Annotated in this window: 55 protein-coding genes, 1 tRNA gene, 1 pseudogene and 1 other annotated feature (1 of these 58 cut by a window edge); of the genes and pseudogenes, 13 read left to right on the top strand and 44 right to left on the bottom strand. The window is 55.9% G+C overall.

The genetic code is table 11. The features are described from left to right. Positions 1-807 carry the 3' portion of a PTS system mannose/fructose/sorbose family transporter subunit IID gene (locus tag CRO87_RS10130; protein WP_097162816.1) on the top strand. 9 nt of this gene lie to the left of the window's left edge, so 807 of the gene's 816 nt are visible here — the last part of the coding sequence; its start codon lies beyond the left edge, outside the window; the stop codon is at positions 805-807. 38 nt (positions 808-845) lie between these two features. Here CRO87_RS10130 and CRO87_RS10125 read toward each other — a convergent pair whose 3' ends face one another. From CRO87_RS10125 to CRO87_RS22880, 9 genes and pseudogenes are all read right to left on the bottom strand, one after another. Then, positions 846-1,628: a glucose-6-phosphate isomerase family protein gene (locus CRO87_RS10125; protein WP_097162815.1), complete on the bottom strand. Its 783-nt coding sequence runs from the start codon at positions 1,626-1,628 to the stop codon at positions 846-848. Next, a complete protein-coding gene (locus tag CRO87_RS10120) occupies positions 1,621-2,184 on the bottom strand; it encodes a glucose-6-phosphate isomerase family protein (RefSeq protein WP_097162814.1) in 564 nt (187 codons plus the stop codon). Before CRO87_RS10120 ends, CRO87_RS10125 begins: the two co-directional genes overlap by 8 nt. A gap of 103 nt (positions 2,185-2,287) precedes the next feature. Beyond that, positions 2,288-3,202, bottom strand: coding sequence for a ribonucleoside hydrolase RihC (rihC, locus tag CRO87_RS10115; protein ID WP_097162813.1), 915 nt, complete (start codon positions 3,200-3,202; stop codon positions 2,288-2,290). Positions 3,203-3,267: 65 nt separating this feature from the next. After that, positions 3,268-4,218, bottom strand: coding sequence for a 4-hydroxy-3-methylbut-2-enyl diphosphate reductase (gene ispH / locus CRO87_RS10110; RefSeq protein WP_097162812.1), 951 nt, complete (start codon positions 4,216-4,218; stop codon positions 3,268-3,270). A 1-nt stretch (position 4,219) separates the two neighbouring features. Then, positions 4,220-4,669 carry an FKBP-type peptidyl-prolyl cis-trans isomerase gene (gene fkpB / locus CRO87_RS10105; protein ID WP_097162811.1) on the bottom strand — a complete coding sequence of 150 codons (450 nt, stop codon included), beginning with the start codon at positions 4,667-4,669 and terminating at the stop codon, positions 4,220-4,222. 111 nt (positions 4,670-4,780) lie between these two features. Then, a complete protein-coding gene (gene lspA, locus CRO87_RS10100) occupies positions 4,781-5,281 on the bottom strand; it encodes a signal peptidase II (protein WP_097162810.1) in 501 nt (166 codons plus the stop codon). Continuing rightward, positions 5,281-8,097 (bottom strand): isoleucine--tRNA ligase, encoded by a 2,817-nt coding sequence (ileS, locus tag CRO87_RS10095; protein WP_097162809.1) that lies wholly within the window; start codon positions 8,095-8,097, stop codon positions 5,281-5,283. The genes lspA and ileS overlap by 1 nt, the downstream gene beginning before the upstream one ends. 32 nt (positions 8,098-8,129) lie before the next feature. Continuing rightward, complete coding sequence (gene ribF, locus CRO87_RS10090) at positions 8,130-9,068, bottom strand: bifunctional riboflavin kinase/FAD synthetase (protein ID WP_097162808.1); 939 nt, start codon at positions 9,066-9,068, stop codon at positions 8,130-8,132. After that, positions 9,065-9,267: pseudogene (locus CRO87_RS22880) on the bottom strand (DUF2575 domain-containing protein); the annotation flags it as partial. The pseudogene CRO87_RS22880 and the gene ribF, both read right to left, overlap by 4 nt. Positions 9,268-9,385: 118 nt before the next feature. Here CRO87_RS22880 and rpsT point away from each other — a divergent pair. After that, positions 9,386-9,649, top strand: coding sequence for a 30S ribosomal protein S20 (gene rpsT / locus CRO87_RS10080; RefSeq protein ID WP_097162807.1), 264 nt, complete (start codon positions 9,386-9,388; stop codon positions 9,647-9,649). Positions 9,650-9,711: 62 nt separating this feature from the next. Here the strand turns inward: rpsT and nhaR are convergent, their stop codons facing one another. From nhaR to dnaK, 4 genes are all read right to left on the bottom strand, one after another. Next, entirely contained in the window at positions 9,712-10,608 is an 897-nt protein-coding gene (gene nhaR, locus CRO87_RS10075) for a transcriptional activator NhaR (protein WP_097162806.1), read from the bottom strand. A gap of 58 nt (positions 10,609-10,666) precedes the next feature. After that, positions 10,667-11,833, bottom strand: a complete 1,167-nt coding sequence (gene nhaA, locus CRO87_RS10070) for a Na+/H+ antiporter NhaA (RefSeq protein WP_097162805.1) — start codon at positions 11,831-11,833, stop codon at positions 10,667-10,669. Between the two features lie 177 nt (positions 11,834-12,010). Further along, positions 12,011-13,147, bottom strand: coding sequence for a molecular chaperone DnaJ (gene dnaJ / locus CRO87_RS10065; protein ID WP_097162804.1), 1,137 nt, complete (start codon positions 13,145-13,147; stop codon positions 12,011-12,013). A gap of 86 nt (positions 13,148-13,233) precedes the next feature. Beyond that, the gene (dnaK, locus tag CRO87_RS10060; RefSeq protein WP_097162803.1) at positions 13,234-15,150 is read right to left on the bottom strand and encodes a molecular chaperone DnaK; all 1,917 of its coding nucleotides are present in this window, start codon (positions 15,148-15,150) and stop codon (positions 13,234-13,236) included. Positions 15,151-15,444: 294 nt separating this feature from the next. On the opposite strand from dnaK, the gene satP reads away from it, so the two are divergent. Then, positions 15,445-16,011: an acetate uptake transporter gene (satP, locus tag CRO87_RS10055; protein ID WP_097162802.1), complete on the top strand. Its 567-nt coding sequence runs from the start codon at positions 15,445-15,447 to the stop codon at positions 16,009-16,011. Between the two features lie 47 nt (positions 16,012-16,058). On the opposite strand, the gene CRO87_RS10050 is transcribed toward satP, so the two are convergent. From CRO87_RS10050 to tal, 3 genes are all read right to left on the bottom strand, one after another. Continuing rightward, positions 16,059-17,357, bottom strand: a complete 1,299-nt coding sequence (locus CRO87_RS10050) for an MFS transporter (protein WP_097162801.1) — start codon at positions 17,355-17,357, stop codon at positions 16,059-16,061. 112 nt (positions 17,358-17,469) lie between these two features. Further along, positions 17,470-18,057: a molybdopterin adenylyltransferase gene (gene mog, locus CRO87_RS10045; protein WP_097162800.1), complete on the bottom strand. Its 588-nt coding sequence runs from the start codon at positions 18,055-18,057 to the stop codon at positions 17,470-17,472. Between the two features lie 110 nt (positions 18,058-18,167). Further along, a complete protein-coding gene (gene tal / locus CRO87_RS10040) occupies positions 18,168-19,121 on the bottom strand; it encodes a transaldolase (protein ID WP_097162799.1) in 954 nt (317 codons plus the stop codon). A gap of 203 nt (positions 19,122-19,324) precedes the next feature. Between tal and CRO87_RS10035 the strand changes: the two genes are divergently transcribed. After that, positions 19,325-20,755, top strand: a complete 1,431-nt coding sequence (locus tag CRO87_RS10035) for a sodium:alanine symporter family protein (RefSeq protein WP_097162798.1) — start codon at positions 19,325-19,327, stop codon at positions 20,753-20,755. Between the two features lie 65 nt (positions 20,756-20,820). Next, positions 20,821-21,597 (top strand): peroxide stress protein YaaA, encoded by a 777-nt coding sequence (gene yaaA, locus CRO87_RS10030; RefSeq protein WP_097162797.1) that lies wholly within the window; start codon positions 20,821-20,823, stop codon positions 21,595-21,597. Between the two features lie 38 nt (positions 21,598-21,635). Here yaaA and CRO87_RS10025 read toward each other — a convergent pair whose 3' ends face one another. The 7 genes from CRO87_RS10025 to yjjY all read right to left on the bottom strand — a co-directional run bounded on the left by CRO87_RS10025 (position 21,636) and on the right by yjjY (position 28,419). After that, positions 21,636-21,929: a DUF2502 domain-containing protein gene (locus CRO87_RS10025; RefSeq protein WP_097162796.1), complete on the bottom strand. Its 294-nt coding sequence runs from the start codon at positions 21,927-21,929 to the stop codon at positions 21,636-21,638. A gap of 226 nt (positions 21,930-22,155) precedes the next feature. After that, on the bottom strand, positions 22,156-23,442 hold the full coding sequence (gene thrC / locus CRO87_RS10020) for a threonine synthase (protein ID WP_097162795.1): 1,287 nt from the start codon (positions 23,440-23,442) through the stop codon (positions 22,156-22,158). 3 nt (positions 23,443-23,445) lie between these two features. Further along, complete coding sequence (thrB, locus tag CRO87_RS10015) at positions 23,446-24,375, bottom strand: homoserine kinase (protein WP_097162794.1); 930 nt, start codon at positions 24,373-24,375, stop codon at positions 23,446-23,448. 1 nt (position 24,376) lies between these two features. Next, positions 24,377-26,839, bottom strand: coding sequence for a bifunctional aspartate kinase/homoserine dehydrogenase I (thrA, locus tag CRO87_RS10010; RefSeq protein WP_097162793.1), 2,463 nt, complete (start codon positions 26,837-26,839; stop codon positions 24,377-24,379). 23 nt (positions 26,840-26,862) lie between these two features. Beyond that, positions 26,863-26,980 (bottom strand) — a sequence feature (Thr leader region). Beyond that, the gene (locus tag CRO87_RS22950) at positions 26,919-26,987 is read right to left on the bottom strand and encodes a thr operon leader peptide (protein ID WP_110510873.1); all 69 of its coding nucleotides are present in this window, start codon (positions 26,985-26,987) and stop codon (positions 26,919-26,921) included. (Overlaps the previous feature by 62 nt.) A gap of 205 nt (positions 26,988-27,192) precedes the next feature. Beyond that, positions 27,193-27,879, bottom strand: a complete 687-nt coding sequence (locus CRO87_RS10000) for a tRNA/rRNA methyltransferase (protein WP_097162792.1) — start codon at positions 27,877-27,879, stop codon at positions 27,193-27,195. A 399-nt stretch (positions 27,880-28,278) separates the two neighbouring features. Next, on the bottom strand, positions 28,279-28,419 hold the full coding sequence (yjjY, locus tag CRO87_RS09995; protein WP_097162791.1) for a protein YjjY: 141 nt from the start codon (positions 28,417-28,419) through the stop codon (positions 28,279-28,281). A 96-nt stretch (positions 28,420-28,515) separates the two neighbouring features. Between yjjY and arcA the strand changes: the two genes are divergently transcribed. Beyond that, a complete protein-coding gene (gene arcA / locus CRO87_RS09990) occupies positions 28,516-29,232 on the top strand; it encodes a two-component system response regulator ArcA (RefSeq protein WP_097162790.1) in 717 nt (238 codons plus the stop codon). 54 nt (positions 29,233-29,286) lie between these two features. Here arcA and creA read toward each other — a convergent pair whose 3' ends face one another. Next, positions 29,287-29,760 (bottom strand): protein CreA, encoded by a 474-nt coding sequence (gene creA, locus CRO87_RS09985; protein WP_097162789.1) that lies wholly within the window; start codon positions 29,758-29,760, stop codon positions 29,287-29,289. A 207-nt stretch (positions 29,761-29,967) separates the two neighbouring features. Here creA and robA point away from each other — a divergent pair, with 207 nt between their 5' ends. Beyond that, positions 29,968-30,837 carry an MDR efflux pump AcrAB transcriptional activator RobA gene (gene robA / locus CRO87_RS09980; protein WP_097162788.1) on the top strand — a complete coding sequence of 290 codons (870 nt, stop codon included), beginning with the start codon at positions 29,968-29,970 and terminating at the stop codon, positions 30,835-30,837. Here the strand turns inward: robA and gpmB are convergent. Further along, positions 30,834-31,481 (bottom strand): 2,3-diphosphoglycerate-dependent phosphoglycerate mutase GpmB, encoded by a 648-nt coding sequence (gpmB, locus tag CRO87_RS09975; RefSeq protein WP_097162787.1) that lies wholly within the window; start codon positions 31,479-31,481, stop codon positions 30,834-30,836. The two genes, robA and gpmB, sit on opposite strands and share 4 nt — an antisense overlap. Positions 31,482-31,534: 53 nt before the next feature. Here gpmB and yjjX point away from each other — a divergent pair, with 53 nt between their 5' ends. Further along, a complete protein-coding gene (gene yjjX, locus CRO87_RS09970) occupies positions 31,535-32,050 on the top strand; it encodes an inosine/xanthosine triphosphatase (RefSeq protein WP_097162786.1) in 516 nt (171 codons plus the stop codon). Here the strand turns inward: yjjX and trpR are convergent. Beyond that, complete coding sequence (trpR, locus tag CRO87_RS09965; RefSeq protein WP_097162785.1) at positions 32,041-32,370, bottom strand: trp operon repressor; 330 nt, start codon at positions 32,368-32,370, stop codon at positions 32,041-32,043. The genes yjjX and trpR overlap by 10 nt on opposite strands. A gap of 88 nt (positions 32,371-32,458) precedes the next feature. Beyond that, positions 32,459-34,396 (bottom strand): murein transglycosylase, encoded by a 1,938-nt coding sequence (sltY, locus tag CRO87_RS09960; protein WP_097162784.1) that lies wholly within the window; start codon positions 34,394-34,396, stop codon positions 32,459-32,461. A 255-nt stretch (positions 34,397-34,651) separates the two neighbouring features. Between sltY and ettA the strand changes: the two genes are divergently transcribed. Continuing rightward, the gene (gene ettA, locus CRO87_RS09950) at positions 34,652-36,319 is read left to right on the top strand and encodes an energy-dependent translational throttle protein EttA (protein ID WP_097162783.1); all 1,668 of its coding nucleotides are present in this window, start codon (positions 34,652-34,654) and stop codon (positions 36,317-36,319) included. A 113-nt stretch (positions 36,320-36,432) separates the two neighbouring features. On the opposite strand, the gene nadR is transcribed toward ettA, so the two are convergent. The 3 genes from nadR to serB form a co-directional block, all read right to left on the bottom strand. Next, positions 36,433-37,665 (bottom strand): multifunctional transcriptional regulator/nicotinamide-nucleotide adenylyltransferase/ribosylnicotinamide kinase NadR, encoded by a 1,233-nt coding sequence (nadR, locus tag CRO87_RS09945; protein ID WP_097162782.1) that lies wholly within the window; start codon positions 37,663-37,665, stop codon positions 36,433-36,435. 65 nt (positions 37,666-37,730) lie between these two features. Next, positions 37,731-39,113, bottom strand: a complete 1,383-nt coding sequence (radA, locus tag CRO87_RS09940; protein ID WP_097162781.1) for a DNA repair protein RadA — start codon at positions 39,111-39,113, stop codon at positions 37,731-37,733. A 14-nt stretch (positions 39,114-39,127) separates the two neighbouring features. After that, positions 39,128-40,099, bottom strand: coding sequence for a phosphoserine phosphatase (gene serB, locus CRO87_RS09935; RefSeq protein ID WP_097162780.1), 972 nt, complete (start codon positions 40,097-40,099; stop codon positions 39,128-39,130). Positions 40,100-40,203: 104 nt separating this feature from the next. On the opposite strand from serB, the gene CRO87_RS22535 reads away from it, so the two are divergent. Beyond that, on the top strand, positions 40,204-40,851 hold the full coding sequence (locus CRO87_RS22535; protein ID WP_141398686.1) for a YtjB family periplasmic protein: 648 nt from the start codon (positions 40,204-40,206) through the stop codon (positions 40,849-40,851). Positions 40,852-40,887: 36 nt separating this feature from the next. Continuing rightward, the gene (lplA, locus tag CRO87_RS22530; protein WP_141398685.1) at positions 40,888-41,904 is read left to right on the top strand and encodes a lipoate--protein ligase LplA; all 1,017 of its coding nucleotides are present in this window, start codon (positions 40,888-40,890) and stop codon (positions 41,902-41,904) included. 35 nt (positions 41,905-41,939) lie between these two features. Here lplA and CRO87_RS09925 read toward each other — a convergent pair whose 3' ends face one another. The 14 genes from CRO87_RS09925 to CRO87_RS09860 form a co-directional block, all read right to left on the bottom strand. Further along, positions 41,940-42,263, bottom strand: coding sequence for a hypothetical protein (locus CRO87_RS09925; protein WP_097162779.1), 324 nt, complete (start codon positions 42,261-42,263; stop codon positions 41,940-41,942). Between the two features lie 394 nt (positions 42,264-42,657). Beyond that, the gene (gene deoD, locus CRO87_RS09920) at positions 42,658-43,377 is read right to left on the bottom strand and encodes a purine-nucleoside phosphorylase (protein WP_097162778.1); all 720 of its coding nucleotides are present in this window, start codon (positions 43,375-43,377) and stop codon (positions 42,658-42,660) included. Between the two features lie 101 nt (positions 43,378-43,478). Further along, positions 43,479-44,702: a phosphopentomutase gene (deoB, locus tag CRO87_RS09915; RefSeq protein WP_097162777.1), complete on the bottom strand. Its 1,224-nt coding sequence runs from the start codon at positions 44,700-44,702 to the stop codon at positions 43,479-43,481. Positions 44,703-44,753: 51 nt separating this feature from the next. Then, on the bottom strand, positions 44,754-46,076 hold the full coding sequence (deoA, locus tag CRO87_RS09910; protein ID WP_097162776.1) for a thymidine phosphorylase: 1,323 nt from the start codon (positions 46,074-46,076) through the stop codon (positions 44,754-44,756). A gap of 56 nt (positions 46,077-46,132) precedes the next feature. Continuing rightward, complete coding sequence (gene deoC, locus CRO87_RS09905) at positions 46,133-46,912, bottom strand: deoxyribose-phosphate aldolase (protein ID WP_097162775.1); 780 nt, start codon at positions 46,910-46,912, stop codon at positions 46,133-46,135. 515 nt (positions 46,913-47,427) lie between these two features. Then, entirely contained in the window at positions 47,428-48,705 is a 1,278-nt protein-coding gene (locus CRO87_RS09900) for a NupC/NupG family nucleoside CNT transporter (RefSeq protein ID WP_097162774.1), read from the bottom strand. Positions 48,706-48,844: 139 nt separating this feature from the next. Next, positions 48,845-49,639, bottom strand: a complete 795-nt coding sequence (locus tag CRO87_RS09895; protein WP_097162773.1) for a TatD family hydrolase — start codon at positions 49,637-49,639, stop codon at positions 48,845-48,847. Further along, positions 49,636-50,709, bottom strand: a complete 1,074-nt coding sequence (locus CRO87_RS09890; RefSeq protein ID WP_097162772.1) for a patatin family protein — start codon at positions 50,707-50,709, stop codon at positions 49,636-49,638. Before CRO87_RS09890 ends, CRO87_RS09895 begins: the two co-directional genes overlap by 4 nt. A gap of 115 nt (positions 50,710-50,824) precedes the next feature. After that, the gene (locus CRO87_RS09885; protein ID WP_007373037.1) at positions 50,825-50,986 is read right to left on the bottom strand and encodes a DUF1328 domain-containing protein; all 162 of its coding nucleotides are present in this window, start codon (positions 50,984-50,986) and stop codon (positions 50,825-50,827) included. Positions 50,987-51,098: 112 nt separating this feature from the next. After that, positions 51,099-51,710, bottom strand: a complete 612-nt coding sequence (gene osmY / locus CRO87_RS09880; RefSeq protein WP_097162770.1) for a molecular chaperone OsmY — start codon at positions 51,708-51,710, stop codon at positions 51,099-51,101. A 333-nt stretch (positions 51,711-52,043) separates the two neighbouring features. Further along, entirely contained in the window at positions 52,044-53,633 is a 1,590-nt protein-coding gene (prfC, locus tag CRO87_RS09875) for a peptide chain release factor 3 (protein ID WP_097162769.1), read from the bottom strand. A 91-nt stretch (positions 53,634-53,724) separates the two neighbouring features. Next, the gene (yjjG, locus tag CRO87_RS09870; protein ID WP_097162768.1) at positions 53,725-54,405 is read right to left on the bottom strand and encodes a pyrimidine 5'-nucleotidase; all 681 of its coding nucleotides are present in this window, start codon (positions 54,403-54,405) and stop codon (positions 53,725-53,727) included. Positions 54,406-54,419: 14 nt separating this feature from the next. Beyond that, positions 54,420-54,866, bottom strand: coding sequence for a ribosomal protein S18-alanine N-acetyltransferase (gene rimI, locus CRO87_RS09865; protein WP_097162767.1), 447 nt, complete (start codon positions 54,864-54,866; stop codon positions 54,420-54,422). Further along, positions 54,835-55,248 carry a DNA polymerase III subunit psi gene (locus CRO87_RS09860; protein ID WP_097162766.1) on the bottom strand — a complete coding sequence of 138 codons (414 nt, stop codon included), beginning with the start codon at positions 55,246-55,248 and terminating at the stop codon, positions 54,835-54,837. The genes rimI and CRO87_RS09860 overlap by 32 nt, the downstream gene beginning before the upstream one ends. Positions 55,249-55,502: 254 nt before the next feature. Between CRO87_RS09860 and rsmC the strand changes: the two genes are divergently transcribed. Next, the gene (rsmC, locus tag CRO87_RS09855; RefSeq protein ID WP_097162765.1) at positions 55,503-56,531 is read left to right on the top strand and encodes a 16S rRNA (guanine(1207)-N(2))-methyltransferase RsmC; all 1,029 of its coding nucleotides are present in this window, start codon (positions 55,503-55,505) and stop codon (positions 56,529-56,531) included. Between the two features lie 180 nt (positions 56,532-56,711). Beyond that, positions 56,712-56,797: transfer RNA gene (locus tag CRO87_RS09850), tRNA-Leu, on the top strand. Positions 56,798-56,806 lie beyond the last annotated feature (9 nt).

The following is a 56,806-nucleotide window of genomic DNA, read 5'->3' as shown; positions in this document are numbered from 1 at the left end:
CGTAAACTAACCCGGACCGATCTTCGTCGCTGCTGGCGGGCGTGGATGATGCACAACCTGTCGTCGATGAGCTTCGAACGTCTGGAATCTTTCGGCTTCTGCCTGAGTATGCTGCCGGTGGCGCGCAAGCTCTATCCCGACGCCGCACAGCGTACTGAAATGCTGCGCCGTCATGCCTCGTTCTACAATACCGAACCGCAGATCGGCGCCATTGTGAACGGTATGGCGCTGGGGCTTGAGGAGAAGAAAGCCAACGGCGAACCCATTGACGGGGAGATGATCAACACCCTGAAAGTAGGTCTGATGGGGCCGATCGCCGGGATCGGTGATTCGATGATCCCCGGGATGCTGATCCCGATTCTGCTGAGTATCGGCATGGCGCTGGCCGCCGGGGGCAATATCCTCGGCCCGCTGTTTTACACCGTCGCGTGGCTCGCCATCATTCTTCCTGGCTCATGGTTCCTGTTTTTAAAAGGCTACCAGATGGGCTCCGGCTCGGTTGAGATGCTGGTCAGCAGCAAATCCACCCGCCTGCGTGAGGCGCTGTCGCTGCTCGGTGTCTTCGTGATGGGTGGCGTGGCCGCAAGCTACGTTAAGCTTGGCACCGGGCTTGAGTTCATCACCAAAGATGGCGTTAACATTCACGTTCAGCAGATGCTCGACGGTATTTTCCCGCAGCTGCTGCCGTTGGTGGTTGTGCTGGGAACCTGGTATCTGATGGCGAAGCGTGGCGTATCGCCGGTGAAGGCGATGATCCTGTTGTTAGTGCTCGCGGCAGTGGGCGTGGCAACCGGGGTATTTGCATAGCATTTGTTGCCCGGCGGCGCTGCGCCACCGGGCAGTACTTATGGATGGAAATTTTGCCACAGCGCGGCGGTTTTATCCGGGCGAGAGATAAACTGGAATCGCGCCGGGTCATCAATAAACTGCTGATAAATTGGCGCTTCGGTAAGTCCAAACTCATGATACTGACGCGGTGTTATTGCCTGCAAACGCCCCGGCGTGTAGTGAGTATTATGCTGCCAAATGATTTGGTTATCCTGTAACAGCGGATACCACGCCAGCCCCTTGTGCGCCCGCACGGCCTCATATTCAAAGCCATACTCTCGATCGCACCAAGCCCCAAACGTCAGCGGCTGTAACGGATCGGCAGAAATGGTGGCATGGCCCCAGCCCGGCGGCACAAGCACTTTCTCTCCCGGCCCGGCTATCACCGCAAAGCAGCGGCCAGGATCGTCTGCCACAAACTCCTGCATGTAGATAATCGCTTTGCCCTGCCAGATTTCATACAGCTCAGGCGGCGACCAGCCGCTGTGCTCGCTGATGCGATGAATATGCCCCTGGCTGCGGATGGGCTCATCACCCAGTTTGCCTGCCGCATAAGTCACGACACCAAAAAGCAGCATCCGCTTTTTGAGTTCTTCCCGATCCTGCAATCGAGCCACGTCCATGGCTATGGCATACACATCTTCCGGCCCGTCACAGTCCGGGTCACGAAGCGAGGCGCGGATCTGATCCAGACGGCGGATCTCAGGCATCGGGCCCGTCACGTCTTCGCCGTAGGTAAATCCTAATGGTTGGCGGTGGGCGGTCATCGCCAGGCCGAAAGGCAAAACGGTGTCAGCCATTCTGCACCTCTTTGGCCATTAGCTTCAGATTGCGGGTGGTGATCCTTCTGGCAAAGCCTCCCGCCAGCGATGCGTAGTCATGCCCGGCACTGCTCGGCCAGACCGCCAATGCCGAAAGGATATCAGTACCCGAATTGATCAGACGATGCGCGGTGTAACCAGCAATGATATGCACGGAGCCCGCCGTCACTTTTTCGAGACGCGTCTGGCCCTGTTCGTTCTGGAGCAGCAGAAAACCTTCGCCGCGCAGACCAAAGTAAACTTCCCCCTGCTCTCTCAGCGCATGAAAATGCCCGCGGGTCATGAAAAATTCATCCCCCACGCGCCCCGGGTTGAGATGCGTAACGCCGGTATACAGCTCACCCGCACCGGACGGCGAATCAAACATTTCTACGGTATAAATGGGTAACAGAGGGTCACCCTGACGCCAGGCTTCGTCGTCAGCAAAGACGCCAGCCAGATCGCCAAGATGCGTTGTTTTGTGTATCAGCGGTTCGCCCTGCAGCGCACCGGTTGCCCACTCCACATGACGTGGCGGGGTATGAGTTGGTTTCATGTTTCTCTCCGGCCCGAGGAGAACAACACGATAAGCATAGCAGGTTAATCGATTAAACCCGCAGGATTTGCCCTGCGTTTGCAGGGCTCGTCACATTTCATTTTCAGGGCGCGAGGGCGATAACTTCCGCGACCCAGCGACGGAAACCCTCGACGTCCAGATCCAGCGCAACCTGCGCATTTGCCGGGCGCTCATAGCGGTTTTCGATATCCACAACCGTGGTGCCTGCGGTCCACGTTCCCTGCGTTTCTATCGCCACAAAGCAGGGTTTCAGCGTGAACAGCTCCGGGCGCACCAGCCAGGCAATGGCAGTCAGGTCGTGCATCCGCAGGCCCTGACTCATGCTGCCGCTGCGATAGTGGCTGAACAGTGAATGCAGCATTTTGCCGGTTTTGTTGATGCCAGGCAGCTGCGCCAGGTAGTCCGGGGTCAGCATCGCCTGATTGGTGACGTCGAGGCCGCACATCACAATCTCTATGCCGCTCTGGAACACGCGTTCAGCGGCTTCCGGATCGATAGCGATATTAAATTCCGCATTTGGCGTAAAGTTGCCGCGACCTGCCGACCCGCCCATGATCACCAGACGGCGGATGTTGAATTTGCATTCCGGATAGTGAGTCAGCAACAGCGCAATATTGGTCAGCGGGCCTATCGCCACCAGGGTCAGTGGCTCAGGCGCGCTCATCAACGCATCGCGAATGGCGATAAAGGCCGGTTTTGCCAGCGGCTGGCGCTGATGCTCGACAAAATCATACCCTTCCATGCCGGATTCGCCGTGAACGTAGGCGGCATCACGCAGCGGGCGAAGAAGCGGCGTGGCGGCGCCTTGTGCGACGGGCACATCGGCCTGCCAGAAATGCAGCAGCTGCAATGCGTTGCGCGTCGTTTTCTCCACGGAGACGTTGCCGGCCACGGTGGTCAGCAGCTGGAGATTGAGTTCCGGTGCAAACAGCGCCGCCGCGATGGCCGCCGCGTCATCAATACCAGGATCGGTGTCGAGAATGAAAGATAAAGGCATGATTCCTCCATAAAAAAAGCCAGGTGTTCAGCCTGGCATTTTTTCATATCGTTGGGGAAAAAAACTTATTCCACTTCGCGAATGTCGAGACGCAGCTCTTTTGGCACTTCGAAAACAATGTTCTCTTCGCGGCCTTCCAGAGGAATCGCTTCACCCCCGCCCAGCTCCTGAAGACGGGCAATGACGTTCTGCACCAGAATGTCCGGCGCAGAAGCCCCGGCGGTCACGCCAACGCAGCTCGCGGCTTTCACCCACTCTTCCTGAATATCGGTTGAATCATCAATCAGGAACGCGGCTTTGCCCATACGCTGGGCAAGCTCAGCCAGACGGTTGGAGTTGGAGGAGTTTTTCGACCCGACCACCAGCACCACGTCCGCACGCTGCGCCAGGTCGCGCACGGCTTCCTGTCGGTTGGTGGTGGCGTAGCAGATGTCATCTTTACGCGGCCCGACAATTTTCGGGAAGCGGGTGCGCAGGGCATCAATCACGTCGGAGGTATCATCGACAGAGAGCGTCGTCTGGGTCATGAACGACAGACGTGCTTCGTTTTTGACGCTCAGCTTAAAGACGTCTTCCGGCGATTCAACCAGGTACATTCCCCCTTCCGGGTTGCTGTACTGGCCCATGGTGCCTTCCACTTCCGGGTGCCCGGCGTGGCCAATCAGAATCGATTCTTCGCCGCGGCGGCTGGCACGCGCCACTTCCATATGCACTTTGGTAACCAGCGGACAAGTGGCGTCAAACACCGTCAGATCGCGATTTTTGGCTTCGTTTCGAACGGCCTGTGACACGCCGTGCGCGGAGAAAATCAGGATAGTGCCGTCCGGCACTTCGCTGATTTGCTCGATGAAAATCGCACCGCGCTGGCGCAGGCTGTCCACCACGTAGCGGTTGTGCACCACTTCGTGACGGACGTAAATCGGCGCGCCGAAGATCTCCAGCGCGTTTTCAACAATGCTGATAGCGCGGTCTACGCCGGCGCAGAAGCCGCGCGGGTTGGCCAACAGGATCTGCATTTTATGCCTCCAGTGCCGGGTCTATCTCCAGCACTTCAATATCAAAATGAACGGTACGCCCCGCCAGCGGGTGGTTGAAATCAACGGTGATGGAATCGCCGTTAATCTCACGAATAACCCCCGGCATCTCGCTGCCATCCATTGCGGTAAAGAGCATGATTGCGCCAATTTCCGGCTCGCCTGCATCCATAAACTCACGGCGTGAGAAATACTGAATCAGGTCCGGGCTCGGCACGCCGAAAGCCGCGTCAGGCTCCAGCGAGAAAGTGGTTTTGTCACCCTCTTTCAGGCCCAGCAGATGCTGCTCCAGCCCTTCAGAGAGCGAGGCATCGCCGAGGCGGAACAGCGCAGGCTTGCCGTTGTTGCGGGTGGATTCCGCAGTGGAACCATCTTCAAGTTTCAGCGTGAAATGTACCAGTACCGCGCTGTTGCTCTGTACAGATTTAGACATGCAGGTTTGCTCTAAAGTTTAGGCTGTTTGCCCGGTGGCGCTAACGCTTACCGGGCCTACAAAGGCAATATAAACCGTAGGCCGGGTCAGCAAAGCGCCACCCGGCATTTTTTACGCTTGCTTCTTAGCGGCAGAGTTTGGCAGGAAGCCTTCCAGCACGATCAACGCGGCGCCGATACAAATAGCGGAATCTGCGAGGTTGAAGGTGGCAAAGTGCCAGTCGCCAACGTAGAAGTCGATCATATCGACCACAAAGCCGTGCCACAGGCGGTCAAACAGGTTGCCCAGCGCGCCGCCGATAATCAGCGCATACGCGATGTTGTTCAGCTTCTGCGTCGCCTTCGAGCGGTACATCAGCACCGTCAGAATTACGCAGATGCCGATGGCAATCCCGGCAAAGAACCAGCGCTGCCAGCCGCCACTGTCAGCAAGGAAGCTGAACGCCGCGCCATAGTTACGCGCGTAGTGCAGATTCAGCGACGGGAACAGCGACACCGTATCCCCCAGAGCAAAATTCTGGAGGATCAGGTATTTGCTGCCGAGATCGATAATCAGCACCACTACAACCAGCCACAGCCAGCGCAGACCACTTTTACAGATTGATTGGCTCATCAGGCAAACTTACGTTTTTCGCCATCACCGGCGACGTTGCTGACACAGCGGCCGCAGATTTCTGCGTGTTCCGCCACCTGACCGACATCGGTGGTGTAATGCCAGCAGCGCGGGCACTTGTCACCTTCGGCTTTTTGCAACGCCACTTTCAGGCCTTTCAGCAGTTCGCTTGGCTGCGCGTCGGCGGTTGCTGCGGCATAATCCGCAACGGAGGCCCCGGAGGTCAACAGGACAAATCGCAATTCATCGCCCAGCGCCGTCAGCTTCGCGGCCAGTTCCGGTTCAGCGTACAGAGTGACCGCCGCTTCCAGAGAACCGCCCACTTTCTTATCCGCACGCGCCTGTTCGATAACCTTGTTCACTTCGCCACGCACTTTCAGCAGCTCGTCCCAGAAGGCATCGTTCATCGCTTCGGTTTCACCCAGGCCAAACAGGCCGGTGTACCACTCGCCGGTGAAGACATACTTCTCACGGTCGCCCGGCAGGTAGCCCCAGATTTCATCGGCGGTGAAGGACATGATCGGTGCCATCCAGCGAACCAGTGCTTCCGCGATGTGATACAGCGCGGTCTGGCAGCTGCGGCGGGCGACGCTGTCGGCCTTCGCGGTGTACTGACGGTCTTTGATGATGTCGAGGTAGAACGAACCCATTTCGATGGAGCAGAAGCGCATCAGGCGCTGCACCACTTCGTGGAAGTCGTAAGACTCATAGGCTTTCAGGATGTCTTCCTGCGCGGCCTGAGCACAGCCCACCGCCCAGCGATCCAGCACCACCATCTCTTCCGGTTTCACCATGTCTTTTACCGGATCGAAACCGTTCAGGTTCGCCAGCAGGAAGCGCGCGGTGTTACGGATACGACGATAGCTGTCGGCGGCACGTTTCAGAATTTCATCGGAAACCGCCATTTCGCCGGTGTAGTCGGTAGAGGCGACCCACAGACGCAGAATGTCCGCACCCAGTTTGTTCATCACGTCCTGCGGGCTAACGGTGTTGCCGATAGACTTGGACATTTTGCGGCCCTGACCGTCAACGGTGAAGCCGTGGGTCAGTACCTGACGGTAAGGCGCTTTGCCTTTCATCGCCGTGGAGATCATCAGGGAGGACATGAACCAGCCGCGATGCTGATCGGAGCCTTCCAGATACATATCTGCCGCATGGCCGCTGAATTCAGGGCGCACGTCAACGACGGAGGAGTGAGTCGAGCCGGAATCGAACCAGACATCGAGGGTGTCCGGCACTTTTTCGTAAGCGTCGGCATCGTCACCTATGATGTCGCGCGGATCGAGATCCCACCACGCCTGGATGCCGTCCTGCTCAACGCGTTTCGCCACTTCTTCCATCAGCTCCAGGGTGCGCGGATGCAGCTCCTGAGTCTCTTTGTGAACGAACAGCGACATTGGCACGCCCCACGTACGCTGACGGGAGATACACCAGTCAGGACGGTTCGCAACCATGGATTCGATACGCGCCTGGCCCCAGTCAGGGATCCACTGCACGCCTTTGATCTCTTTCAGCGACTGCTCACGCAGGCCTTTCTGATCCATGCTGATAAACCACTGTGGGGTCGCACGGAAGATGATTGGCGTTTTGTGACGCCAGCAGCATGGGTAGCTGTGTACCAGCTTCTCAACGTGCAGCAGCGCGCCGCTTTCACGCAGCATGTTAACGATGACGTCATTCGCTTTGAAGACGTTAACGCCGTCCAGTGACGGATAAGTGCCTGCCACATACGCGCCATCCGGACCAACCGGGTTGGCGATTTCGAGGCCGTATTTCTGGCTAATGGTGTAGTCGTCAGGACCGTGACCACCGGCGGTGTGCACCGCACCGGTACCCGCATCGAGCGTAACGTGATCGCCGAGGATCGCCGGAACGTCGAAATCGAGGAACGGATGCTTGAAGCGCATCAATTCCAGTTCGGAGCCTTTCACGGTGCCAAGGATGCTGTAATCGGTGATGTTTGCACGCTTAAGCACGCTTTCCACCAGATCCTTCGCCAGAATCACGGCCTGGCCTTCAACCTGTACCAGCGCATACTCAAATTCTGCCGACAGGGAGATTGCACGGTTAGCAGGCAACGTCCACGGCGTGGTCGTCCAGATAACCAGAGAAACCGGGCCATTAACGGAAGCGACGCCAAATTTGGCTTTCACCGCATCCTGATCGACCGCGTTGAACGCCACGTCGATGGATGGGGAAGTTTTGTCGTAATACTCCACTTCCGCCTCTGCCAGCGCAGAACGGCAGTCAACGCACCAGTGCACCGGCTTCGCGCCCTTATGCAGGTGGCCGTTGCCGATGATTTTGCCCAGCGCGCGGATGATGTTGGCTTCGGTGTTGAAGTCCATGGTCAGGTACGGACGTGACCAGTCTCCGAGCACGCCCAGACGGATAAAGTCTTCGCGCTGCCCGTTAACCTGAGTGGCGGCATATTCCCGGCATTTTGCGCGGAACTCTGCGGCGGTAAATTTCTCACCCGGCTTGCCAAATTCCTGCTCAACCTTCAGTTCGATCGGCAGACCGTGGCAGTCCCAACCCGGCACGTACGGCGAGTCAAAGCCCGTCAGGCCTTTGGACTTAACGATAATGTCTTTCAGAATCTTGTTAACGGAGTGACCAATATGAATGCTGCCATTCGCATAAGGAGGGCCATCATGCAGAATGAACGTCTTCTTGCCTTTTTTCGCTGCACGGATAACGCCGTAAAGGTCGTCATCGGTCCAACGGGCCAGCATTCCCGGTTCGCGTTTGGCGAGGTCGCCACGCATCGGGAACCCTGTTTCCGGCAAATTCAGGGTTGATTTATAGTCACTCATCAGATTCTCGTTTCCGTATTTTTACGTTGGCATTACGCCGGGTTTGATAGCCCGAACAACTCGCGAGCCGTTAATTCATCACGCGCAATTTGCGCTTTCAATTCGTCCAGCGATGCGAATCGCTGCTCGTTGCGTATTTTCTTACGCAGTATGACATCGATATGGCGACCGTAGAGGTCCATTACAACGTCTAACAGATGCACTTCCAGCTGCTGGCGCACACCAGCCACCGTTGGGCGGGTGCCAATATTCGCTACGCCCGGCAACAGTTTGTCGCCGAGGCCCGCCACTTCCACCGCATAGACCCCTTTCACCGGGGAAACCTGACGGCGCAGCGGCAGATTCGCCGTCGGGAAGCCAATGGTGCGCCCAAGCTCATCACCGTGAACCACGCGTCCGGAAATGCTGAAAGGATGGCCCAGCAGCGTTTCAGCAAGCTCGAGGTCATCCTCGGCCAGCGCCTGGCGCACGGCCGTGCTGCTGATGCGCAGCCCGCCTTCGCAGAAGGTCTGGGTGCTGGTGACGTCAAAACCAAACTCGTCACCGGCTTTCTGTAATAACAAGAAATCCCCTTCGCGACCAGCGCCGAAGCGGAAATCATCCCCGACCGCCAGGTACTGTACGCCCAGGCGTTTCACCAGCAGATCGCTGATAAACGCCTGCGCCGTCAGCGCGGCAAAACGACGGTCAAAACGTACACAGAGCACGTAGTCAACGCCGCTTTCAGTAAGGTAGCGTACTTTATCGCGCAGCCGTGTCAGGCGAGCGGGCGCTTTATCTACGGCGAAAAGCTCCAGCGGCTGGGGCTCAAAAATCATCACCACCACAGGCAGTCCGCGCTCGCGTCCTTCAGCACGCAAACGCTGTAACAATGCCTGATGCCCACGATGCACGCCGTCAAAATTGCCAATGGTCAGCACGCACCCATGCGGTGCCTGCCCCAGATTGTGTATGCCGCGTATCAGCTTCATGTCTGGCTCAAAACAGTGAAAATCGTCAAAGTATACCTTGTACGGCAGGCGACGTTAACCGCCGATTGCACCTGAGAAGGGAAAGATGCAAGGATTTCATTCACCTTGACTAAAACACCCTGTTTCTGACGATTTTTATCGCGGAAAGGCTGTATTCGAAGCACGCAAGCTGGTAGAATCCTGCGCCATCACTACGTAACCAAGCGTTGTCACATTAACGGCGCTTATTTGCACAAATCCATTGACAAAAGAAGGCTAAGAGGGCATATTCCTCGGCCTTTGAATTGTCCATATAGATCATATTTGGGAGTTGGACCTTGGCTAATATCAAATCAGCTAAGAAGCGCGCCATTCAGTCTGAAAAGGCACGCAAACACAACGCTAGCAGCCGTTCTATGATGCGTACCTTCATCAAGAAAGTCTACGCTGCTATCGAAGCTGGCGACAAACCAGCAGCAGTTAAAGCGTTTGAAGAAATGAAACCAATCGTGGACCGCAAGGCTGCTAAAGGCCTGATCCACAAAAACAAAGCTGCACGTCATAAGTCTAACCTGGCGGCTCAGATCAACAAAATGGCTTAATTGCCACGCTGTTGTAGCTTTGCGAAAAACCCGCTTTTAGCGGGTTTTTTTATGCCTGTCGTTTAGCGCGGAAGCGTAAAGAGCGCCGAGTAGTCGCGGTTGCAGATACGCTGCACCGCCGGGTGCTGGATCATGCGTTCAGCAAAAATGGCGTGGTACTCTTCCATCACGTTTTCCACCCGCCCGATTTCCACAATGTTGTCGTCCGCATATAAATCATGGGCGTAGAGCGTCGGCGCCACAAAAATCGCATTGTGCGCAGCACCGAAGGCTTTCATCAGCGCCGCATCGTCAAACTCACCGAGCACTTCCACCTTCAGGCCCTGGGTGTTGATCCAGTTAAGCAGCTTGCGTCCGAGCATGGAGCGGCGTCCAGGGATCAGCAGCCGACGCTCTTCCAGACAGGCAGGGAATGGCTTTTCAGGCAGCGGGTTCATGCTCCAGAAGCTGACGCTGCACTCGCCAATCTTCACCGAGAACAGTCCTTCCTGCTGCGTGGAATCGATAGGGCAATCTGAGATAATCATATCCAGCTTATGCTGGCTGAGCTGCTCCAGCAGCATCTCATGCGTCGATTCAAAGCAGCGCAGGTGGATTTGCTCATCCTCCACCACCGCCGCATCCAGAACGCCGCTCACCAGCCGCTTGGAGAGCGCATCCGCCACGCCCACATCGAACAGCAAGTTAGACTCTTTACGGTAATTGATGATGTCGAGCATCTCCTGGCTCAGGGTGAACATTTTATCCGCATAGCGAAAAACAAGCTCGCCCAGCTCGCTGGGTTCAAGCCCTCTGCCCTTACGTTTAAACAGTTTCCCCTGCAGGCGCTCTTCCAGGGCCTTGATCTGCCCGGTGATGGTTTGTGGCGTGAGATACAGCGCTTCCGCCGCGCCGACCACCGACCCCTCTTTGTAAACGTGCCAGAAGTAGTACAGGTGGTTGTAGTTAATATGCGACATAATTTTCGCTCCCTGATGAATGTCAAAAAGAGAGCCACTCAGGGCTCTCTGTGTTAAATCAGTCCGACGTGGCCGTACGCACCCGCAGTAAGGTATAACCGACCACGGCTGACAGCACCGAGCCAATCAGGATCCCTAGCTTCGCCCAGTTGATGAGCGCCGGATCGACGTTACCGAAGGCCAGCGAGGCAATGAAAATCGACATGGTAAAGCCGATCCCGCACAGCACCCCGACCGCCATAATCTGCTTACAGGTGGTGCCCGCTGGCAGCGTGGCCCATTTCAGCTTCAGCGCCAGCCAGCAGAACAGGCTAATTCCGAGCGGTTTCCCAATAAACAGACCGGCGATGATACCGAGCGGCAGCAGCGAGGTCAGCCCTTCCATCGTCACGCCCTGGAGCGACACCCCGGCGTTAGCAAAGGCAAACAGCGGCAGGATTAAGAAGGCTACCCACGGGTGAAGCACGTGTTCAAGCTGCACTGCCGGTGATTTCCCATTTTGCTCCTTCAGCGGAATAAAGAAGCCGACAATGACCCCCGCCAGCGTCGCATGAACGCCTGATTTCAGCACCGCCGTCCACAGAATCACACCGACCAGTATGTAGATGCCGGTCCGGCGCACCCCGGTAAGATTCAGTATGGCCAGCACGGCAATGGCGGCAGCCGCCACGCCTAAAGAAAGTATCGACAGGTCGCTGGTGTAGAACAGCGCGATGATCACGATTGCGCCGAGGTCATCAATGATAGCCAGCGCCATCAGGAATATTTTTAGCGAAGCCGGCACGCGGCTGCCCAGCAGCGCCAGTACCCCGAGTGCAAAAGCGATATCCGTGGCCGCCGGGATAGCCCAGCCACCGCTCGCCACAGGATCCTGATAGTTAAACGCCAGATACACCAGGGCAGGTACAACCATTCCCCCCAGAGCGGCAATGATCGGGAAAATCGCCTGACGACGACTGGCAAGGGAACCGACGATAAGCTCCCGCTTCACTTCGAGGCCAATCAGCAGGAAGAACACGGCCATCAGCGCATCGTTGATCCACAGCAGCATGTTCTTGTTAATCTCCAGCGCGCCAACGCGCAGCTGGACGGGCGTCTCCAGAAATGAGAGGTACAGACCGCTGGTTGATCCCATATTTGCCAACAGCATCGCCAGCGCGGCGGCGATGATCAGAATAATGCCCCCTGAAGCGTCATTGCTAAAAAAGCGCTGTAAATATTTCACTTTTATTCTCTCTTAACCTTGAATAGTTCGATAAAACCATAGTAACGATTCGAATTGATCGTTAAAAACAGATTATCACTGCATTTTAGATCGTTTTTACCGAATAATAATCAACAGGCGTAAAAAAGCCCAGGCATGGAGGCCTGGGCTCAGTAGACAAAAGCGCTCTACGACGAATTAACGTGTTAAATCATCGAAGAATTTCTTCACGCCGTCGAAGAAGCTTTTGGAGCGCGGGCTGTTTTTCTCACCCGTCGGGCCGCCAAAGCTTTCCTGCAGATCTTTCAGCAGCTGTTTCTGCTTGTCGTTGAGGCTGACAGGCGTTTCGACCACCACGCGACACAGCAGATCGCCCTGCGCACCACCGCGAACGGATTTCACACCTTTGCCACGCATGCGGAACAGCTTACCGGTTTGCGTTTCGCCCGGCACTTTCAGGTTCACACGGCCGTCCAGCGTCGGGACTTCGATTTCGCCACCCAGTGCCGCCATCGCAAAGTTGATTGGCACTTCGCAATAGAGGTTGTTGCCTTCGCGCTCGAAGATTGGGTGTTGCTTCACCTGCACCTGAACGTACAGATCGCCTGCTGGTGCACCGTGCTCGCCCGCCTCACCTTCACCTGCCAGGCGGATGCGGTCGCCGGTGTCCACGCCTGCCGGAATTTTAACGGACAGGGTTTTGGTCTTCTCAACGCGACCATGACCGTGGCATTTATGGCACGGATCCTTGATTAGCGTCCCGCGGCCCTGACAGTGCGGACAGGTCTGCTGTACGGCAAAAAAGCCCTGGCGCATCTGTACCTGGCCCTGACCATGACAGGTCGGACAGGTCTGCGGTTTGCTGCCCGCTTTCGCGCCGCTGCCGTGGCAAACGTCACACTCTTCCAGCGTCGGGATGCGGATCTCTTTGGTCACGCCGCGCACGGCTTCTTCCAGCGTCAAATCCATGTTGTAGCGCAGGTCTGCGCCACGGGATGCACGCTGACGCCCACGACCGCCGCCGAAGATGTCACCGAAGACATCACCAAAGATATCGCCGAAATCAGCGCCGCCACCGAAGCCGCCGCCACCGAATCCACCGCCGCCCTGCTCAAAGGCTGCGTGGCCATACTGATCGTAGGCCGCACGTTTTTGCGCGTCGGTCAGAATTTCGTAGGCTTCTTTGATCTCTTTGAATTTGTCTTCGGCCTCTTTGTCACCCTGATTACGGTCCGGGTGAAATTTCATCGCCAGGCGCTTGTAAGCCTTTTTGATTTCACGCTCTTCCGCTGTTTTGGAAACGCCCAAAATCTCGTAATAGTCTTTCTTCGCCATTTCTGTTTATCTGCCCTTAACATGCGAGCACGGGCGTGGAGTAAACTCCGACGCCCGTGCCAGTTAATTACCCTGCATCAGGGCGATTATTTTTTATCTTTAACTTCTTCGAACTCGGCGTCGACAACGTCGTCGTCTTTCGCGTTGTTCGCGGAAGCATCAGCAGAACCTGCCTGCTGCTGTGCGTGCTGCTGCTGAGCAATTTCCATCAGCTTCTGAGAAACCTGCGCCAGCGCCTGCATTTTCGCTTCGATATCGGCTTTGTCTTCACCTTTCAGGGAAGATTCCAGCGCGGTCAGCGCAGACTCGATAGCGGTTTTATCATCAGCTGGCAGCTGTTCGCCTGCTTCTTCAACCTGCTTACGGGTGCTGTGCAGCAGATGGTCGCCCTGGTTGCGGGTCTGAACCAGCTCTTCGAACTTACGGTCAGACTCGGCGTTGGCTTCTGCTTCACGAACCATTTTCTGAATTTCTTCTTCATTCAGACCGGAAGACGCCTTGATGGTGATCTTCTGCTCTTTACCGCTGTTTTTGTCCTTCGCGGAAACGTGCAGGATACCGTCAGCATCAATGTCGAAGGTGACTTCGATCTGCGGCATGCCGCGCGGTGCCGGGCTGATACCATCCAGGTTGAACTGACCCAGAGATTTGTTATCGCCGGAACGTTTACGCTCACCCTGCAGCACGTGGATGGTTACCGCAGACTGGTTGTCTTCAGCGGTAGAGAACACCTGGCTGTGCTTGGTCGGGATGGTGGTGTTTTTGTTGATGAGCGCAGTCATCACGCCACCCATGGTTTCGATACCCAGCGACAGCGGGGTCACGTCCAGCAGCAGTACGTCTTTCACTTCACCGGTCAGTACGCCGCCCTGAACCGCAGCACCGATAGCCACGGCTTCGTCCGGGTTCACGTCTTTACGCGGTTCTTTACCGAAGAACTCAGCAACTTTCTTCTGCACCATTGGCATACGAGTCTGACCGCCGACCAGGATAACGTCCTGAATGTCGGATACGGACAGGCCAGCGTCCTGCAGAGCAACTTTCAGCGGCTCGATAGAACGGTTCACCAGGTCTTCGACCAGGCTTTCCAGTTTCGCGCGAGTCACTTTGATGTTCATGTGTTTTGGACCGGTCGCGTCTGCGGTGATGTACGGCAGGTTCACGTCAGTCTGCTGCGCGGAAGAAAGCTCGATTTTCGCTTTTTCAGCCGCTTCTTTCAGGCGCTGCATGGCCAGCGGATCGTTACGCAGGTCAATGCCCTGATCTTTCTTAAACTCTTCAACGAGGTAGTTGATCAGACGGCTGTCGAAGTCTTCACCACCGAGGTGAGTATCACCGTTGGTTGCCAGTACTTCGAAGGTTTTTTCGCCGTCAACTTCGTCGATTTCGATAATAGAGATATCGAAGGTACCGCCGCCCAGGTCGTATACCGCGATGGTGCGGTTGCCGACTTCTTTATCCAGGCCGTAAGCCAGCGCGGCTGCGGTTGGTTCGTTGATGATACGTTTGACTTCCAGACCAGCGATACGGCCAGCATCTTTGGTTGCCTGACGCTGAGCATCGTTGAAGTAAGCCGGAACGGTGATAACAGCTTCAGTGACTGGCTCACCCAGATAGTCTTCAGCGGTTTTCTTCATTTTTTTCAGCACTTCAGCAGAGATCTGCGGCGGTGCGGTTTTGGTGCCTTTCACGTCCAGCCAGGCATCGCCGTTATCTGCAGCGACGATTTTGTACGGCATGATGGCTTCATCACGCTGCACTTCTTCGTCCTGGAAACGACGACCAATCAGGCGCTTGATCGCAAACAGGGTGTTTTGCGGGTTTGTCACTGCCTGACGTTTAGCCGGCTGACCAACCAGAGTTTCACCGTCCTGGGTATAAGCAATGATAGAAGGCGTGGTGCGATCGCCCTCGGCGTTTTCCAGCACACGTGCGGTAGTGCCATCCATAATCGCTACACAAGAGTTGGTAGTACCCAGGTCGATACCAATAATTTTACCCATCTAAACGTCTCCACTAAAAATTCGATCAACATGTGGTTGTGAACCTGTAATAAGGGCGAAACGTGCTGTTTCAAGCGCCCCGCTACGTTTTTTTTCAGGCTCACCACTGCGGTTGCATACAAGATGGGGTCGTAACATCGGGCATCAAGGGGGAGGTGCAAAAAATTTTTTAAATTCACCCTGCTCAGATCATAGACGGCGGGCACGGCTCTGATTATTATGCCGCGCCCCGCTCCAGGAGGATTGGCGCGAGGATTTTCACTTTCCCCTTTATAAATGAATTTTTGAGGAAATATGGGTAACACTAAGTTGGCTAACCCGGCACCGCTGGGTCTGATGGGCTTCGGCATGACCACCATTCTGCTGAACCTGACGAACAGCGGTCTTTTCCCGTTTGATACCGCCATTTTGGCGATGGGTATTTTTTACGGTGGACTGGCGCAGATTTTTGCAGGCCTGCTGGAGTACAAAAAAGGCAACACCTTCGGTCTGACCGCCTTCACTTCTTATGGTTCTTTCTGGCTGACCCTGGTCGCCATTCTGATCATGCCGAAAATGGGCCTGGCGGAAGCATCTAACCCGCACTTCCTGGGCATGTACCTGGGCCTGTGGGGCGTGTTCACGCTGTTCATGTTCTTTGGCACCCTGACTGGCCCACGTATGCTGCAGTTCGTGTTCCTGAGCCTGACCGTGCTGTTTGCCCTGCTGGCGATTGGCCACCTGGTCGATAACGAAGGCATCGTTCACATTGCAGGCTGGATTGGCCTGGTGTGTGGCGCAAGCGCGATTTACCTGGCGATGGGTGAAGTGCTGAACGAGCAGTTTGGCCGCACCGTGCTGCCAATCGGCGAAAAGCACTAAGCGAGAGCTTAAGAATTGAAAAGCCGGGCGCGATGCCCGGCTTTTTTTTAATGCGTCATCACCGACGCTTTTTCCGGGGCAATGTACGTTTGCCGCAACCAAAGACCTAAACCCAACCCCACCAGCGACAGCGCCAGCACATACCAGGCCGGAGCCAGCGGCGACACGCCCATCAGCAGCGTAACGGCAATCGGCGTCAGCCCGCCAAAAATGGCGTAAGACACGTTGTATGAGAAGGAGATACCAGTAAAGCGGACCTCTGCCGGGAACGCCCTGACCATCACATAAGGCACCGCACCCACCACGCCAACGCACAAGCCAACCAGGCCATAGAGCATGAACAAATGGCTCGGTGACGTTCCCGCCAGGTGATAGAACGCCCAGCTTGATGCAGCCAACAGCAGGCTGCCGATGATAAAGGTGCGGCTGGCACCGAATTTATCGACCGCAAGCCCCGCCAGCAAACAGCCCACGCACAGCATAATTGTCGCGATGCTGTTTGCCTGTAGCGTCAGCGCAGGCGCAAAGCCGTAATGCTTTTGCAGCCATACCGGTGACATCAGGATCACCACCACAATGCCTGCGGAGAGCAGCCAGGTCAGCAGCATCGAAACGATCACCGCCTTCTGGTGCTTCATCACCACCGCTTTCACCGGCAGCTCCTGCGCCAGCTGTTTACGCTGCTGCATTTCGAGGAAGATCGGCGTCTCCTGTAGCCAGCGGCGCAGATACATCGCCACCAGGCCGAAAGCACCGCCGAGCAGGAATGGAATACGCCAGCCGCCGTCATGAATGGCTTGCTGAGTAAGGCCAGTATTGATGAGCGTTGCCACCACAGACCCCAGCAAAATGCCCACGGTCAACCCGGCCGTCAGCGTACCGCAGGCAATGCCAATACGTTGCGTCGGTACGTGTTCAGCGACAAACACCCATGCACCCGGCACTTCACCGCCAATTGCAGCCCCCTGAAGCACGCGCATCAGCAGTAACAGCAGCGGAGCAACAATGCCCACGGAAGCGTAAGTAGGCAGCAGGCCAATCAGCAGCGTAGGCACCGCCATCAGTAAAATGCTCAGGGTAAACATCTTCTTACGGCCAACCAGATCGCCAAAGTGAGCCATGATGATGCCGCCCAGCGGACGCGCCAGATAGCCTGCCGCGAAAATGCCGAAGGTCTGCACCTGACGCAGCCATTCCGGGATATCCGCCGGGAAGAAAAGCTCGCCGACGACCGCGGCGAAGAAAACGAAGATGATAAAATCATAAAACTCCAGCGCACCGCCGAGGGCGGCCAGGGTCAGGGTTTTATAATCCTGTCGGTTCAGAGGTCTTGCAGAGAGTGACATAGCGGGCCATTTGTTTTAATTGATTTACAGTATTCGTAAAGAAAAAATTACTACAGCGTAAATCATTGGTCAATCTGTGGCCCGCGAAGGTTATGTCATAAATGCGCTATCTTCAGGAGATTGTTTCGCGGCGCGCGCTTTTAGGCCGGAACGCGGCAACCACCAGCTCGTCGGTTTCCACATACGGCCCGTCAAGAAGCTGTACACAATACGGTACACTTGCAAAAATACCGTGCACCAGCACTTTGCCGTTCTCATCCTTCACGCCTTCGAGCGTTTCCTGAATCGACTTCGGCTGGCCGGGCAAATTGAGGATCAGCGCCTGTTTACGGATCACGCCCACCTGGCGCGAAAGGATCGCCGTTGGCACAAAGTGCAGGCTAATCTGACGCATCTGCTCACCAAAGCCTGGCATTTCACGGTCTGCAATCGCAAGCGTGGCGTCCGGGGTCACATCCCGGCGCGCAGGGCCGGTACCGCCGGTGGTCAGCACCAGATGGCAGCTCATTTCATCCACCAGCTCGCACAGTGTCTGCTCGATGATCGCCTGTTCATCGGGGATCAGGCGCGTTTGCAGCTCAAACGGCGAAGTCAGCGCGCGCGCAAGCCAGGCTTCCAGCGCAGGAATGCCTTTATCCTGGTAGACGCCGCTCGAGGCGCGATCGGAGATGGAAACAAGGCCAATGCGAAGAGTATTCATATCAATTCCGTTAAAAAAAGGCGGTTATGCGGAATGATACACGCTGGAGGGAAAAGGAGACAAACGAAGGTGATGACGCGTGACCGGGAGCCCGGCCACGCGGAAAATGATTACAGCAGGTCGCCGATCATTTTTTCCAGTTTTTCCTGGTCGATAGCAAACTTACGGATACCTTCCGCCAGTTTGTCCACCGCCATTGGATCCTGGTTGTGCTGCCACAGGAACTGGGATTCAGTAATGCGCTCCGGACGCGCTTTCACTTCACCGGTGTAAACCAGTTTACGCTCGATAGCACCGTCCGCTTCCGCCAGCTCTTTCAGCAGCGCAGGGGCGATGGTCAGGCGGTCGCAGCCTGCCAGCTCCAGAATTTCACCGACGTTACGGAAGCTTGCGCCCATGACGACAGTTTCGTAGCCGTGCTGTTTGTAGTAGCTGTAGATTTCAGACACGGAAACCACGCCTGGGTCTTCTGCCGGAGCGTATTCTTTCTTGTCGGTGTTCGCTTTGTACCAGTCGAGGATACGGCCCACGAATGGAGAAATCAGGAACACGCCCGCTTCTGCACAAGCACGAGCCTGAGCGAAGGAGAACAGCAGCGTCAGGTTACAGTTGATGCCTTCTTTTTCCAGCTGCTCAGCGGCACGGATGCCCTGCCAGGTGGAAGCCAGTTTGATCAGGATACGGTCGTTGCTGATGCCAGCATCGTTGTACAGTTTGATCAGGTGTTTTGCTTTGGCGATGGAGGCTTCGGTGTCGTAGGAGAGACGCGCGTCAACTTCAGTAGAGATACGGCCAGGGATCAGCTTGAGGATCTCCAGACCGATGTTCACCGCCAGTTTATCGGTGGCATCAACAATCTGCTGCTCACGGTTGCTGCTCTGACCTTTCGCCCAGGTAATCGCTTCGTCAATCAGCTTGCGGTATTCCGGGATCTGAGCTGCGCCCAGGATCAGAGAAGGGTTGGTTGTCGCATCCTGAGGCTGATACAGCTTCATTGCCGCGATGTCTCCGGTGTCAGCCACTACGGTTGTGTACTGACGCAGGGAGGTCAATTTATCCGTCATGATAGTGTTTCTCTTTAAACAGCTGTTAGGGGGATGTAACCGGTCTGCTCCCGATGATATCACGCCCCGGAGCCAGCGCAACCGCGACGGAACAACAGCGCAGAGTATGATAAACTCAGAGTATTTCCCGCCTGACTGATAATAGATTATAGGGATAATGGTAGCGCTTACACGACTCTCCGGCATCGTTCAAAGGATTTTAAATGCCTGATTTTCTATCTTTTATAAACGAAATACTCTGGGGCTCGGTAATGATTTACCTGCTGCTCGGCGCCGGGGTCTGGTTCACCTGGCGAACGGGGTATATCCAGTTTCGCTACCTTCGTCATTTCAGCAAAAGTCTCAAACGTAGCCTCACGCCGCAGCCTGAGGGACTGACCTCATTCCAGGTACTCTGCACCAGCCTTGCGGCACGCGTCGGCAGCGGTAATCTTGCGGGCGTTGCCATCGCTATTACCGTTGGCGGTCCGGGCGCGGTCTTCTGGATGTGGGTTTCAGCCATTATCGGCATGGCGAGCAGCTTTGCAGAGTGTTCACTCGCCCAACTCTATAAAGAGCGGGATGCCAGCGGGCAGTTCCGCGGTGGCCCGGCCTGGTACATGTCCCGCGGCCTCGGCATGCGCTGGATGGGCGTCATGTTCTCCGTTTTCCTGCTGCTGGCCTACGGTCTGATTTTCAATACCGTGCAGGCCAATTCCGTCTCGAACGCCGTGCATTACGCCTTCAACCTTCCTCCCTACGCCATCGGCCTCATGCTGGCGATGTGCACGCTGTTGGTTATCGTTCGCGGCCTGAGGGGCGTAGCGAAGCTAATGCAGTGGCTGGTCCCGATAATGGCTCTGCTCTGGGTCACTGCCAGCATTCTGATAAGCCTCTGGCATCTCAATGAAATTCCTGCAGTGTTCGAAACTATCTTCCGCAGCGCCTTTGGCTGGCAGGAAGCGGCGGCAGGCGCGGTCGGTTACACCATCAGCCAGGCGCTGACTGCCGGTTTTCAGCGCGGGATGTTCTCCAACGAGGCAGGAATGGGATCGACACCCAATGCCGCAGCGGCGGCGGCGTCATGGCCACCACATCCAGCAGCTCAGGGCATCGTACAAATGATTGGCGTACTGATCGATACCCTGGTGATTTGCACGGCGACGGCGATGGTGATACTCCTTGCTGGACATGACACCACCCTGGAAACCCCCAACGGTATCCATTTGGTGCAAAAAGCCATGGCAAGCTTCGCTGGCTTCTGGGGAGCCGAGTTTGTGGCGATCATCGTGCTGCTGTTTGCCTTCAGCTCCATTGTGGCCAACTACGTCTACGCCGAAAACAACCTGATCTATCTGCGGATGAACAGCCCGCGTAATATCTGGCTCCTGCGAGGCATAACCCTGGTGATGATCATGCTTGGCACGCTGTTGAGCCTGCCGGTTGTCTGGCAGCTTGCGGATATCATCATGGCGCTGATGGCCATCACTAACCTGACCGCCATTCTGCTGCTTTCACCGGTGGTTCGCATTATCGCCAGCGATTATCTGCGCCAGCGTAAGCTCGGTGTAAAACCCGTGTTCGATCCGGCGCGCTATCCGGAAATCGAACAGCAGCTTGCGCCAGGCAGCTGGGATGATGTGCCACGCCAATAGCAGCCATCGCTCCTTTTCGGGCCGTTTTTTGATAAAGTCTCGAAAAATGCCCGAAAGGACTGACCATGCTGATTCTGATTTCACCTGCAAAAACGCTCGATTATCAAAGCGATCTCCCGACGTCGCGCTATACCCATCCGGAGCTGCTGGATTACTCGCAGCAGCTGATCGCCGTCGCGCGTAAGCTTTCCGCGCCGCAAATTGGCAAGCTGATGAGCATCAGCGACAAACTCGCCGACCTCAACGCTACCCGTTTCCATGACTGGCACCCGGATTTCACTCCGCAGAACGCACGCCCGGCGATCCTCGCATTCAAAGGTGATGTTTACACCGGTTTGCAGGCCGAAGAGTTCAGCGAAGCCGATTTCGATTTTGCCCAGCAGCATCTGCGGATGCTTTCAGGTTTGTATGGCGTGCTGCGACCGCTTGATTTGATGCAGCCGTATCGCCTGGAGATGGGCATTCGTCTGGAGAACGCCAAAGGCAAAGACCTCTACCACTTCTGGGGCGAGGTCATCACGAACAAGCTGAATGAAGCGCTGAAAGCGCAGGGCGACGATATTGTGATTAACCTGGCCTCGGATGAATACTTCCGCGCGGTGAAGCCGAAAGCGTTGCAGGGCCAGCTAATCAAGCCCGTCTTCCTCGATGAGAAAAACGGCAAGTTCAAAGTCATCAGCTTCTACGCCAAAAAGGCGCGCGGCCTGATGAGTCGCTACATCATTGAAAATCGTCTGACCACGGTGGAGCAGCTGAAGGGCTTTGACAGCGAGGGCTATTTCTTTGACGAAGACGCCTCATCCCACAACGAACTGGTGTTTAAGCGTCACGAACAGAAGTGAAAATGCCCCTCACCCACCAGGGATGAGGGACTGAAACATTAGTGATGCCAGCCGTGGTTATCATGATGATCTTCATGGTGGTCGTGATGATCGTCATGATGGTCATAATGTGGCTCAGGGCGTTGACGCCAGTGGTTGTTGTAGCGCTCGTAGTGGTTGTTCCACCAGCCGTGATCGCGCCAGCTGCCGCCATCCCAGTAATTGCCGCGGTTGTCCTGGTCGCCAATCTGCAATTTCACCGCAGGTACCAGCGTAATTTCAGAGGCGTGTACTACCGCCGGAGCCACCAGCATCATTGAAAGCGCCAGTAAAACAGGTTTCAGGTTAGACATAGGTTACTCCTTTCACATCACTGCCCGTTATGGGTCGATGGAGTGAGATTACCTGCCAGGAACGCGGCTTGTTATTCTCCGCAATCCTAATATCTAAGTGCCCGCATTTATTGGGAATTCCTGCATAATCCCTGCTTATTCTCTCCGTAATTTCTTCACTTTTCAGGCATAAAAAAACCGGGTTCGCATGAAGCTTACCCGGCTTTCTTTCTGCAAAAAAACAGCGTTATGCTTTGGTCATCATCAGCTTACGCAGAGCCGCAAAGTCGGCTGGCAAATGATGTGAAAGCAGCGGCAGGTCTGCACGATCCGCCAGCTCTTTCGGCAACGGCAGTTGGGTATCCAGAATGGCTTCCACGCTCTCGATAAACTTAGCCGGATGCGCAGTGCCAAGGAACAGGCCATATTCACCTGGGTTCAGTTGGTCACGCAGCGCGCGATAAGCAATCGCGGCATGTGGCTCAGAGACGTAGCCCTCGGCATGCAGCTCACACATCGTCGCTTTGGTGGTGTCATCATCCACCGCCGCATACCCAAGTTCATTCAGACGCCACTCTTTACGACGGAACAGCTCTTCCACGCGCGGCCAGTTGTTTGGCTGCGACACATCCATCGCATTGGAAAGCGTTGCCTGAGTGGCATTAGGCTTCCAGCTGCCCTCTTTCAGGAAGCGTGGCACGGTGTCGTTGGCGTTGGTAGCGGCGATAAAACGCTTGACCGGCAAACCGAGAGATTTTGCCAGCAGGCCTGCCGTCAGGTCACCAAAGTTACCGCTCGGCACGGAGATCACCAGCTGATTGCGGGCTTCCTGCGGCAGCTGCGCCACGGCTTCGAAGTAGTAGCAAATCTGCGCCAGCAGACGGCTGATGTTAATCGAGTTGGCGGAGTTCAGGCCCAGCGCCGCCTTCAGCTCTTCGTCATCAAATGCCTGTTTTACGAGCGCCTGGCAGGCGTCGAAATCACCGTCGATGGCCACGGTTTCAATGTTGCCGCCCAGCGTACAGAACAGCTTTTCCTGCAGCGGACTGATTTTGCCATTCGGATAGAGGATCACCACGCGCACGTTCTTCAGGCCGTAAAATGCATGCGCCACCGCTGCACCGGTATCACCGGAGGTCGCCGTCAGAATGGTCACTGGCTTGTCGCCACTGATGTGCGTCAGCATCTGCGCCATAAAGCGGCCGCCGAAATCTTTAAAGGCCAGCGTCGGACCGTGGAAAAGCTCCAGGCAGCCCACATCGTCCTGCACCTTTTTTACCGGTGCCGGGAAGGCGAACGCCGCGCGAACGCGGGCTTCAAGCTCAGCCTGAGGGATCTCATCGCCGATAAAAGCCGAGAGAATTTTGGCGCTGCGGGAAACGAAATCCAACTTCAGCATCTCTTCGACGTCGGTCAGACTGAACTCCGGGAGATCGTGCGGAAAGAACAGCCCCTGATTTTTACCCAACCCTTGCGTCACGGCCTGCGCGAAGCTGACCTGCTCGTTATGATCTTTTAAGTTATACAGTTTCATTGGTTATCCCACTACGCGAGCGCCCGCTGTATCCAGCCGACAAATATGAACGAAGCCTTCCTGATTTTGCAGATAGTGTTTACTGAGCCAGTCTGCGACTCGTTGAGCGGTGGCCGGGTTGTCGCACAGAGCGAACATCGTCGGTCCCGATCCTGAAATACCGCTGGCCAGCGCGCCAATTTCTGCAACGGCCTGGCGTGCTTCACCAAAGCCCGGCAGCAGCTTGGTGCGATACGGCTCGGCAATGACGTCCTTCATCAGTTTTGCCGCAAGCCCAGGCTGACGGCTATAGCAGGCGTGAATAAAGCCCGCCAGATGACGGCCGTGAGCAATACAATCCTGACGACGATACTGTGCAGGTAAAATCGCACGCGCTTCCGCCGTAGAGACTTTGATTCCCGGATAGGCCAGCACCCACAGCCATTCGTCAAAGGCTGGAATTTGCTGGCTGATAATGCCGTTTTCTTCCAGCATCAGCTGAATGCCGCCAAGGAAACATGGCGCCACGTTGTCGTAATGCACGCTGCCGGAGATACGCCCTTCCAGCTCGCCCATTAACGCCAGCATCTTCTGGTCATTCAACGGCTTGCCGCAGTATTCGTTCATTGCCACCAGCGCGGCAACAACCGAACAGGCGCTTGAGCCAAGACCGGAACCGATCGGCATATTCTTTTCGAGGGTCATGGCGACGGGCACGGTTTTGCCGATTTCCTGGCAGAAGCGTTCCCAGCACTGATAAACGATATTCTCACGCGGTTCAACCGGCAGCTTGCTGGCAAAGTGGCCAATGTTCTTCAGGCTGAAGACCTCTGCCGCCACGACTTCCACGTTATCGCCAAGCAGCGTGCCATCTACCGGCGTCACCGCCGCGCCCAACACATCAAACCCCACGCTCATATTGGCGCTGGAGGCCGGGGCATAGACTTTCACCATCTTAAACTCCTAACTTCCAGGACAGGGTACGCAACAGGTCGGCGAAGACCCCGGCCGCGGTGACATCATTACCGGCACCGTAGCCGCGTAACACCAGCGGCAGCGGCTGATAATAGTGGCTGTAAAACGCCAGGGCGTTCTCGCCGTTTTTCACTTTGAACAGCGGATCGTTGCCGTCCACTTCGGCAATTTTCACCCGACAAACGCCGTCGTCTTCGATATTGCCAACGTAGCGCAGCACTTTGCCCTCATCGCGCGCTTTGGCGATGCGGGCCGTAAACTCATCGTCGAGCTGTGGCAGACGCGCCATGAAGCTGTCGGTGTCGCCGCTGTCATCAAAGTGATTCGGCAGGACGGATTCCACAACGATATCGCTCAGCTCAAGACTACGACCCGTTTCACGCGCCAGGATCAGCAGCTTACGCGCCACGTCCATTCCGGAAAGATCGTCACGCGGATCCGGCTCGGTGTAGCCCATTTCACGCGCCATCGCTGTCGCCTGAGAAAGGCTCATGCCTTCATCGAGCTTACCGAAAATAAACGACAGGGAGCCGGAGAGAATGCCGGAGAATTTTTGCAGTTCGTCACCTGCGTTGAGCAGGTTTTGCAGGTTCTCTATAACGGGCAAACCCGCGCCCACGTTAGTGTCATACAGGAATTTACGGCGCGAGCCTGCCGCCGCCTGGCGCAGCTCGTGATAGTAGTTCATTGACGAGGTGTTGGCCTTTTTATTCGGTGTGACGACGTGGAAACCTTCACGCAGGAAGTCGGCGTACTGATCGGCCACGGCCTGATTAGAGGTACAGTCAACAATCACTGGGTTCAACAGGTGATACTCTTTCACCAGGCGAATAAGGCGACCAAGATTGAACGGCTCTTTGGCTTCTGCCAGCTCACTTTTCCACGCTTCCAGGTCCAGGCCGTGGACATTAGTGAGCAATGCTCGGGAGTTCGCCACGCCGCACACGCGCAGGTCGATGTGCTTGCTTTTGAGCCAGGCCTGCTGGCGCTTCAGCTGTTCCAGTAATGCACCGCCAACACCGCCGACGCCAATCACGAACACTTCAATCACCTGATCGGTGTTGAACAGCATCTGGTGCACGACGCGCACGCCAGTCACCGCATCATCATTGCTTACTACAACCGAAATCGAGCGCTCCGAAGAGCCCTGGGCAATCGCCACGATGTTGATATTGGCGCGCGCAAGGGCCGCAAAGAATTTCGCAGAAATGCCGCGCAGAGTGCGCATGCCATCCCCGACAACGGAGACGATCGCGAGGCGCTCCATAATCGACAGCGGCTCCAGCAGGCCTTCTTTCAGTTCGAGATAAAATTCATCTTCCATGGCACGCTTCGCCCGGGCGCTGTCGCTTTGTGGAACGCAGAAGCTGATGCTGTATTCGGAAGAAGATTGCGTAATCAGCACCACGGAAATTCCGGCGCGAGACATGGTGGCGAATACACGAGCCGCCATGCCGACCATGCCTTTCATGCCCGGGCCGGAGACGTTGAACATCGCCATGTTGTTCAGATTGGAAATGCCCTTCACCGCCAGGCCGTCTTCATTGTGGCTAGCACCGATAAGCGTGCCAGGGGCTTGCGGGTTGCCGGTATTTTTAATCAGACAAGGGATTTGAAACTGAGCGATGGGCGCTATGGTGCGAGGGTGTAGCACTTTCGCCCCAAAGTAGGAAAGCTCCATCGCTTCCTGATAAGACATGGATTTCAGCAGGCGGGCATCCGGCACCTGGCGCGGATCGCAGGTATACACGCCGTCCACATCGGTCCAGATTTCACAGCAGTCCGCACGCAGGCAGGCGGCGAGCACGGCGGCAGAATAGTCGGAGCCATTGCGGCCCAGCACCACCAGTTCGCCTTTATCGTTGCCGGCGGTAAAACCTGCCATCAATACCATATGATCTGCCGGGATCTGGCTTGCCGCAATGCGACGGGTGGATTCAGCTATATCGACGGTGGATTCAAGATAGTGGCCCACGGCGAGCAGCTTTTCGACCGGGTCGATCACGCTGACCTTGTGGCCGCGGGCTTCGAGCAAACCCGCCATAATGGCGATAGAGAGCTTCTCGCCACGGCAAATCAGCGCCGCGTTGACGCCGTCCGGACACTGCCCCAGCAGGCTGACGCCATGCAGGACATGTTTAATTTGGGCAAATTCCTGCTCAACGAAGCCTTTGAGCTGAGCGTGGGGAAAACCGGGCTGGAGATCGGCCAGACCCTGAAGCAGGTCGGCAAAAATACGTTCGGCATCAGCAATATTTGGAAGGGCATCCTGTCCGCCAATGGTTTTTTCAATCATCGCGACCAGATGGTTGGTGATTTTGGCCGGGGCAGAAAGCACGGTAGCCACCTGCCCCTGCCTGGCATTACTTTCCAGAATATCGGCAACGCGCAGAAAGCGTTCTGCATTTGCCACTGATGTACCGCCGAACTTCAAGACTCGCATGGTTTACCCCTTGATCCTTAGTCGAAAAAAAAGCCCGCACTGTTCAGGTGCGGGCTTTTTTCTGTTTTTCCTGTACGCGTCAGCCCGCACCGATACCTGTGGTAATGGTGGTGGTAATAATTGTTGTCATACGGCTGATGCGAATCATGGATGTTGTGTGCTCTGTCGTTTTTGTCTGTCGTCTGCCTATATTGGTTAAAGGATTGGCCTGGTTAAGTCAACGAATTTTTACATTCGCCACGTTTCGTGACCACCTCAGGCTCCACCGTTTCAGGGCGGTTAATCCATAACTTTCGCTGGAAGGCATCATCGAGTCAGCGAATTTATCCATAAGAAAAACTTACAGCAGCATGTTAGTCGGCGAGATTTTTTTCAATGTCATGCAATAAACGGTGCAGCATTGCCGTATCGCGCTGGCCAAGCAGGCCAATTCGCTGCGCCAGCCAGTCGGCCAGTTTTACGTCATCGGCAACCTGCAGTTTTGAAAGCAGCGCCGCGGTCCTCAGTCGTAACGCCTGGAGCTGATTTTCGTTGTTTTCAGGCTGAGCCACGGCGGGCTGCTGCGTGAGCGCAGAGAGCTGATAACAGAACACCATCACCGCCTGCCCTAAGTTCAGCGAAGGGTAATCAGCCACCATCGGTACGCCGGTGAGAATATCGGCCAGGGCCAGCTCTTCGTTCGTCAGCCCGGAATCTTCACGGCCAAAAACCAGCGCAGCATGGCCCATCCACTGTGACTTTTCCTGGAGGATCGGCACCAGTTCCTGCGGCGTAGCATAATAGTGAAAACGGGCACGACTGCGGGCGGTGGTCGCAATGGTGAAGTCAACATCGGACAGCGCGTCTGCAAGTGTCGGGTACGTTTTGATGTTGTCGAGTATCTCGCCAGACCCATGTGCCACCCATTGCGCCGCCGGTTCAAGGTGCGCCTGGCTGTCGACAATTCGCATTTCCGTGAATCCCATGGTCTTCATCGCCCGGGCCGCGGCACCGATATTTTCGGCTCTTGCTGGAGAAACCAGCACAATTGATAAGCGCATGTAATCTTCTCTTATTTACACTGTTACGACCACAATGTGATATACATCATCATATTGCGCGTCGCGAATTTACTTAATTGCAACAAAAATCGCTGAAATGGCGTTTCATAACACATCAAAAAAGCTAAACTATTACTTAAGAATCATCTGATGGCTGATGTTAACAGAAGCGGCATATCACCATGTTCTGTCTGGACATTTAAACGAAGATTATCTCTCATGATTTGGATTCATTTTGCTAATTAGTTTATGATTGCAACCAATTCAGATGTTGAAATATTGTGACAAACGCTAGCATTTGGATGCGAGGATTTCACAAGACTGTTAACGTGCTACAATTGAACTTGATATATGTCAACGAAGCGTAGTTTTATTGGGTGTCAGCCATCTCTGAGCCTGTTATGTTGCTGTTAAAATGGTTAGGATGACAACCGTTTTTGACACTGTCGGGTTCAGAGGGAAAGTACCCACGACCAAGCTAATGATGTTGTTGACGTTGATGGAAAGTGCATCAAGAACGCAATTACGTACTTTAGTCACATTATGCCTGTCATGTTAATTTGCGACATGCAGCAGGCGGGTCAGGGACTTTTGTACTTCCTGTTTCGATTTTAGTTGGCAATTTAGGTAGCAAACATGCAGACCCCGCACATTCTTATCGTTGAAGACGAGTTGGTAACACGCAACACGTTAAAAAGTATTTTCGAAGCAGAAGGTTACGATGTGTTCGAAGCCACCGATGGCGCGGAAATGCATCAGATCCTGTCTGAAAACGATGTCAACCTGGTCATCATGGATATCAACCTGCCGGGCAAAAATGGCCTGCTGCTGGCGCGAGAACTGCGTGAGCAAGCTAACGTTGCCCTGATGTTCCTGACCGGTCGTGACAACGAAGTGGATAAAATCCTCGGCCTTGAAATCGGTGCAGATGATTATATCACTAAGCCGTTCAACCCTCGTGAATTGACCATCCGCGCACGCAACCTGCTCTCCCGTACCATGAATCTGGGTACCGTGAGTGAAGAGCGCCGCAGCGTGGAGAGCTACAAGTTCAACGGTTGGGAACTGGACATCAACAGCCGCTCTCTGGTTAGCCCTAACGGTGAACAGTACAAGCTGCCGCGCAGTGAATTCCGCGCCATGCTGCACTTCTGCGAAAACCCTGGCAAAATCCAGTCCCGCGCTGAACTGCTGAAGAAAATGACCGGCCGTGAGCTCAAGCCGCACGACCGTACGGTTGACGTGACCATCCGTCGCATCCGTAAGCATTTTGAATCCACGCCGGATACCCCGGAAATTATCGCCACCATCCACGGCGAAGGTTACCGTTTCTGCGGCGAGCTGCAGGAATAACCGTTCCGACTGCGTGATGAAAAACGGCGCCTAAGCGCCGTTTTTTTTTGCCTGCTATTTATTCCACGGCATGATTGGCACCGCGCTAATCGCATTCTTAGGCGAGCCGTCGACCACTTTATCCGAATAGGTCAGGTAGACCAGCGCATTGCGCTTAGCGTCATAGAAACGGACCACCTGCAGTTTCTTGAACACCAGTGAAGTGCGTTTCTGGAACACAACTTCCCCTTCGGTTTTCCCTTTCTTAATCTTGTCACTCACCTCAATCGGGCCGACCTGCTGACAGGAAATCGCCGCATCAGAGGTATCTTCCGCCAGCCCTAAGCCCCCTTTAATACCTCCCGTCTTCGCGCGGCTGATATAGCAGGTCACGTTCTGCACGTCAGGATCGTCAAATGCCTCAACGACAATCTTATGGTCCGGGCCAATCATCTTGAAAACGGTGTCGACCGAACCAATTTGTTCTGCGTGTGCGGCGCTACACGCCAATGCGAGCAGACAACCTGAAATTAACTTCTTGTATTTCATATTGTTACCATTATTAAGAATGCCATTACGTAATAATTAATATTCGAACAAAAAAGTGTTTATAGATCACAGCTTTACAAAACTCATGCTTATTTCAATACTTTTGCCGCACTTTTGCGCAAAAAAAACACTGAATGCTAAAACATCAAAAAATGCTATGATCCGCTACCCTAGTTACAGGCACCTGCGAAAGGATGAGGACATTATATGGATCAGGCTGGGATTATTCGCGATCTTCTTAGCTGGCTTGAAGGGCATCTCGACCAACCTTTATCTCTGGATAATGTGGCGGCAAAAGCAGGCTATTCCAAGTGGCACCTGCAAAGGATGTTCAAGGATGTCACCGGTCACGCTATCGGGGCCTACATTCGTGCCCGTCGCCTGTCAAAATCAGCCGTTGCACTGCGTCTGACCGCAAGGCCGATTCTCGATATTGCCTTGCAGTATCGTTTCGACTCCCAGCAAACCTTCACTCGTGCGTTCAAGAAGCAGTTTAGCCTGACGCCAGCGCTTTATCGTCGTTCGCCGGACTGGAGCTCTTTCGGCATGCGTCCCCCGCTGCGGCTGGGTGAATTCACCATGCCGAAATACGAGTTCATCACGCTGCCAGACACCCAATTGGTCGGCGTTACGCAGAGCTACACCTGTAAGCTGGAAGAGATTTCCGAGTTCCGTCAGCAGATGCGTGGCCAGTTCTGGCGCGAATTCCTTAGCAACTCGCCGTCCATCCCACCGATGCTTTACGGAATGCACGAGCCGCGCCCAAGCCTTGAGCGAGATGACGAACAGGAAGTGTTTTATACCACGGCACTAACGCCGGAAATGGCGAACGGACACTTGCATGATGCACATCCGGTGAGGCTGGAAGGGGGGGAATATGTCATGTTCACCTATGAAGGCTTAGGAAGCGGGCTTCAGGAGTTTATTCTGACGGTCTACGGCACCTGCATGCCGATGCTCAGCCTGACCCGCCGCAAGGGGCAGGATATTGAGCGAGTCTTCCCGCAAAACGGTTCGAAGGATCAGGCAACGCCTATTCAACTGCGCTGCGAATACCTGATCCCGATTCGTCGTTAACGCTGCAGCTCATCCAACGCAGGGGCGTCCAGATGCGTGACGTCGCCTGCGGTTTCAACAATCCACCCCGGCGCAAGCCACGGGCTTTGCTGATAATCCACTCGCGAAATCGAACAGTTACGCAGGCGCAAACGGCGTTCCGCGTATGCCGGTAACCCCAGAATCGTACTGACCAGGCAACCCAGCGCCATGCCGTGGCTCACCAACAGCGGGCGGCTGCCCTCCGGCAACTCCAGGCAATCTTTCAGCGCCGCATTCATTCTGTCGCCGAGTTCCTGCATGGATTCCCCTTCCGGGATCCGGCCATCAGCCGTGCCGTTGACCAGCGTGCGACGCCAGCCCTCTTCTTCTTCGGTCAGAGAATCGATCAGCCGACGCTCCAGCACGCCCATATCGAGCTCACGCAAACGTGGGTCATAGGTGACGCTGCATCCGCAGGCTTCCGCGATGATCTCAGCAGTACGGCGCGTACGGCCCAGATCGCTTGAGATGATGTGAGTAATGCCGAGCGCACGCACGCGCTCGCCCACCTGCCAGGCCTGCTGCTCGCCCTTTTCAGTCAGAGGACTGTCAGACTGGCCCTGAATACGTCGCTCGGCGTTCCACTGCGTTTCACCGTGGCGAACAAGGTATACCTGTAACATGCTAATTATCCGTTATACTGCGATGATGATTTTTTGTCGTAAGTGTACTGATTATGCACAATGTTGTCGTAGCTACCACCAATCCCGCCAAAATTAAGGCAATTACGCAGGCTTTTAACGAGATCTTCGGCGATGGATCCTGCCATATTGACGCCGTTTCCGTCGAGAGCGGCGTGCCGGAACAGCCCCACGGAAGTGACGAAACGCGCGCTGGCGCACGGAACAGGGTCGAAAATGCTCGACTTGTCAGACCAGATGCGGACTTTTGGGTGGCGATAGAAGCCGGTATTGATGAAGGCAGCACTTTCAGCTGGGTCGTTATCCACAGCCGTGAACAACGCGGCGAAGCGCGCTCAGCAACCCTGCCGCTGCCAACAGTCATACTTGAACGTGTTAAGGCCGGGGATGCTCTTGGCCCGGTAATGTCACACTACACAGGCATTGACGAGATAGGGCGTAAAGAAGGCGCGATTGGTGTGTTTACGGCGGGTAAGCTGACCCGCAGCAGCGTTTATCATCAGGCGGTGATCCTGGCGCTGAGCCCTTTCCACAACGCCGTTTATCGCTGAGTCTTCGGCAGCGCCTGCTCCAGCCAATGGCGGAGTTCCGCAGGCGCTGACTTCAGGCTGTTCGATCCGCGGGTGATGGTCGCAATGCCCGCGCCTAACTCGCTTTTCAGCTCCCGCTGGCTCATCTCCCCGCGCAGCAATTCTTCAATGATCCTTACCCGCGTGCCCAACGCTTCCCGCTCGTCCGGGGTCATCATCAGGTTCAGCAGCGGCAGATGCAGATCGGCAGCAAACGCCTGGCGCATCAGTTCGACAAAACGGAGCCACTCCTGGTGGCGCTGTTCTGCATTTTCAGCCGAGTATGGAGATTGTTGAGTCATGTTACGCCACCCTGTTGGGGTGGACGGCACCGGGCCGCCCACCGAATGTACTCTTTAGCGAGTACAAGCATAACATACCGCACGCCAATCAGTAACGCTGCTTCCACTCAACGTCGGTGAGGATCTGCGGTTTCTCGCCCATGAAGTAGCGATAGTAAGCGTCATAGGCCAGCACGTTCTTCACATAGCCGCGAGTTTCAGAGAACGGGATGCTCTCCACAAATGCGGCGGCGTCCAGGCGTCCGGCGCTGTTACCCTGCCAGGTTCTCACCCTGCCCGGGCCCGCATTGTAAGCCGCAGAGGCGTAAATACGGTTGTTGCCAAACTGCTGATAGACGTACTGCAGATAGTTGGTGCCGATGTTGATGTTGGTTTCAGGATCCAGCAGCTGATTCGGCCCGCTGTAGCCCGGAATAGCAAACATCTTCACCGTATGCGTTGCAGTGCCCGGCATGATTTGCATCAGCCCCGTGGCACCAACCGGCGAACGCACCTTCGGATTCCACGCGCTTTCCTGGCGCGCAATCGCCATCGCATAGCTCTTGGTAATGGCTTTATCGCCGGTGTAGCGCATGAACAGATCTTTGTAGGCCAGCGGGAAGCGCTCTTCGAGGTTATCCCACAGCTTCCCGGCAATGGTGGCCTGCACGCTGAGATCCCACCAGTCCTGGTCGAAGGCATATTTTGCCAGCTGCCCCTGCTCATTGCGGGTGCGGCTGCTGACCAGGTTGGCCCACTCGCCGCGCGCGGTATTGTCCTGATTCCAGTACATCAGCTCGCGTACGCGGTTCATTTCCGGGCCGTTCACCAGCAGAGGCGCGACGGTCCCTTCAGGCTTCTCAACGCGAATCGAATAGTCCTCACCCAGCCGCTGCGCCGCCACCATCGGGTAGAAACCACGCTGCTGCATCAGCGAGTGCAGAATATCTTTCGCTTCCTGCTCGCGCCCGCGCTCCATCAGCAGGTCGGCCTGCCAGTAGCGCCATTCATCTTTCTCTTTCGCATCCATTGGCAGACGCGCAAGCCAGGTGTTGAGGCCACGACGATCGCCGTTGCCAATCGCCATGCGCACGCGGCGTTCAACAAGCGACGTGGACTGCGAGCGCATTATCGCATCGTCACGCCAGCGGGCCTGCTCGTCGGTCACGTCGTTGCCCATCAGCCGCCAGGCGACAATATCGCGCAGATCCTGAGTTTGATCTTCATTGAGCTTCTGCGCCTGCACCAGCTGCGGGATCAGCAGCCGTGCGTTTTCCACGTCCTGACGCGCGACGCTGGTGAACGCCACCGCCGCCATCTGACGGGTAAAATCGGTGGCACCAGTACTTTGCGCGAAGCTCAGTACCGTGTTCGGATTGTTAGCGAGGCTCACCACCGCCGCAGAGATAGTCTGATAGTCCGATGGCATTTGATTGGCAAGCGACGTCACCAGGCGGGTATTGCCGGCCTGCATCGCCAGACGAATACGTTCGAGGTACGCCAGCGGATCCTGGGTGCCGGATGCACGCCAGGCGCTGAATAACGCATCGCAGGCATTCAGCTGATTTTTGCCAGTCAGCCACAGATCTTTCGCACCGGCCCAGGCGTCCTGCGTTTGCCCGACGTTGTATTTCGCATAGTAGTAATTACATTGCGCTTCGGTGGTGGTTGGCTTTTCGGGGCTGAACGCCAGCAGACCACGCCAGTCTTCGCGGCGAGCAAGCTCGTTCACAAATCGGTTTTTCAACGTGCGCGCGGAAGGGATCGTCGGGTAAGCCTGCACAAACTGCGAGACGCTTAACGCGGGCTCATTCATCAGATCGGCAGTGAGCTGGCGGTATTCGAGATAGGGATACAGCGGGTAATCCTTCAGCGTCGGCATCAGCTGGGCAACAACGTCCATCTGCTTGTTATCCCACGCCAGTTTAATCTGGGCATAGCGGTCGCGTTGTTCATCCAGTGAATCCGCGTGAACCGCACTGCTTACGGTCAGCAGACAGACGCCAGCCGCCAGAAGACGCCACGTCATGGGTTTAGCATTTTCCACATGCGCTCCTTAATCAAGTGTATCAATGCAGCATCATGCCGCGTAAGAATGCCGTGCCCGGTAAATCTCTTTCTCTCCCGAAGAGTTAGCAGCCACGGCCTCTCTTTATGCTAATCAGACAACCGAAATTGCGCCACGTTGCGGACACTTTTTTACCTTTACTGTTATCACGATCGCCTGGCTGGGATTAGCGAGTGAAAAAGGCTACACTTCGCCTTTGACTCAATCATCAAAATAAAAGAGGCGAAGTCCAACGTGGCTCAATTCGTTTATACCATGCATCGCGTCGGCAAAGTGGTCCCGCCGAAGCGTCATATTCTGAAAAACATCTCTCTGAGCTTCTTCCCTGGCGCGAAAATCGGTGTACTGGGCCTGAACGGTGCCGGTAAATCCACCCTGCTGCGCATCATGGCCGGTATTGATACCGACATCGAAGGTGAAGCACGCCCGCAGCCAGGCACCAAAATCGGTTACCTGCCGCAGGAACCGCAGCTGAACCCGGAACACACCGTTCGTGAATCCGTTGAAGAAGCGGTTTCTGAAGTGGTTAACGCCCTGAAAGGTCTGGATGAGGTGTACGCGAAGTACGCGGAGCCGGATGCCGATTTCGACAAGCTGGCCGCTCAGCAGGGCAAATACGAAGAGATAATCCAGGCACACGACGGCCACAACCTGAACGTGCAGCTGGAACGCGCCGCTGATGCGCTGCGTCTGCCAGACTGGGATGCGAAAATCGCTAACCTCTCCGGGGGTGAACGTCGCCGCGTGGCGCTCTGCCGCCTGCTGCTGGAAAAACCAGACATGCTGCTGCTCGACGAACCGACGAACCACCTGGATGCCGAATCCGTGGCGTGGCTGGAACGCTTCCTGCACGACTTCGAAGGCACCGTGGTGGCGATCACCCACGACCGTTACTTCCTCGACAACGTTGCAGGCTGGATCCTCGAACTGGACCGCGGCGAAGGCATTCCGTGGGAAGGCAACTACTCCTCCTGGCTTGAGCAGAAAGATCAGCGTCTGGCGCAGGAAGCTTCTCAGGAAGCGGCTCGTCGTAAGTCGATTGAGAAAGAGCTGGAGTGGGTTCGTCAGGGCGCGAAAGGCCGTCAGTCCAAGGGCAAAGCCCGTCTGGCACGCTTTGAAGAACTCAACAACACCGAATACCAGAAACGCAACGAAACCAACGAACTCTTTATTCCACCTGGAGCACGTCTGGGCGATAAAGTCGTTGAGGTCAGCAACCTGCGTAAGTCCTACGGCGATCGCCTGCTGATTGACGACCTGAGCTTCTCCGTACCGAAAGGTGCCATCGTGGGCATCATCGGGCCGAACGGCGCGGGTAAATCTACCCTGTTCCGTATGATGTCTGGCCAGGAGCAAGCGGACGGCGGCACCATCGAACTGGGTGAAACCGTGAAGCTGGCTTCCGTTGATCAGTTCCGTGACGCGATGGACAACAGCAAAACCGTGTGGGAAGAAGTGTCCGGCGGTCTGGACATCATGAAGATTGGCAACACCGAAATGCCAAGCCGCGCCTACGTGGGCCGCTTCAACTTCAAAGGCACCGATCAGGGTAAACGCGTGGGCGAGCTGTCCGGCGGTGAGCGCGGTCGTCTGCACCTGGCTAAGCTGTTACAGGTTGGTGGCAACATGCTGCTGCTCGATGAACCGACCAACGACCTGGACATCGAAACCCTGCGCGCGCTGGAAAACGCCCTGCTGGAGTTCCCTGGCTGCGCGATGGTCATCTCGCACGACCGCTGGTTCCTCGACCGTATCGCCACCCACATTCTGGACTACCAGGATGAAGGCAAAGTGGAGTTCTTCGAAGGTAACTTCACCGAGTACGAAGAGTATAAGAAACGCACCCTCGGCGCAGACGCGCTGGAGCCGAAGCGTATCAAGTACAAGCGTATTTCGAAATAAACAGCAAAAAGGCAACGTAAGTTGCCTTTTTTAATGGTTGCTCCCTCTCCCAGTGGGAGAGGGTCGGGGTGAGGGCATCAGGCCGTACAGGCATCGAGCCGCAGAGGTGAGGTCTACCCCTGTTCGCCCATCATCTGCTTCACCAGTTCCACGCAGCGCAGGAACCGGGCATCGTAGTCCGACTCTTCAACGTGAACGTAGTCGATGTTATTCGCATCCAGCATCTCCACCAGCATCGTCTGGAACTCTCGTCTGTCGACGGAACTCCCCAGACTGCGCAGGCCATCGGCGACCCACGGGGTGTTATTTTCCAGCACGATAACCAGGTCGAAGCGGTATTCATCAATCAGCGCCTGCACGAACGGATGTTCGCGGCCTTCGTACTTCTTACAGAACGCCTGAGTGGTGACAAAATCGGTGTCGATAAACGCCACTTTGTTGGCGTATTTCACCGCAAAATCAATGTACTGTGCGTGGCCCAGCGCGATTTTGTCATAGTCGGAATACTGTAACGCCATTTCATCGCCGCCGAGGTGGGAGAAGACGTAATCCCGCCCGTACTCCCAGGCGCTGGTGGTGTTGAAGATGTTGGCGAGCTTGTTCACCAGCGTTGATTTACCGCTCGATTCGCCACCCAGAATCGCCACCGTGCGCACAAAAAACGGCTTCACTTCGGTCGGAATGTACTCCCAGTAGCGCGACGGGTTCTCACGAATTTGCGCGCCGCTGATGCTCATAAACGTCCGCTGCGGGTCGATGAGCACCGTTTCAGTACCCAGATGTTCGCTAAACTGCGCCGCATCAGCCTCTTCGGAGGTGTAAATTGTGTTCGGCTGAATGCCCTTCTCTTCCATAAACGCTTTGACGCCATTGCTCCACACGTCCCAGCCGTGCGGATAGGGCTCCATGCCCTCTTCGTTAAAGGCATGAATACGGATGTTTTTCTGATATTTGAAGGTCTGCAATAGCCAGCGCAGGCGATCTGAAACCGTCGGCTGCTGTGACATCGCGCTGTCCTCGAACAGCTCGCGGTCGCGCTTTTCGTCATAGCCCATGATGATGTGCAGCTCATCGACCTGGCTTACAGCGCGCTGGATAAGATAGATATGCCCGGTATGCAACGGGTAGAACTTACCGAACACCACGCCAATATTTTTCTGCTGGCGCGGAAACTCCAGGCCCAGAAAACGGTGCAGGGCTTCGAGCTTCTGCGCGCTCGGGCTTTTGATTTTGGCGTTCAGCAGCTGGCTCAGATAGCCCTTCGTCATCCCGCTGGCGTCCGCCACCTGCTGCAATGTGCAGCCCTTCTGACGGATCGCGGTTTTGATGTAATCGAATGATGACAAAGAAGCCTCCTGCTGGATAGGGCGGGTAAGCTTTGCGCCACCCGCCAAAAGGGATAGAGCAATAATTATAAGTCGTCGAAGACGTTTAGTGCATCGGAAAGCTTTTTCACGCCGAAGACCTTCATTCCTTCCGGCACTTTCTTCGGCACATTGGCGGCGGGCACGATCGCTCGCTTAAAGCCGTGCTTGGCGGCTTCGGAGATACGCTCCTGGCCGCTCGGCACCGGGCGAATTTCGCCGGAAAGGCCGACCTCACCAAACACCACCAGATCCTGCGGCAGCGGCCTGTCGCGCAGGCTGGAGACCATCGCCATCAGCAGCGCCAGGTCGGCGCTGGTTTCAGTGACCTTCACGCCGCCAACCACGTTGACGAAAACGTCCTGGTCGAACATCTGCAAACCACCGTGACGGTGCAGCACCGCCAGCAGAATAGACAAACGGTTCTGCTCAAGCCCAACCGCCACGCGGCGAGGGTTGCCCATCATCGACTGATCGACCAGCGCCTGAATCTCGACGAGTAACGGCCGCGTGCCTTCCCAGACAACCATCACCGAACTGCCGGAGGTAACTTCATCGCCACGGCTCAGGAAGATGGCTGAAGGGTTGCTGACTTCGCGCAGGCCCTGCTCCGTCATCGCAAACACGCCAAGCTCATTCACCGCACCAAAGCGGTTTTTATGGCTGCGCAAGGTGCGGAAGCGGGAGTCGGCATCGCCGTCGAGCAGCACGGAGCAGTCGATGCAGTGCTCCAGCACTTTGGGCCCCGCCAGCGATCCGTCTTTGGTGACGTGGCCGACCATAATAATCGCCACGCCGCGAGTTTTGGCGAAACGCGTCAGATAAGCGGCACTTTCACGCACCTGCGCCACGCTGCCGGGAGAAGACTGCACGTCAGCCATGTGCATCACCTGGATGGAGTCGATCACCATCAGTTTCGGCTGCTCTTCTTCGGCAATCTGGCAAATCTGTTCGATGCTGGTTTCAGACAGCATATTCAGATTCGCCGCAGGCAGCCCGAGACGGTGCGCGCGCATCGCCACCTGCTGCAAAGATTCCTCGCCGGTGACGTACAGGGTTTTCATCTGCTCGCTGAGCTTGCAGAGCGTTTGCAGCAGCAGAGTGGACTTCCCTGCGCCCGGGTTGCCGCCAATCAGAATGGCGCTGCCCGGCACGACGCCGCCGCCGAGTACGCGGTCGAACTCTTTAAAGCCGCTGGAAAAGCGTGGCAGTTCTTCAAGGCTGATTTCAGAGAGCTTCTGAACCTTTGAACCACCCGTTGCCCCGGCGTAGCCGGTCAGGCGCTCATTGCGCGCCACAACGGGCGAGGCGGCAATGCGCATTTCGGTGATAGTGTTCCAGGCATGACAGGCACTGCACTGCCCCTGCCAGCGCGGATAATCCGCGCCGCATTCATTACAGACAAAGGCGCGTTTCGGTGCTTTCGCCACGGGTTACCTCATCATTACTTTTGATTCAGACTGCCGGACAGGATGCAGAACACGCCCATCAGGTCAGCGTGACGGATGGTGATTTCCGTCTGCTCGTTCACTTTTGGTTTGGCATGGTACGCAATACCGAGCCCGGCCGCTTTGATCATCGGCAGGTCGTTGGCGCCATCGCCAATCGCCACGGTTTGCGTCAGCGGAATTTCATGGCTTTCGGCCAGAGATTTCAGGGTGCGGGCTTTGTACTGTGCGTCGACGATATCACCGGTCACGTTGCCGGTCAGCACGCCGTCGCGGATCTCCAGTTCATTCGCCACCGCCGCCGTCAGGCGCAGCTTTTCACGCAGATAATCGGCGAAGAAGGTAAAGCCGCCGGAGGCAATTGCCACCTTCCAGCCCAGCGTTTCCAGCTTCAGCACCAGCGGCACCAGGCCCGGCATCAGCGGCAGCGTGTCGCGAACCTGACGCAGAATGTCCGCATCGGCTCCTTTCAGGGTGGCGACTCGCTGGCGCAAACTGGCGGTGAAATCAAGCTCACCGCGCATCGCACGCTCGGTCACTTCAGACACCAGCTCACCGGTGCCCGCCAGTTTGGCGATTTCGTCGATGCACTCTATCTGGATTGCGGTGGAATCCATGTCCATCACCAGCAGGCCTGGCGTGCGCAGGTGCGGAATTTTGCCCAATGGCGCGACGTCGAACCCGGCATCGTGCGCCAGACGCGTTGCGCGTGGCGTCAACGATCCTGCCAGGCGGATAACCTGATACTCTTCAACGCACCAGGCGGCGACGATCACCATCGCGGCACCCAGCCTGTGCTGATAATCCGTCAGGCGCTGTTTGTCGAGTTGACGGCCATACAGCAGCCAGCCGCTGCGTCCGGCGTGGTAATCCAGCGGCATCACTTCATCACCGCTCAAGGACAGCGGCAGCCCAGGCCATAAAGAGACATCATCGGGCAGGTCGCACCAGGTCAGACTGTTCGGCATTACAGCTCCAGTTAATCGAGATTTGGCCAGGAAAATAACGCATGAGGCTACCCTGTATCCAGCGCTTCTGGCAACATTAAGCTGCAAATTTTCAAAGGTGGAATATGGTTCGCGCAAAACTGAAATTTCGGCTGCATCGGGCGGTGATCGTCCTTATCTGTCTTGCCCTGCTGGTGGCCCTGATGCAGGGCGCGTCGTGGTTTAGTCAAAACCACCAGCGGCAGCGCAATCCACAGATGGAAGAGCTGGCCCGCTCCCTCGCCCATCAGGTCACGCTGAACCTTGCGCCGTTGATGCGTTCAGAAACGCCGGATGAGAAGAAGATCAATCAGTTGCTGACGCAGTTGACCACCAACAGCCGCCTGCTGGACGCCAGCGTTTATGACGAAGAAGGTAACCTGATCACCCACAGCGGTGAAAGCGTGGCTGTTCGCGACAGGCTGGCGCTCGACGGCAAAAAAGCCGGGGGCTACTTCAACCAGCAGATTGTCGAACCCATTCAGGGGAAGAATGAACCTCTCGGCTATCTCCGCCTGACGCTGGACACGCATACGCTGGCAACCGAGGCCAAACAGGTGGATAACACCACCAATATTCTGCGCCTGATGCTGCTGCTTTCCCTGGCCATCGGCGTAGTGCTGGCCCGCACGCTGCTCCGGGGCAAACGCACCCGCTGGCAGCAGTCGCCGTTCCTGCTGACGGCAAACAAATCCGTTCCCGAAGAGGATGAGGGCGAGAAGCCGAATAAGTGATAAATTGGCTGAATCATTAAAGAAAGGAAATCTGCTATGTCGACGCTGCGCCTGCTTATCTCTGACTCATACGATCCCTGGTTCAACCTGGCGGTGGAGGAGTGCATTTTCCGCCAGATGCCCGCCACCCAGCGCGTGCTGTTCCTGTGGCGTAACGCCGATACCGTGGTCATTGGCCGGGCGCAAAACCCGTGGAAGGAGTGCAACACCCGGCGGATGGAAGAGGATAACGTCCGCCTGGCGCGCCGCAGCAGCGGTGGCGGCGCGGTCTTTCACGACCTCGGCAACACCTGCTTTACCTTTATGGCAGGCAAGCCGGAATACGACAAAACGATCTCCACTTCGATAGTGCTTAACGCCCTGAACGCTCTCGGCGTCACGGCGGAAGCCTCCGGGCGTAACGACCTGGTGGTGAAAACTGCCGAAGGCGACCGTAAAGTTTCCGGTTCCGCCTACCGCGAAACAATGGATCGTGGCTTTCATCATGGCACGCTGCTGCTGAACGCAGACCTCAGCCGCCTGGCAAACTACCTGAATCCGGACAAGAAAAAGCTCCAGGCGAAAGGGATTACCTCCGTGCGCGGGCGCGTGGCCAACCTGGTGGAGCTACTGCCGGGCGTGACCCATGAGCAAATCAGCAAAGCCGTAACAGAGGCCTTCTTCACCCATTACGGTGAACGCGTTGAAGCGGAAGTGATTTCGCCTGATAAAACGCCGGACCTGCCAAACTTCGCCGAAACCTTTGCCCGTCAGAGCAGCTGGGAGTGGAACTTTGGCCAGGCGCCAGCCTTTTCACACCTGCTGGATGAGCGCTTCACCTGGGGCGGCGTCGAACTGCACTTCGACGTGGAGAAAGGGCACATTACCCGCGCGCAGGTCTTCACCGACAGCCTGAACCCTGCCCCGCTGGAAGCGCTTGCCGCGGGTTTGCAGGGCTGCCTGTATCGTGCCGACGTGTTGCAGCAGGAGTGTGAAGCGTTAATCGGGGCGTTTCCTGAACAGGAAAAAGAGCTGCGGGAGCTGTCTGCGTGGGTAGCGGGTGCGGTGCGCTAATCGACCGCGTTCCCCGCAATAAGATGGATGGGCGCTTACTGATCGACCTCAATTTGCGTCCAGCCCTTCTGGTACATGCAGTTTTTGATCAGGACATCGCGGCTATCAGCATTGGCATCCCGGGTGTAATAATCCACATCTTCATCGCTGTTTGAAGTTTTGCCGTCCTTCTTTTTACTCTTCTTATTGCTGTGAGTACTGCTGACGACATTATCAGGTGGAAGGTTTTTCAGTGCGTCAGCATTGCAGAAGGTCTCTTCCACTTCACGCTGCTGATTCGTTGAGCCCGGCTTCACCCACTCATAATGCGAACACCCGGCCAGCAGGGTTACCAGCATCAGGACAATATATTTTTTCATCACGTCTCTCACTCGTCGTTCACGACAAACACTATTCCGAAAGTAGCCGGAATATATTTAATCACCAGCAGCGTTCCCGCCGGAAAATTGTATTTCGGAGGATAGCCGCACTAAGTCTGAGGACGCATGGTAGTTCGACGGGCGTTACAGTCAATATCACTGGCGGATGAAATCAGGCAATAACAAAGTAAATACAAATGATATTCAGTAAAAAATATCCGCAAAATCATGAGCCTGGAATGAGTCATTCCGGAATGACTTTTCTTTTACTCACAATATTATTACACCGTTGGTTTAGCGTTAGTTTAATTACAAATTAAAATGAGAAATAATCGGCGGGTATTGAACAATAAAAATAAAAAAGCCGGGAAGGGATCCCGGCTCAGGGTAATGCTTACTCTTTATCGCCCAGCAGAACGGATTCCAGCGCGATTTTGATCATGTCGTTGAAGGTCGTCTGACGTTCCGCAGCGGTGGTCTGCTCGTGGGTACGAATGTGGTCAGAGACGGTGCAGATGGTCAGCGCTTTCGCACCGAACTCTGCGGCAACGCCGTAGATACCAGCCGCTTCCATTTCCACGCCCAGGATGCCGTACTTCTCCATGACGTCGAACATTTCGCCGTCCGGGGAGTAGAACAGGTCTGCGGAGAAGATGTTGCCGACGCGCGCATCAACGCCCAGCGCTTTCGCTGCGTCGACCGCGTTACGCACCATGCCGAAGTCAGCAATAGCCGCGAAATCGTGATCTTTAAAGCGCATGCGGTTCACTTTGGAATCGGTGCAGGCACCCATGCCGATAACCACATCACGCAGCTTCACGTCCATACGCACGGCGCCGCAGGAGCCCACACGAATGATTTTCTTCACGCCGAAATCGGTGATCAGCTCTTTGGTGTAGATGGAGCAGGATGGGATGCCCATGCCGTGGCCCATGACGGAAATTTTGCGGCCTTTGTAGGTACCAGTGAAGCCCAGCATGCCGCGCACGTTGTTCACTTCACGCACGTCTTCGAGGAAAGTTTCTGCAATATGCTTCGCACGCAGCGGATCGCCTGGCATCAGTACGACGTCAGCGAAATCACCCATTTCTGCGTTAATGTGTGGGGTTGCCATTCTCATTTTCCTTATTCGTTGTGTTACGCCGGGGGGCGGCGATGCCTGACCCGGCCTACAAATCCGTACGCCCGGCAAGCAAGCGCCGCCGGGCAATGTCATCAGAACATGGCTTTGCCATATTCCATATCAGAAGTACCAAAGTATTTTGCCAGCGTCTGGCCGATATCCGCGAAGGTTTCACGGTGACCGAGCGAGCCTGCTTTCACTTTCGGGCCATAGACCAGGACCGGAATGTGTTCACGGGTGTGGTCCGTGCCGGTCCAGCTTGGGTCACAGCCGTGGTCGGCGGTGAGGATGATGATGTCATCTTCACCCACCAGCTCCAGCAGCTCAGGCAGACGGCGGTCGAACAGCTCCAGGCCTGCGGCATAACCGGCGATATCGCGGCGGTGGCCCCAGGAGGAGTCGAAGTCCACGAAGTTGGTGAAGACGATGGTGTTGTCACCCGCTTCTTTCATCTCTTTGACGGTGGCGTCAAACAGCGCGTCCAGACCGGTCGCTTTCACCTTTTTGGTGATGCCGCAGTTGGCATAGATATCGGCGATTTTACCGACGGACACCACGTGGCCGCCCTTCTCGTCGACCAGTTTCTGCAACACGGTAGCCGCAGGTGGCTCAACGGCCAGGTCGTGACGGTTGCCGGTACGCTCGAAGCTACCCGCTTTATCGCCGATAAACGGACGTGCGATCACGCGGCCGATGTTGTAGCCGCCTTCGGTCAGCTCTTCACGGGCGATTTCGCACAGCTCATACAGCTTATCGAGGCCGTAGGTGCCTTCATGGCAGGCAATCTGGAACACGGAGTCCGCGGAGGTGTAGAAAATCGGCTTGCCGGTTTTCATGTGCTCTTCGCCGAGGTCGTCCAGAATCACGGTCCCCGAAGAGTGGCAGTTACCGAGGTAGCCCGGCAGGTTGGCGCGTTTCACCAGTTTATCCAGCAGCTCCTGCGGGAAGCTATTGTGGTGTTCCGGGAAGTAGCCCCAGTCGAACAGCACAGGCACACCGGCGATTTCCCAGTGGCCGGACGGGGTATCTTTCCCCGAAGAGAGTTCATGCGCCCAGGCGTATGCGCCAACGACTTCTGCGTTCGCATCCATACCTGCGGCAACTTTACCGGTAGAGCCTTCATGGGCTTTCACCAGGCCCAGACGAGTCAGGTTTGGCAGGTTCAGCGGGCCCTGGCGGCCTTTATCAGCTTCACCCTTAGCGCAGGCCTCTGCGATATGGCCCATCGTGTCGGCCCCGACGTCGCCGAAGCGTTCTGCGTCTTCAGTGGCACCGATACCAAAAGAGTCCAGCACCATAATAAATGCACGTTTCATATGTTCTCCGTACGTTTTGCGCTGCAAAAAAGCGATCAGATCAGTATACCGCTATTGAGTGATTCGACGATAGACCGTAGGCGTTTCTTTCGGTGCCGCATCGTCCAGTTTAATTGCCGCTTTCACCGCTTTGGCGGCTTCCTGCCAGCTATTTTCGTCTTTGGCGTGGATAACCGCCAGCGGACGCTGCCCGTCAACGCTGTCGCCAAGACGCGCCATGTCGGTGAAACCCACGCTGTAGTCCAATGCATCGGAGGCCTGACGACGACCGCCGCCCATAGCCACAACGGCCATGCCGAGCGCACGGGTGTCCATCGCGGATACGAAGCCTTCCGTATCGGCGTAAACGGCTTTGCTGAGCATCGCCGTCGGCAGGTACTTCGCGTAATTTTCGACGAAGTCGGTCGGGCCTTTCTGCGCGGCAACCATACGACCAAAAATTTCCGCCGCTTTGCCGTTGTCGAGCACCGCCTGCAGTTTGCTCCGCGCTTCGGCTTCATCTTTCGCCAGACGGCCGGAGATCAGCATCTCCACGCAGAGCGCCATGGTCACGTCCAGCAGGCGCGGGTTACGGTATTCGCCCGTCAGGAACTGCACCGCTTCACGCACTTCCACTGCATTACCCGCGCTGGAAGCCAGCACCTGGTTCATGTCCGTCAGCAGCGCCGTGGTGCGCACGCCTGCGCCATTGGAGACGCCAACGATCGCTTCGGCGAGCGCGGCAGAGAGTTCGTAGGTCGGCATAAAGGCACCGCTACCCACTTTGACGTCCATCACCAACGCATCCAGCCCTTCGGCGAGTTTTTTCGCCAGAATGGAGGCGGTAATCAGCGGGATGGAGTCCACCGTCGCGGTGATGTCGCGGGTGGCATAAAAACGTTTGTCCGCAGGCGCGAGGGAGCTGGTCTGCCCGATGATCGCCACGCCAACGTCCTTAATGATTTCGCGGAAACGGTTGTCATCCGGGAAGATATCAAAGCCCGGGATCGCTTCCAGTTTGTCGAGCGTACCGCCGGTATGCCCCAGGCCGCGGCCGGAGATCATCGGGATGTAGCCGCCACAGGCCGCCACCATTGGGCCAAGCATCAGGGAAGTGACATCACCCACGCCGCCGGTGGAGTGTTTGTCGACGATCGGACCGTTCAAATTCAGGCTTTTCCAGTCGAGCACCGTACCGGAATCCCGCATGGCCATCGTCAGCGAGACGCGCTCCGGCATGGACATATCATGGAAGAAAATGGTCATCGCCAGGGCAGCAATTTGCCCTTCGGACACGGTGTTATCACGAATGCCGTTGATGAAGAAGCGAATCTCTTCGTCACTCAGCGCGTGACCATCGCGTTTTTTACGAATAATTTCTTGTGCGAGAAACACGGTAACCCCCGAGGAATCCGGTTGAATGCGGCGGAAAACCCGCCGCGAAAAGAGAATTAATAAGCGCTTGCGCTCTTGCCGTCGCCGTGGCCCAGCGCTTTCAGCAGGCTTGCCAGCAGGCTGGATGCGCCGAAGCGGTAGTGGCGGGCATCGGCCCAGTCTGCACCAAACAGCTCATCGGCAATCGCCAGGAACGCCTGCGCATCTTCAGCAGTGCGCACGCCGCCCGCAGGTTTGAAGCCCACGGTTTTTTCTACGCCCATATCGCGGATCACTTCCATCATGATGCGCGCGCTTTCTGGCGTCGCATTCACCGGTACTTTACCGGTAGAGGTTTTGATGAAGTCTGCCCCCGCTTTGATGGAGATTTCAGATGCTTTACGAATCAACGCTTCTTCTTTCAGCTCACCGGTTTCGATGATCACTTTCAGCAACACGTTCGCCGCCGCACAAGCGTCTTTACAGGCTTTCACCAGGTCAAAGCCGACCTGCTCGTTGCCCGCAATCAGCGCACGGTAAGGGAACACAACGTCAACTTCGTCTGCGCCATAGGCGATAGCCGCTTTGGTTTCTGCCAGCGCGATGTCGATGTCATCGTTGCCGTGCGGGAAGTTGGTGACGGTTGCGATGCGAACGTCCGGGGTGCCCTGCTCTTTCAGAGTCTTACGCGCGATTGGGATAAAACGCGGATAGATACAGATGGCGGCGGTTGTGCCCACCGGGGTTTTCGCCTGATGGCACAGCGCAATCACTTTCGCGTCGGTGTCATCATCGTTCAGGGTGGTCAGATCCATCAGTTTTAACGCGCGCAGGCTGCTTGCAGTTAAGTCGGTCATGTTATCTCCGGTGTGTAATTTTACCTTGCGGGTCTGTGACTATTTTAACACCAACCCGACGTTTCACTTCGATCTTCATCACAGTTAATGAAATGCACATGCAATTTTGCATGACCATAGTGAGATTAAGATCACTTAACAAGCGCAGGTAAGGCAGTAGGTTTCCCTGCATCTCCGCCACACCGAGGCCGGTTTGCGTCAGTTATCGGGATGCGCGCCTGGCTTGCAATGTTAAAATTCTAACACAAGTAGCCATCGACATCCGTAAAACGTTACTGGCGCTGCCTGCCACCGCTTCTTGAGCAATCGCACTTCTTTGAGAATAGCCGCCAGGTGGCAGAAGGGCCGCTCGACCTGAGGGTTTGTTGAAAGCACGGCGGTGCAATTCGGCTGAATGCCTTTTATGACCACGACGTGTAGGGGGAAGCGAAGGAGTGGCGCAGCGCCGCAGATGTGAATCCGCAGGCGCTGCAACACCGGGGAGATAAACCACGTTATCCTCCCCGGCGCTTTACTTACAGGGAGAGGAATACCCCGGCAATGGTGGCACTCATCAGGTTGGAGAGCGTGCCTGCCGCCACTGCCTTCAGACCGAGCTGGGCAATGTCATGCCGACGATTTGGCGCCATGCTGCCAAGCCCGCCAATCAGGATGGCAATCGAGGACAGATTCGCAAACCCGCAGAGCGCGAAGGAGATGATCGCTTTGGTGTGGTCGGAAATCACCTGCAGACCAGCTGCCGCCACGGCGGCATCGTCCTTCAGGTACTCCCCGAAGTTCATGTAGGCGACAAACTCGTTGATGATAAGCTTCTGCCCAATGAATGAGCCTGCGATGGTCGCTTCATTCCACGGCACGCCAATCACCCACGCCAGCGGTGAGAATACCCAGCCGAGGATCAGCTGCATCGAGAGCTGCGGATAGTCAAACCAGCCACCAATGCCGGACAGAATGCCGTTCAGCAGCGCAATCAGCGCCACGAACGCCAGCAGCATTGCACCCACATTCAGCGCCAGCTGCATCCCCGATGCCGCGCCAGACGCGGCAGCATCCAGAACGTTTGACGGACGGTCGATATCCGGGTTCTGTTTTTCCAGATCCGGGGAGTCGTTAGGGGTTTCTGTCTCAGGCAGAATGATTTTCGCAAACAGCAAACCGCCAGGTGCTGCCATGAACGACGCCGCAATCAGGTACTCCAGCGGCACACCCATTTGCGCATAACCTGCAAGCACGGAACCGGCCACGGAGGCCAGGCCGCCGCACATCACCGCAAACAGCTCAGAGCGGGTCATGGTCGCGATATAGGGGCGAACAACCAGCGGCGCTTCGGTCTGACCGACGAAAATATTCGCCGTTGCCGACAGCGATTCTGTACGGGACGTTTTGAGGAGCGCCCGCAGGCCGCCGCCGAGAATGCGAATCACAAACTGCATGATGCCGAGGTAATAAAGCACAGCAATCAGTGAGGAGAAGAAGACAATAACCGGCAGCACGCGCAGGGCAAAGATAAAGCCGCCACCGCCGAAGACTTCAAACATTTTGTCGGACACCAGGCCACCGAACAGGAAACCGATGCCCTCGTTGCCGTAAGCGATAACGTTTGCGACACCTTCCGACATAGCCAGAAGGACCTTGCGGCCGGCAGGAACGTACAGAATAAGTGCCCCGATGCCAACCTGAATAAGCCACGCGCCGAGTACGGTACGTAAATTGATAGCACGACGATGGCTGGAGAGCAGCACGGCGATAGCCAGCAGCACAATCATGCCAATCAGTCCCATGAGGATTTGCATACAGATTCCCTGTGTATTAATAAAATGATAATGAGCAAAAAACTCGCCGATTATAACCTTCCGTAATTACTCTGCATGCCCGGCTCACACATTTTCAGCAATTATGTGAACGCAATGCTAAATAATGAGATCTACATCACTATAAAACGGCAGGATGTAAACCGGGGAACAGGAATCGCGTGTTTTCGGCCAGGGTTTCGGCAATTTCAGCAGGAGATTCGGAACGCAAGTCACAAAGGGATTCAAACACTTTTACCGTCTGCTCCGGGCGATTGGGCTGACCCTGATAGCCGTTCAGCGGCATATCTGGCGCATCAGTTTCCAGAAGTAAAGCTTTGAGGGGCAGGTGCGCCATCACCTCCCGCGTTTTACTGGCACGCGGGTAGGTAATGGTCCCGCCCACACCGATTTTATAGCCCAGATGAATGAACCGTTCCGCCTGTTGCAGGCTACCGGCAAAGCCATGGATAACGCCAGTGCAGGGCAAATTATGCCGCTTGAGGTGCATCGCCAGCTTATCGTGGGTGCGCCGTGAATGCAGGATCACCGGCAGATCGAAGCGTTTCGCAAGCCTCAACTGCTCATCCAGCAGCGCCTGCTGCTTATCGAACTGCGGATCCTCGCGATAGAGATCGAGGCCGATCTCTCCGATGGCGACAAGCTTCGCGGGTTTCAGAGCGAGCAGCGCCTCAAGCCTTGCCAGACTTTCATCATCGTGCTTTTCGATAACAATCGGATGCAGGCCGAGCGCGGCATACAGCGGGGTATGGTTCGCCGCCAGCCGCAGCACGTTTTCAAAACGCGCGGCTTCGGTCGCGGGCACGACTATTTTCGTCACCCCGGCCTGTGCCGCAAGGTTCAGGCTGTTTTCGATATCGTCGACAAACGGCGGAAAATCGAAATGGCAGTGGGTGTCGGTGAAGCAAAAACTCACGCCAGCCCCTCGTTATCAAAACTCGCATCGTTGGCCTGAGGCGCATCAATAAGCGCTGCGCTGTGCAGATCGTTTGCTACCGCGGCTGGAGGAATAACCAATTGAGTAGGCGCGGCGACGCGCGGTTTAAAGCGATGCAGCGGCGGCCTGTCGGCAAGCATTTTCCCCATCGTTGCAAGGAAATAGCGTCCGCACTGACGTCCCACGTTGTAGTCTTCCAGCAGCGCAGGCAGGCGGCTACCCAAGGCCATGCTTTGCAGCGGCTTCGGCGGATAAATTTCCAGGATCCGCACTTTGCCCGGCGGTTTCTCAATGAACTGCTGAATGGCGTGGTAGGTTTTCTCGTGGTGCTGCACCAGGTTCACAAAAGGTTGCAGGCTGCTTTCACCCAGCCAGCGCTCCATGCGTTTGAACCACTGCGGGGTGTAATACATTTGCGACGGCACGGTGCGGATCACCACCACCGTCTTCGCGCCACGCTTCACCGCTTCCTGAACCGGAATGGCATCGCTGACGCCGCCGTCCAGCCAGTTGACGCCATCCAGCGTCACGCCTGAGCGGTAAAACCCCGGGATCGCGCTGGAGGCACGAATCTGATCCATCCAGTTCTCACGCGTAGGAAAAAAGTAGCCCGGCGAATAATCATCTGCCCGGGAGGCGCACATATAAAAGGCTTTACCACCGTCGAAGTGCCGGGCTGCGACGTCCATCGCCAGCGGCATTTTGCTGGCGGTCGCCTCCACCAGCCAGTCGAGATCGATAAGGTTTCCGCCGCGCACAAAACGCATCGGATCGAAAAATTCTCGCGAGGTGGTGTAACGGGTGATCACCTTGCGGGCATAGCCCGGCTGATTGCAGACATACGCAGAGAGGTTTTGCGCCCCTGCCGAGGTGCCAAGAAAAAGATCGAACGGATTAAAACGCGCACGCATAAACTCATCCAGCACGCCTGCCGTAAAAATCCCACGCTGCCCGCCGCCCTCGCACACCAGCGCAAGTTCGCCTGGACGAAAGGGTTTCACCGACAGCGGCGCAATATTGCCGAGCGTGACCGGAATTCGCTGTCCCACACTGCTTTCCTGTTTTTTTGATTGTTCTGTTATTTCACCATAGCGCAGATAAGGTTCGTCTGAAACAACAAAGCCAGCCCGAAGGCTGGCTTTCTGTTACAAAAAACTAACGTATCTACGGACGTCGGCGGCCCATAAACAGGCTGACCAGGAACAGAATAATACCGACGATGAAGACAATTTTTGCTGCGCCCGCTGCCGTACCGGCCAGACCACCAAAGCCCAGAGCGGCGGCAATTAACGCGATTACCAGAAAGATTATGCCCCAACGAAACATACGATTCTCCTTTACCATAGTGAATGTCGTCCGCTTTGATGAACGCTCAGGCACTCAAAACGACAGACTCGTCTCCCCGGCCTTCGCCGGGGGAGGTGGTGTCAGAACAGATTTATTTAACTTTAAGGTCGTTCTTCACACTTTTTACGCCATCAACTGCTTTGGTGATGCTCTCTGCGCGTTCGCTTTGCGCCTGAGAATCGACCGTACCTGAAAGCTGCACCACGCCGTCGGTGGTTTCCACTTTCACTTTACGGGACGGAACGATGTCGTCCGCCAGCAGCTTGGCTTTAATTTCGCTGGTGGTTGCGGTATCGCCCGCATACCCCTGCACACCCTGCGTTTTGCTGTCACGCACGTGCAGTTTGTCGCTGACGGAGGCAACGCCTTCCACGCCTTTGGCAACTTTCACGGCTTCTTCAGCCTGGGCCTGACTTTCCACGAAGCCGCTCAGGGTGACGACCTTGTCATCAGTTTTCACCGAGATATCGGTACTCTTGATGGAATCATGATCGACCAGCGCCGCCTTCACTTTCGCCGTGATGCTGCTGTCATCCATAAAACCGCCGACCTTGCTCATGGAGCTGTCGACTTTTTGACCGGCACTTTCAGCGGCAGACTGGGTTTTGTCCATGGCTGACTCCGCCAGAGCGGAACCACTCAACATCGCAGAACCCAGCACGACAGCCAGCAGTGTTTTCGAAAGGTTAGTGTGCGTCATCATTTCATTTCCTGTAGTTTGCTCAGAATTTGAGCTCAGACGATCTTCATGATCGCATTGCTGTAGGGGTGAACATTACCGCAGTAACAGTTATTAATATTGATAATGACAAATGAATTAGCCTTATTCGCCAGATAACACGCATTGAGTAGCGGATAAGGCCAGTAAAAATGTCATCACTTTGTTAAATATAGCCAACAATTTTTAACTCGCCCGACCAAACGGCTAAAAAGTAGCCTTTCAGGGCGCGAGTGGGCTCATTTAAGAACTTTCTGCAAGGGAATCAACGGGGAGGTAAAGCGACAGAGCACGGCGTGAACCGTGCTCTGGAGGGGATTAGTGCTCGCGAGTTTTGCGGAACTGCACGTCAGGGTAACGTTCCTGAGTCAGGTTGAGGTTAACCATCGTCGGGGCGATATAGGTGAGGTTGTCCCCACCGTCCAGCGCCAGCTGTACTTCGTTTTTACGCTTGAACTCTTCGAACTTCTTCACGTCGGTGCTTTCAACCCAGCGGGCCGTCGCGACGTTCACCGATTCGTAAATCGCTTCCACGTTGTACTCGCTCTTAAGACGTGCAACCACCACGTCGAACTGCAGCACGCCGACCGCGCCAACGATCAGGTCGTTGTTGGCAATCGGACGGAAGACCTGTACCGCGCCCTCTTCCGAGAGCTGAACCAGGCCTTTCAGCAGCTGTTTCTGCTTCAGCGGATCCTTCAGACGAATGCGGCGGAACAGCTCAGGGGCGAAGTTCGGAATACCGGTGAACTTCATCATTTCGCCCTGGGTGAAGGTGTCGCCAATCTGAATGGTGCCGTGGTTGTGCAGGCCGATGATATCGCCCGGGTAGGCCTCTTCAACGTGAGAACGGTCGCCCGCCATAAAGGTCAGCGCGTCTGAGATAACCACGTCTTTACCGATGCGCACCTGACGCAGCTTCATGCCCTTTTCATACTTCCCGGACACTACACGCAGGAACGCCACGCGGTCGCGGTGTTTCGGGTCCATGTTGGCCTGAATCTTAAAGACGAAGCCGGTGAACTTCTCGTCTTTCGCTTCCACTTCACGGGTGTCGGTCTTGCGCGGCATTGGTGCAGGCGCCCACTCCACCAGGCCGTCGAGCATGTGGTCAACGCCGAAGTTACCGAGCGCGGTGCCGAAGAAGACCGGGGTGATTTCGCCGGCCAGGAACAGCTCCTGATCGAACTCGTGAGAAGCCCCCTGCACCAGCTCCAGCTCTTCACGCAGCTGTGCCGCTAACTCTTCACCAACGGCGACGTCGAGATCGGGGTTGTTCAGCCCTTTAACGATGCGCACTTCCTGAATCGTGTGACCTTTACCGGTCTGATACAGGTAGGTTTCATCCTTATAGAGGTGATAAACGCCCTTAAACAGCTTGCCGCAGCCGATAGGCCAGGTGATTGGCGCACAGCCGATTTTCAGCTCGCGCTCCACTTCATCCAGCACTTCCATAGGATCGCGGATGTCGCGGTCGAGCTTGTTCATGAAGGTCAGGATCGGCGTGTCGCGCAGACGGGTAACTTCCATCAGCTTACGGGTACGATCCTCAACGCCTTTCGCGGCGTCGATAACCATCAGGCAGCAGTCCACCGCCGTCAGCGTACGGTAAGTATCTTCAGAGAAGTCTTCGTGGCCCGGGGTGTCGAGCAGGTTCACCAGGCAGTCGTGATACGGGAACTGCATCACGGAGGTGGTGATCGAAATCCCACGCTGTTTTTCCATCTCCATCCAGTCAGATTTCGCATGCTGGCTGGAGCCACGACCTTTTACGGTCCCGGCGGTCTGGATAGCCTGTCCGAACAGCAGCACTTTTTCAGTGATGGTCGTTTTACCGGCATCCGGGTGAGAGATGATGGCAAAAGTGCGGCGCTTGGCCACCTCTTGCAGATAAGGAGACAACGTCATAGTCAATTCTTCTTAAGTAAACGCGGCGCTAAACCGCGCATGTTGAATACGAAAAATGCGGCTATTTTACCCGTAAGGCGGGACCTGACAATCAATGTTTACACAGGAGCTGCTCCAGTTCGGCAAGCGATGTCACGGTCCAGGTCGGCTTAATATGTTCCGGCAGGGTCTGCTGGTGCGCATTCAGCCAGCAGGTTGAGAGCCCGGCGTTCATACCGCCAAGAATATCCGAGGCGGCGGTGTCACCCACCATCAGCACCCGGGAGCGATCGGGGTTGCCCGCCTTCTCCAGCGCATAATCAAAGATGCGTGCATCGGGTTTGGCGACGCCAACCTCTTCAGAAATAATCAATAAATCAAAGTGTTCACGCAGGCCGGTGCGCTCAAGGCGAATCTGCTGAAGCGAGGTGAACCCGTTGGTGATGATCCCCATCTTCACTTTGCCTTTCAGCGAATCCAGCAGCGAAACGGCCCCGGGCAGCGGGGCACAAATCTCGGCCATCGCGTTCATAAAGGCGTCATTGAGGTGGCCCGCATTCACGTTCAAACGCGCCGCCCAGCCTTCAAAACGCTGGTGCTGAAGCTGCAAAGAGGTGATCGCCCCGTTCTGATAATCCACCCACAGCGGCTTGTTCACGGCCTGGTAGTCCTGGAAATCTTCCGCGGTGAAGGTCACGCTATAGTCGAGAAACATCCGCTGTAGGCCGCTAAACGAGTCAAAGGTAAACAGCGTCTCGTCGGCATCAAAGAAAATCCAGTCCCACTTCTTCATCGTAAACCCTTGTCTTACATACTGATTGGCAATGCCATTATGATGGCGTCTTCGCGCCCTTCGGCGGTCGGATAATAGTTGCGGCGGATGGTCGCTTCGTTAAAGCCCATGCTTTCATACAGCGCAATGGCGGCAGCATTCGAGGCACGAACCTCCAGCCACAGCGTCACAACGCCGCGTTTTTCCACTTCGTCGACAACCTGTTCGAGCAGCTCACGCCCAAGCCCACGGCGCTGGTACGCCGGGTCAACGGCGATATTGAACAGCGTGGCTTCGTCGAGCACGATTTGGGTGATGGCGAAAGCCGCCATTTCACCGTCAACCGTCAGCTGCAGGTTGAGATAGCGCTCTCCCTGATTGCTGGCCAGCGTCTGCTCGCTCCACGGGAAGGCGTGTGCACGCTGCTCAATGCGCAGGGCGCGCGGTAAATCAGTCTGGCTGAGGGAAGAAATCGTGTTCATGGGCGCAAATCTGTTGCCAGAGCTCAGTGCGGGCTGCCGCGCTGGCCTGTAGTTGTTCAAATGCCGGGGTCGCGACCTGCGCGCCTTCCAGCGCTACGGGTTCATCTTCGCCAAGACGCCAGCTGTTACAGCGCCCCCCTTCCGGCAGCATCGCCACGCGATCGGGCGTCAGCTGTAGAACCTGATCCGGCGTCACGGCTAACGCGCGCAGAATGTCGCTCACCAGCGGTTCAGTCAGGGCGGGCAGCGTTTGCGCCACCATAACCAGACGAATATGTTCAGGCAGAGAGATAGCGATTTCGCCCTGCAACACCGCGGGGCGGCGCAAAGACCACTGGGTAATGCCCAGTTGCTGTAGTTGCCAGTCTCGTCGGGATGTCATCGCGGGTTTCTCCTCTCTGTCAGGCGCGGAAATATAGCAAATTCGGCGAAGTTGCGCCAACAAAGCGAGGAGGCCGCCTTGTTGTATAGACCAAATAATTCGAGTTACAGCAAGGCGGCAAGACTGTGAATCCCCAGGAGCTTACTTGAGTAAGTGACTGGGGTGAGCAGGCGCAGCCAACGCAGATGTAACTTGAAGTATGACGGCTATAAATGTGTATAATCTCGCCCGTCTTTAATTGAGGATGACTCTTTATGTCTGCTTTATCTCCGGCAAGTGAAGTCTTGCTGCGCCACAGTGATGATTTCGAACAAAGCCGCATTCTGTTTGCCGGCGATATGCAGGATGACCTGCCCGCTCGTCTGGATACCGCTTTCAGCCGCGCCCACACGCAGCAGTTCCACCACTGGCAGGTGCTGAGCCGCCAGATGGGCGAGAACGTGCGCTTCAGCCTGACGGCGGAAGCCGCCGATGTTGCCGACTGCGACACGCTGATTTACTACTGGCCGAAGAACAAGCCAGAAGCGCTCTATCAGCTGACCAATATTCTTTCCCTGATGCCGGTCGGCACCGATATTTTCGTCGTCGGTGAAAACCGCAGCGGCGTGCGCAGCGCCGAGCAGATGCTGGCGGAATACGCCCCGCTGAACAAAGTCGACAGCGCCCGTCGCTGCGGCCTGTATCATGGTCGTCTTGAAAAGCAGCCTTCCTTCAATCCTGAAAACGCCTGGGGCGAATATCAGCTGGACGGCCTGACCATTAAAACCCTGCCGGGCGTCTTCAGCCGCGATGGTCTGGATGTTGGCAGCCAGCTGCTGGTCAATACCCTGACGCCGCACACCAAAGGCAAAGTGCTGGATGTGGGCTGTGGTGCTGGCGTGCTGGCAACCGTGCTGGCGAGTCATTCACCGAAAGTCCGCCTGACCCTCTGCGACGTGAGTGCGCCAGCGGTAGAAGCGAGCCGCGCGACGCTGGCTGCGAACAATCTGGAAGGCGAAGTGTTTGCCAGTAACGTCTTCTCTGAAGTCACCGGTCGCTTCGATATGATCATCTCCAACCCGCCGTTCCATGACGGGCTGCAGACCAGCCTGGAGGCCGCACAGCAGCTGATTCGCGGCGCAGTGCGTCACCTGAACAGCGGCGGAGAGCTGCGAATCGTTGCCAACGCTTTCCTGCCATACCCGAAAGTGCTCGATGAAGTCTTTGGCTTCCACGAAGTCATCGCCCAGACGGGCCGCTTCAAAGTGTACCGCACGGTCCTGACCCGTCAGGCGAAGAAGTAATCATTTACCCGCCCTGCAGGCTCCGGCCTGTGGGGATTCTCCCTCCTCCCCTCCCCGTTCCGTTAAAGCGTCCAAATTTACAGCGATCGGATAATTCTGCTGCAATTAACTGTTGACGAATACCCTGAATCCACTAGAATGCGCCTCCGTAGTAGAGATTCTTTACAGAGTCGACGGTATGCGAAGGTGGCGGAATTGGTAGACGCGCTAGCTTCAGGTGTTAGTGTCCTTAGGATGTGGGGGTTCGAGTCCCCCCCCTCGCACCAACTACTACA

The sequence above is a fragment of the Enterobacter sp. CC120223-11 genome, assembly GCF_900215375.1.
Classification (GTDB): Bacteria; Pseudomonadota; Gammaproteobacteria; order Enterobacterales; family Enterobacteriaceae; genus Scandinavium.
Note: the sequence above shows the minus strand (reverse complement) of the source record. Positions and strands in the feature narration are given on the sequence as shown.

What these genes read in the sequence shown, in the direction of transcription:
- CRO87_RS09925 (WP_097162779.1), bottom strand. Translation starts at nt 42,263, where the DNA reads ATGAAAAAATATATTGTCCTGATGCTGGTAACCCTGCTGGCCGGGTGT.
- prfC (WP_097162769.1), bottom strand. Translation starts at nt 53,633, where the DNA reads ATGACGTTGTCTCCTTATCTGCAAGAGGTGGCCAAGCGCCGCACTTTT.
- CRO87_RS22535 (WP_141398686.1), top strand. Translation starts at nt 40,204, where the DNA reads ATGGTTCGCGCAAAACTGAAATTTCGGCTGCATCGGGCGGTGATCGTC.
- trpR (WP_097162785.1), bottom strand. Translation starts at nt 32,370, where the DNA reads ATGACTCAACAATCTCCATACTCGGCTGAAAATGCAGAACAGCGCCAC.
- fkpB (WP_097162811.1), bottom strand. Translation starts at nt 4,669, where the DNA reads ATGTCTAAATCTGTACAGAGCAACAGCGCGGTACTGGTACATTTCACG.
- creA (WP_097162789.1), bottom strand. Translation starts at nt 29,760, where the DNA reads ATGAAATACAAGAAGTTAATTTCAGGTTGTCTGCTCGCATTGGCGTGT.
- ispH (WP_097162812.1), bottom strand. Translation starts at nt 4,218, where the DNA reads ATGCAGATCCTGTTGGCCAACCCGCGCGGCTTCTGCGCCGGCGTAGAC.
- rihC (WP_097162813.1), bottom strand. Translation starts at nt 3,202, where the DNA reads ATGCCTTTATCTTTCATTCTCGACACCGATCCTGGTATTGATGACGCG.
- deoB (WP_097162777.1), bottom strand. Translation starts at nt 44,702, where the DNA reads ATGAAACGTGCATTTATTATGGTGCTGGACTCTTTTGGTATCGGTGCC.
- ileS (WP_097162809.1), bottom strand. Translation starts at nt 8,097, where the DNA reads ATGAGTGACTATAAATCAACCCTGAATTTGCCGGAAACAGGGTTCCCG.
- dnaK (WP_097162803.1), bottom strand. Translation starts at nt 15,150, where the DNA reads ATGGGTAAAATTATTGGTATCGACCTGGGTACTACCAACTCTTGTGTA.
- rsmC (WP_097162765.1), top strand. Translation starts at nt 55,503, where the DNA reads ATGTCTGCTTTATCTCCGGCAAGTGAAGTCTTGCTGCGCCACAGTGAT.
- CRO87_RS10125 (WP_097162815.1), bottom strand. Translation starts at nt 1,628, where the DNA reads ATGGCTGACACCGTTTTGCCTTTCGGCCTGGCGATGACCGCCCACCGC.
- yjjX (WP_097162786.1), top strand. Translation starts at nt 31,535, where the DNA reads ATGCACAATGTTGTCGTAGCTACCACCAATCCCGCCAAAATTAAGGCA.
- serB (WP_097162780.1), bottom strand. Translation starts at nt 40,099, where the DNA reads ATGCCGAACAGTCTGACCTGGTGCGACCTGCCCGATGATGTCTCTTTA.
- gpmB (WP_097162787.1), bottom strand. Translation starts at nt 31,481, where the DNA reads ATGTTACAGGTATACCTTGTTCGCCACGGTGAAACGCAGTGGAACGCC.
- osmY (WP_097162770.1), bottom strand. Translation starts at nt 51,710, where the DNA reads ATGATGACGCACACTAACCTTTCGAAAACACTGCTGGCTGTCGTGCTG.
- lplA (WP_141398685.1), top strand. Translation starts at nt 40,888, where the DNA reads ATGTCGACGCTGCGCCTGCTTATCTCTGACTCATACGATCCCTGGTTC.
- yaaA (WP_097162797.1), top strand. Translation starts at nt 20,821, where the DNA reads ATGCTGATTCTGATTTCACCTGCAAAAACGCTCGATTATCAAAGCGAT.
- mog (WP_097162800.1), bottom strand. Translation starts at nt 18,057, where the DNA reads ATGAATACTCTTCGCATTGGCCTTGTTTCCATCTCCGATCGCGCCTCG.
- ribF (WP_097162808.1), bottom strand. Translation starts at nt 9,068, where the DNA reads ATGAAGCTGATACGCGGCATACACAATCTGGGGCAGGCACCGCATGGG.
- tal (WP_097162799.1), bottom strand. Translation starts at nt 19,121, where the DNA reads ATGACGGATAAATTGACCTCCCTGCGTCAGTACACAACCGTAGTGGCT.
- thrA (WP_097162793.1), bottom strand. Translation starts at nt 26,839, where the DNA reads ATGCGAGTCTTGAAGTTCGGCGGTACATCAGTGGCAAATGCAGAACGC.
- nhaR (WP_097162806.1), bottom strand. Translation starts at nt 10,608, where the DNA reads ATGTCGCATATTAACTACAACCACCTGTACTACTTCTGGCACGTTTAC.
- deoC (WP_097162775.1), bottom strand. Translation starts at nt 46,912, where the DNA reads ATGACCGACTTAACTGCAAGCAGCCTGCGCGCGTTAAAACTGATGGAT.
- thrB (WP_097162794.1), bottom strand. Translation starts at nt 24,375, where the DNA reads ATGGTGAAAGTCTATGCCCCGGCCTCCAGCGCCAATATGAGCGTGGGG.
- arcA (WP_097162790.1), top strand. Translation starts at nt 28,516, where the DNA reads ATGCAGACCCCGCACATTCTTATCGTTGAAGACGAGTTGGTAACACGC.
- yjjG (WP_097162768.1), bottom strand. Translation starts at nt 54,405, where the DNA reads ATGAAGAAGTGGGACTGGATTTTCTTTGATGCCGACGAGACGCTGTTT.
- satP (WP_097162802.1), top strand. Translation starts at nt 15,445, where the DNA reads ATGGGTAACACTAAGTTGGCTAACCCGGCACCGCTGGGTCTGATGGGC.
- CRO87_RS09860 (WP_097162766.1), bottom strand. Translation starts at nt 55,248, where the DNA reads ATGACATCCCGACGAGACTGGCAACTACAGCAACTGGGCATTACCCAG.
- CRO87_RS10025 (WP_097162796.1), bottom strand. Translation starts at nt 21,929, where the DNA reads ATGTCTAACCTGAAACCTGTTTTACTGGCGCTTTCAATGATGCTGGTG.
- CRO87_RS09900 (WP_097162774.1), bottom strand. Translation starts at nt 48,705, where the DNA reads ATGCAAATCCTCATGGGACTGATTGGCATGATTGTGCTGCTGGCTATC.
- CRO87_RS10000 (WP_097162792.1), bottom strand. Translation starts at nt 27,879, where the DNA reads ATGCGCTTATCAATTGTGCTGGTTTCTCCAGCAAGAGCCGAAAATATC.
- lspA (WP_097162810.1), bottom strand. Translation starts at nt 5,281, where the DNA reads ATGAGCCAATCAATCTGTAAAAGTGGTCTGCGCTGGCTGTGGCTGGTT.
- thrC (WP_097162795.1), bottom strand. Translation starts at nt 23,442, where the DNA reads ATGAAACTGTATAACTTAAAAGATCATAACGAGCAGGTCAGCTTCGCG.
- rimI (WP_097162767.1), bottom strand. Translation starts at nt 54,866, where the DNA reads ATGAACACGATTTCTTCCCTCAGCCAGACTGATTTACCGCGCGCCCTG.
- CRO87_RS09885 (WP_007373037.1), bottom strand. Translation starts at nt 50,986, where the DNA reads ATGTTTCGTTGGGGCATAATCTTTCTGGTAATCGCGTTAATTGCCGCC.
- CRO87_RS10035 (WP_097162798.1), top strand. Translation starts at nt 19,325, where the DNA reads ATGCCTGATTTTCTATCTTTTATAAACGAAATACTCTGGGGCTCGGTA.
- CRO87_RS10050 (WP_097162801.1), bottom strand. Translation starts at nt 17,357, where the DNA reads ATGTCACTCTCTGCAAGACCTCTGAACCGACAGGATTATAAAACCCTG.
- robA (WP_097162788.1), top strand. Translation starts at nt 29,968, where the DNA reads ATGGATCAGGCTGGGATTATTCGCGATCTTCTTAGCTGGCTTGAAGGG.
- CRO87_RS10120 (WP_097162814.1), bottom strand. Translation starts at nt 2,184, where the DNA reads ATGAAACCAACTCATACCCCGCCACGTCATGTGGAGTGGGCAACCGGT.
- deoD (WP_097162778.1), bottom strand. Translation starts at nt 43,377, where the DNA reads ATGGCAACCCCACACATTAACGCAGAAATGGGTGATTTCGCTGACGTC.
- dnaJ (WP_097162804.1), bottom strand. Translation starts at nt 13,147, where the DNA reads ATGGCGAAGAAAGACTATTACGAGATTTTGGGCGTTTCCAAAACAGCG.